General features: G+C 56.0%; 59 protein-coding genes (1 of these 59 cut by a window edge). 28 read left to right on the forward strand and 31 right to left on the reverse strand.

Features of this window, described 5'->3' with window-relative positions:
• Nucleotides 1-95: 95 nt before the first annotated feature.
• Complete coding sequence (locus tag ACR0BU_RS16940) at nt 96-1,127, reverse strand: Gfo/Idh/MocA family protein (RefSeq protein ID WP_480738169.1); 1,032 nt, start codon at nt 1,125-1,127, stop codon at nt 96-98.
• On the reverse strand, nt 1,124-2,212 hold the full coding sequence (locus ACR0BU_RS16945) for an isocitrate/isopropylmalate dehydrogenase family protein (RefSeq protein ID WP_480738170.1): 1,089 nt from the start codon (nt 2,210-2,212) through the stop codon (nt 1,124-1,126). Before ACR0BU_RS16945 ends, ACR0BU_RS16940 begins: the two co-directional genes overlap by 4 nt.
• A 136-nt stretch (nt 2,213-2,348) precedes the next feature.
• Here ACR0BU_RS16945 and ACR0BU_RS16950 point away from each other — a divergent pair, with 136 nt between their 5' ends.
• The 7 genes from ACR0BU_RS16950 to otnC are packed head-to-tail and all read left to right on the forward strand — an operon-like array spanning nt 2,349 to nt 8,621.
• Nucleotides 2,349-3,356, forward strand: a complete 1,008-nt coding sequence (locus tag ACR0BU_RS16950) for a Bug family tripartite tricarboxylate transporter substrate binding protein (protein WP_299888028.1) — start codon at nt 2,349-2,351, stop codon at nt 3,354-3,356.
• Nucleotides 3,357-3,413: 57 nt separating this feature from the next.
• Complete coding sequence (locus tag ACR0BU_RS16955; protein ID WP_480738171.1) at nt 3,414-4,163, forward strand: hypothetical protein; 750 nt, start codon at nt 3,414-3,416, stop codon at nt 4,161-4,163.
• 4 nt (nt 4,164-4,167) lie between these two features.
• Nucleotides 4,168-5,679: a tripartite tricarboxylate transporter permease gene (locus ACR0BU_RS16960; RefSeq protein ID WP_480738172.1), complete on the forward strand. Its 1,512-nt coding sequence runs from the start codon at nt 4,168-4,170 to the stop codon at nt 5,677-5,679.
• Nucleotides 5,679-5,966 (forward strand): putative quinol monooxygenase, encoded by a 288-nt coding sequence (locus ACR0BU_RS16965; RefSeq protein ID WP_480738173.1) that lies wholly within the window; start codon nt 5,679-5,681, stop codon nt 5,964-5,966. Before ACR0BU_RS16960 ends, ACR0BU_RS16965 begins: the two co-directional genes overlap by 1 nt.
• Nucleotides 5,963-6,760 carry an N-acyl homoserine lactonase family protein gene (locus tag ACR0BU_RS16970; protein WP_480738174.1) on the forward strand — a complete coding sequence of 266 codons (798 nt, stop codon included), beginning with the start codon at nt 5,963-5,965 and terminating at the stop codon, nt 6,758-6,760. Before ACR0BU_RS16965 ends, ACR0BU_RS16970 begins: the two co-directional genes overlap by 4 nt.
• Nucleotides 6,757-7,986, forward strand: coding sequence for a 3-oxo-tetronate kinase (gene otnK / locus ACR0BU_RS16975; protein ID WP_480738175.1), 1,230 nt, complete (start codon nt 6,757-6,759; stop codon nt 7,984-7,986). Before ACR0BU_RS16970 ends, otnK begins: the two co-directional genes overlap by 4 nt.
• Nucleotides 7,983-8,621, forward strand: coding sequence for a 3-oxo-tetronate 4-phosphate decarboxylase (otnC, locus tag ACR0BU_RS16980; protein WP_480738176.1), 639 nt, complete (start codon nt 7,983-7,985; stop codon nt 8,619-8,621). The genes otnK and otnC overlap by 4 nt, the downstream gene beginning before the upstream one ends.
• Nucleotides 8,622-8,804: 183 nt before the next feature.
• Here the strand turns inward: otnC and ACR0BU_RS16985 are convergent, their stop codons facing one another.
• Together ACR0BU_RS16985 and ACR0BU_RS16990 are read right to left on the reverse strand one after the other, a co-directional pair.
• Nucleotides 8,805-9,557: a siderophore-interacting protein gene (locus tag ACR0BU_RS16985; protein WP_480738177.1), complete on the reverse strand. Its 753-nt coding sequence runs from the start codon at nt 9,555-9,557 to the stop codon at nt 8,805-8,807.
• Nucleotides 9,558-10,169: 612 nt separating this feature from the next.
• Nucleotides 10,170-11,138 carry an alpha/beta fold hydrolase gene (locus ACR0BU_RS16990; RefSeq protein ID WP_480738178.1) on the reverse strand — a complete coding sequence of 323 codons (969 nt, stop codon included), beginning with the start codon at nt 11,136-11,138 and terminating at the stop codon, nt 10,170-10,172.
• Nucleotides 11,139-11,251: 113 nt separating this feature from the next.
• Between ACR0BU_RS16990 and ACR0BU_RS16995 the strand changes: the two genes are divergently transcribed.
• Complete coding sequence (locus tag ACR0BU_RS16995; protein WP_480738179.1) at nt 11,252-12,220, forward strand: GlxA family transcriptional regulator; 969 nt, start codon at nt 11,252-11,254, stop codon at nt 12,218-12,220.
• Between the two features lie 408 nt (nt 12,221-12,628).
• Here the strand turns inward: ACR0BU_RS16995 and ACR0BU_RS17000 are convergent, their stop codons facing one another.
• From ACR0BU_RS17000 to ACR0BU_RS17010, 3 genes are read right to left on the reverse strand one after another with little or no spacing between them, the layout of a single operon-like run.
• Complete coding sequence (locus ACR0BU_RS17000) at nt 12,629-13,009, reverse strand: VOC family protein (protein ID WP_299082176.1); 381 nt, start codon at nt 13,007-13,009, stop codon at nt 12,629-12,631.
• A gap of 1 nt (nt 13,010) precedes the next feature.
• Nucleotides 13,011-14,024, reverse strand: a complete 1,014-nt coding sequence (locus ACR0BU_RS17005; RefSeq protein WP_480738180.1) for a zinc-binding alcohol dehydrogenase family protein — start codon at nt 14,022-14,024, stop codon at nt 13,011-13,013.
• Between the two features lie 26 nt (nt 14,025-14,050).
• Nucleotides 14,051-14,341, reverse strand: a complete 291-nt coding sequence (locus ACR0BU_RS17010; RefSeq protein ID WP_299082179.1) for a putative quinol monooxygenase — start codon at nt 14,339-14,341, stop codon at nt 14,051-14,053.
• Between the two features lie 102 nt (nt 14,342-14,443).
• Between ACR0BU_RS17010 and ACR0BU_RS17015 the strand changes: the two genes are divergently transcribed.
• Nucleotides 14,444-15,331 carry a LysR family transcriptional regulator gene (locus tag ACR0BU_RS17015; protein ID WP_480738181.1) on the forward strand — a complete coding sequence of 296 codons (888 nt, stop codon included), beginning with the start codon at nt 14,444-14,446 and terminating at the stop codon, nt 15,329-15,331.
• A 47-nt stretch (nt 15,332-15,378) separates the two neighbouring features.
• Here ACR0BU_RS17015 and ACR0BU_RS17020 read toward each other — a convergent pair whose 3' ends face one another.
• The 3 genes from ACR0BU_RS17020 to ACR0BU_RS17030 all read right to left on the reverse strand — a co-directional run bounded on the left by ACR0BU_RS17020 (nt 15,379) and on the right by ACR0BU_RS17030 (nt 18,025).
• Entirely contained in the window at nt 15,379-15,891 is a 513-nt protein-coding gene (locus ACR0BU_RS17020; protein ID WP_480738182.1) for a DUF6653 family protein, read from the reverse strand.
• Nucleotides 15,892-15,963: 72 nt separating this feature from the next.
• Nucleotides 15,964-16,602, reverse strand: coding sequence for a class I SAM-dependent methyltransferase (locus ACR0BU_RS17025; protein WP_480738183.1), 639 nt, complete (start codon nt 16,600-16,602; stop codon nt 15,964-15,966).
• The gene (locus ACR0BU_RS17030) at nt 16,589-18,025 is read right to left on the reverse strand and encodes an MFS transporter (RefSeq protein WP_480738184.1); all 1,437 of its coding nucleotides are present in this window, start codon (nt 18,023-18,025) and stop codon (nt 16,589-16,591) included. Before ACR0BU_RS17030 ends, ACR0BU_RS17025 begins: the two co-directional genes overlap by 14 nt.
• Nucleotides 18,026-18,160: 135 nt before the next feature.
• Between ACR0BU_RS17030 and ACR0BU_RS17035 the strand changes: the two genes are divergently transcribed.
• Nucleotides 18,161-18,619, forward strand: a complete 459-nt coding sequence (locus ACR0BU_RS17035; RefSeq protein WP_480738185.1) for an RrF2 family transcriptional regulator — start codon at nt 18,161-18,163, stop codon at nt 18,617-18,619.
• Nucleotides 18,620-18,631: 12 nt separating this feature from the next.
• On the opposite strand, the gene ACR0BU_RS17040 is transcribed toward ACR0BU_RS17035, so the two are convergent.
• A complete protein-coding gene (locus ACR0BU_RS17040; RefSeq protein ID WP_480738186.1) occupies nt 18,632-19,528 on the reverse strand; it encodes a LysR family transcriptional regulator in 897 nt (298 codons plus the stop codon).
• A gap of 93 nt (nt 19,529-19,621) precedes the next feature.
• On the opposite strand from ACR0BU_RS17040, the gene ACR0BU_RS17045 reads away from it, so the two are divergent.
• Together ACR0BU_RS17045 and ACR0BU_RS17050 are read left to right on the forward strand one after the other, a co-directional pair.
• Nucleotides 19,622-20,359, forward strand: a complete 738-nt coding sequence (locus tag ACR0BU_RS17045) for an SDR family oxidoreductase (RefSeq protein WP_480738187.1) — start codon at nt 19,622-19,624, stop codon at nt 20,357-20,359.
• Between the two features lie 24 nt (nt 20,360-20,383).
• Nucleotides 20,384-20,596, forward strand: coding sequence for a tautomerase family protein (locus tag ACR0BU_RS17050; RefSeq protein WP_298936375.1), 213 nt, complete (start codon nt 20,384-20,386; stop codon nt 20,594-20,596).
• Between the two features lie 65 nt (nt 20,597-20,661).
• Here ACR0BU_RS17050 and ACR0BU_RS17055 read toward each other — a convergent pair whose 3' ends face one another.
• On the reverse strand, nt 20,662-21,567 hold the full coding sequence (locus ACR0BU_RS17055; protein ID WP_480738188.1) for a helix-turn-helix transcriptional regulator: 906 nt from the start codon (nt 21,565-21,567) through the stop codon (nt 20,662-20,664).
• Between the two features lie 95 nt (nt 21,568-21,662).
• On the opposite strand from ACR0BU_RS17055, the gene ACR0BU_RS17060 reads away from it, so the two are divergent.
• Nucleotides 21,663-22,412, forward strand: a complete 750-nt coding sequence (locus ACR0BU_RS17060; protein ID WP_298936377.1) for an SDR family oxidoreductase — start codon at nt 21,663-21,665, stop codon at nt 22,410-22,412.
• A gap of 62 nt (nt 22,413-22,474) precedes the next feature.
• Here the strand turns inward: ACR0BU_RS17060 and ACR0BU_RS17065 are convergent, their stop codons facing one another.
• Nucleotides 22,475-22,864 (reverse strand): DUF983 domain-containing protein, encoded by a 390-nt coding sequence (locus tag ACR0BU_RS17065; protein WP_299888073.1) that lies wholly within the window; start codon nt 22,862-22,864, stop codon nt 22,475-22,477.
• A gap of 169 nt (nt 22,865-23,033) precedes the next feature.
• Between ACR0BU_RS17065 and ACR0BU_RS17070 the strand changes: the two genes are divergently transcribed.
• The 4 genes from ACR0BU_RS17070 (at nt 23,034) to ACR0BU_RS17085 (ending at nt 25,883) form a co-directional block, all read left to right on the forward strand.
• Entirely contained in the window at nt 23,034-24,404 is a 1,371-nt protein-coding gene (locus tag ACR0BU_RS17070; protein WP_480738189.1) for an aminotransferase-like domain-containing protein, read from the forward strand.
• 74 nt (nt 24,405-24,478) lie between these two features.
• The gene (locus ACR0BU_RS17075) at nt 24,479-24,694 is read left to right on the forward strand and encodes a ParD-like family protein (RefSeq protein ID WP_480738190.1); all 216 of its coding nucleotides are present in this window, start codon (nt 24,479-24,481) and stop codon (nt 24,692-24,694) included.
• Nucleotide 24,695: 1 nt separating this feature from the next.
• Nucleotides 24,696-25,475, forward strand: a complete 780-nt coding sequence (gene map / locus ACR0BU_RS17080; RefSeq protein ID WP_480738191.1) for a type I methionyl aminopeptidase — start codon at nt 24,696-24,698, stop codon at nt 25,473-25,475.
• A gap of 18 nt (nt 25,476-25,493) precedes the next feature.
• Nucleotides 25,494-25,883: a YybH family protein gene (locus tag ACR0BU_RS17085; RefSeq protein WP_299082197.1), complete on the forward strand. Its 390-nt coding sequence runs from the start codon at nt 25,494-25,496 to the stop codon at nt 25,881-25,883.
• 16 nt (nt 25,884-25,899) lie between these two features.
• Here the strand turns inward: ACR0BU_RS17085 and ACR0BU_RS17090 are convergent, their stop codons facing one another.
• Complete coding sequence (locus ACR0BU_RS17090; protein WP_480738192.1) at nt 25,900-26,517, reverse strand: TetR/AcrR family transcriptional regulator; 618 nt, start codon at nt 26,515-26,517, stop codon at nt 25,900-25,902.
• 106 nt (nt 26,518-26,623) lie between these two features.
• Here ACR0BU_RS17090 and ACR0BU_RS17095 point away from each other — a divergent pair, with 106 nt between their 5' ends.
• From ACR0BU_RS17095 to ACR0BU_RS17105, 3 genes are all read left to right on the forward strand, one after another.
• A complete protein-coding gene (locus ACR0BU_RS17095; protein ID WP_480738193.1) occupies nt 26,624-27,085 on the forward strand; it encodes a DMT family transporter in 462 nt (153 codons plus the stop codon).
• 63 nt (nt 27,086-27,148) lie between these two features.
• Complete coding sequence (locus tag ACR0BU_RS17100; RefSeq protein ID WP_299986111.1) at nt 27,149-27,604, forward strand: nuclear transport factor 2 family protein; 456 nt, start codon at nt 27,149-27,151, stop codon at nt 27,602-27,604.
• Nucleotides 27,597-28,436: an ergot alkaloid biosynthesis protein gene (locus ACR0BU_RS17105; protein ID WP_480738194.1), complete on the forward strand. Its 840-nt coding sequence runs from the start codon at nt 27,597-27,599 to the stop codon at nt 28,434-28,436. The genes ACR0BU_RS17100 and ACR0BU_RS17105 overlap by 8 nt, the downstream gene beginning before the upstream one ends.
• Before the next feature lie 37 nt (nt 28,437-28,473).
• On the opposite strand, the gene ACR0BU_RS17110 is transcribed toward ACR0BU_RS17105, so the two are convergent.
• The 6 genes from ACR0BU_RS17110 to ACR0BU_RS17135 form a co-directional block, all read right to left on the reverse strand.
• Complete coding sequence (locus ACR0BU_RS17110) at nt 28,474-28,698, reverse strand: ectoine synthase (RefSeq protein WP_480738195.1); 225 nt, start codon at nt 28,696-28,698, stop codon at nt 28,474-28,476.
• Nucleotides 28,699-29,045: 347 nt separating this feature from the next.
• On the reverse strand, nt 29,046-30,152 hold the full coding sequence (locus ACR0BU_RS17115; protein ID WP_480738196.1) for an AbrB family transcriptional regulator: 1,107 nt from the start codon (nt 30,150-30,152) through the stop codon (nt 29,046-29,048).
• Nucleotides 30,098-30,571, reverse strand: a complete 474-nt coding sequence (gene rraA / locus ACR0BU_RS17120; RefSeq protein WP_480738197.1) for a ribonuclease E activity regulator RraA — start codon at nt 30,569-30,571, stop codon at nt 30,098-30,100. The genes ACR0BU_RS17115 and rraA overlap by 55 nt, the downstream gene beginning before the upstream one ends.
• Nucleotides 30,568-30,849 (reverse strand): class II aldolase/adducin family protein, encoded by a 282-nt coding sequence (locus ACR0BU_RS17125; RefSeq protein WP_480738198.1) that lies wholly within the window; start codon nt 30,847-30,849, stop codon nt 30,568-30,570. Before ACR0BU_RS17125 ends, rraA begins: the two co-directional genes overlap by 4 nt.
• Nucleotides 30,850-30,861: 12 nt before the next feature.
• Entirely contained in the window at nt 30,862-33,279 is a 2,418-nt protein-coding gene (gene gyrB / locus ACR0BU_RS17130) for a DNA topoisomerase (ATP-hydrolyzing) subunit B (RefSeq protein WP_298936394.1), read from the reverse strand.
• A gap of 125 nt (nt 33,280-33,404) precedes the next feature.
• Entirely contained in the window at nt 33,405-33,977 is a 573-nt protein-coding gene (locus ACR0BU_RS17135; protein ID WP_480738199.1) for a TetR/AcrR family transcriptional regulator, read from the reverse strand.
• Nucleotides 33,978-34,078: 101 nt separating this feature from the next.
• On the opposite strand from ACR0BU_RS17135, the gene ACR0BU_RS17140 reads away from it, so the two are divergent.
• On the forward strand, nt 34,079-34,645 hold the full coding sequence (locus ACR0BU_RS17140; RefSeq protein ID WP_480738200.1) for a carboxymuconolactone decarboxylase family protein: 567 nt from the start codon (nt 34,079-34,081) through the stop codon (nt 34,643-34,645).
• On the opposite strand, the gene recF is transcribed toward ACR0BU_RS17140, so the two are convergent.
• The 6 genes from recF to mutM form a co-directional block, all read right to left on the reverse strand.
• Nucleotides 34,642-35,739, reverse strand: a complete 1,098-nt coding sequence (gene recF, locus ACR0BU_RS17145) for a DNA replication/repair protein RecF (protein ID WP_480738201.1) — start codon at nt 35,737-35,739, stop codon at nt 34,642-34,644. The two genes, ACR0BU_RS17140 and recF, sit on opposite strands and share 4 nt — an antisense overlap.
• A 59-nt stretch (nt 35,740-35,798) precedes the next feature.
• The gene (dnaN, locus tag ACR0BU_RS17150; RefSeq protein ID WP_480738202.1) at nt 35,799-36,920 is read right to left on the reverse strand and encodes a DNA polymerase III subunit beta; all 1,122 of its coding nucleotides are present in this window, start codon (nt 36,918-36,920) and stop codon (nt 35,799-35,801) included.
• 228 nt (nt 36,921-37,148) lie between these two features.
• Nucleotides 37,149-38,534 (reverse strand): chromosomal replication initiator protein DnaA, encoded by a 1,386-nt coding sequence (gene dnaA, locus ACR0BU_RS17155; protein ID WP_298936399.1) that lies wholly within the window; start codon nt 38,532-38,534, stop codon nt 37,149-37,151.
• Nucleotides 38,535-39,086: 552 nt separating this feature from the next.
• Complete coding sequence (rpsT, locus tag ACR0BU_RS17160) at nt 39,087-39,350, reverse strand: 30S ribosomal protein S20 (RefSeq protein WP_170575014.1); 264 nt, start codon at nt 39,348-39,350, stop codon at nt 39,087-39,089.
• A gap of 231 nt (nt 39,351-39,581) precedes the next feature.
• Nucleotides 39,582-40,358 carry an enoyl-CoA hydratase gene (locus ACR0BU_RS17165; protein ID WP_480738203.1) on the reverse strand — a complete coding sequence of 259 codons (777 nt, stop codon included), beginning with the start codon at nt 40,356-40,358 and terminating at the stop codon, nt 39,582-39,584.
• Nucleotides 40,359-40,424: 66 nt separating this feature from the next.
• The gene (mutM, locus tag ACR0BU_RS17170; RefSeq protein WP_480738204.1) at nt 40,425-41,276 is read right to left on the reverse strand and encodes a bifunctional DNA-formamidopyrimidine glycosylase/DNA-(apurinic or apyrimidinic site) lyase; all 852 of its coding nucleotides are present in this window, start codon (nt 41,274-41,276) and stop codon (nt 40,425-40,427) included.
• Nucleotides 41,277-41,362: 86 nt separating this feature from the next.
• On the opposite strand from mutM, the gene ubiE reads away from it, so the two are divergent.
• Together ubiE and ubiB are read left to right on the forward strand one after the other, a co-directional pair.
• Complete coding sequence (ubiE, locus tag ACR0BU_RS17175; RefSeq protein ID WP_298936402.1) at nt 41,363-42,115, forward strand: bifunctional demethylmenaquinone methyltransferase/2-methoxy-6-polyprenyl-1,4-benzoquinol methylase UbiE; 753 nt, start codon at nt 41,363-41,365, stop codon at nt 42,113-42,115.
• Between the two features lie 3 nt (nt 42,116-42,118).
• Nucleotides 42,119-43,648: a 2-polyprenylphenol 6-hydroxylase gene (gene ubiB, locus ACR0BU_RS17180; protein ID WP_298936403.1), complete on the forward strand. Its 1,530-nt coding sequence runs from the start codon at nt 42,119-42,121 to the stop codon at nt 43,646-43,648.
• A 97-nt stretch (nt 43,649-43,745) separates the two neighbouring features.
• Here the strand turns inward: ubiB and ACR0BU_RS17185 are convergent, their stop codons facing one another.
• Complete coding sequence (locus tag ACR0BU_RS17185; RefSeq protein ID WP_480738205.1) at nt 43,746-44,921, reverse strand: acetyl-CoA C-acyltransferase family protein; 1,176 nt, start codon at nt 44,919-44,921, stop codon at nt 43,746-43,748.
• A gap of 117 nt (nt 44,922-45,038) precedes the next feature.
• On the opposite strand from ACR0BU_RS17185, the gene ACR0BU_RS17190 reads away from it, so the two are divergent.
• The 5 genes from ACR0BU_RS17190 (at nt 45,039) to ACR0BU_RS17210 (ending at nt 49,721) form a co-directional block, all read left to right on the forward strand.
• A complete protein-coding gene (locus tag ACR0BU_RS17190) occupies nt 45,039-45,602 on the forward strand; it encodes a helix-turn-helix domain-containing protein (protein ID WP_298936405.1) in 564 nt (187 codons plus the stop codon).
• Nucleotides 45,603-45,711: 109 nt separating this feature from the next.
• Nucleotides 45,712-46,896, forward strand: a complete 1,185-nt coding sequence (locus tag ACR0BU_RS17195; RefSeq protein ID WP_299082220.1) for a glycine C-acetyltransferase — start codon at nt 45,712-45,714, stop codon at nt 46,894-46,896.
• A 14-nt stretch (nt 46,897-46,910) separates the two neighbouring features.
• Nucleotides 46,911-47,939, forward strand: coding sequence for an L-threonine 3-dehydrogenase (gene tdh / locus ACR0BU_RS17200; RefSeq protein WP_480738275.1), 1,029 nt, complete (start codon nt 46,911-46,913; stop codon nt 47,937-47,939).
• 63 nt (nt 47,940-48,002) lie between these two features.
• Entirely contained in the window at nt 48,003-48,890 is an 888-nt protein-coding gene (locus ACR0BU_RS17205; RefSeq protein ID WP_480738206.1) for a tryptophan 2,3-dioxygenase, read from the forward strand.
• A 3-nt stretch (nt 48,891-48,893) separates the two neighbouring features.
• Complete coding sequence (locus ACR0BU_RS17210) at nt 48,894-49,721, forward strand: alpha/beta hydrolase (RefSeq protein ID WP_480738207.1); 828 nt, start codon at nt 48,894-48,896, stop codon at nt 49,719-49,721.
• Nucleotides 49,722-49,781: 60 nt separating this feature from the next.
• Here the strand turns inward: ACR0BU_RS17210 and infB are convergent, their stop codons facing one another.
• The 4 genes in view from infB to rimP are tightly spaced (at most 22 nt apart) and all read right to left on the reverse strand, a layout consistent with a single transcriptional unit that may run on beyond the window.
• Complete coding sequence (infB, locus tag ACR0BU_RS17215; protein WP_298936409.1) at nt 49,782-52,265, reverse strand: translation initiation factor IF-2; 2,484 nt, start codon at nt 52,263-52,265, stop codon at nt 49,782-49,784.
• A gap of 8 nt (nt 52,266-52,273) precedes the next feature.
• A complete protein-coding gene (locus ACR0BU_RS17220) occupies nt 52,274-52,897 on the reverse strand; it encodes an RNA-binding protein (RefSeq protein ID WP_480738208.1) in 624 nt (207 codons plus the stop codon).
• Between the two features lie 22 nt (nt 52,898-52,919).
• Complete coding sequence (nusA, locus tag ACR0BU_RS17225; protein ID WP_298936411.1) at nt 52,920-54,539, reverse strand: transcription termination factor NusA; 1,620 nt, start codon at nt 54,537-54,539, stop codon at nt 52,920-52,922.
• Nucleotides 54,539-54,952: the 3' portion of a ribosome maturation factor RimP gene (gene rimP / locus ACR0BU_RS17230; protein WP_298936412.1), read on the reverse strand. The gene runs 177 nt beyond the window's last position; the window shows 414 of its 591 coding nt (coding positions 178-591); its start codon lies beyond the right edge, outside the window; the stop codon is at nt 54,539-54,541. Before rimP ends, nusA begins: the two co-directional genes overlap by 1 nt.

Here is a 54,952-nt window from a genome sequence, read left to right on the forward strand (position 1 = left end):
GTCGGTTCCGGCGGCCAGTTCTCCGGAGACTATCATCCGCCGCAGCTCTCTTACGGCGCGCTGCGTGCTGGAAAGGGTTTTGCTGCTTTGGTCCTTCACGGCGTCTCCAGGGTGATCTTTCTTCCTTCCGCGGCGGAGCGGTAGATGGTCTCTTCGATGCGGATCACCTCCAGATAGTCCGGGGCAGTGTTTTCCAGCGGCGTGCCATTTAGAAGGCCCGAAATGACATGACTTTGCAAGGCATGGACGCAGTCACCGCCAAATCCATCATGCGTGCTTGGTGGTAGAATTTGCTGCCTTTCCTGTTTTCCAAAGCCGCGCCGTTCGACCGACCCGTCACCGTAAAGGGTCAAGACCCCATCGGTCCCCTCGATCAGCGCCTCGCCCATGGTTTGGCGTAGATTCTCTGCGCTGTGGTCCAGGCATCTGTTGCCATCGAACATGGCTTTAACCCCATTGGGATGGTCCAGCAGAATGTAGCCGGCGTCTTCACCTGCAAGCACAGGATTAACCTTGCGCAGATCGGCATAGACCGCGCTTGGTGAGCCGAACAAAAACCGGAAAGTGTCGACAAAATGAACGGCGGTTTCGTGCACCAGAAAGCGCGGCAACTCCTGAAAATAGGGTTGCCGGTCCAGATAGGCCCGCGGTCCCTGCCCATCACCAGGCCGTAGCCGGAATGTGGCCTGCAATGGGGTGCCGATTTGGCCTTGCGCCATGGCGGTCTTGATGGCGCGGTACCAGGGTTGAAAGCGAAAGTTCTCATGAATGACGATGGTTGCGTTAGCAGCATCAGCCTGAGCGATGACGTCTTCTGCCTCATCGAGAGACCGGCAAAAGGGTTTTTGGCATATAATCCATTTGAGGCCACAGCGCAGCGCTGTACGGATCGCGTCGGCCTGGGCTATCGGCGGCAAGATAATGTCCAGCAAATCCGGTCTCTCGGTCTCCAGCATCCGGGCGAGATCCTGATAGGCGGGCAGGCCGGTGGCCTTGGCCTTTTCGATGTCGCGGTTGCATGAGGCGACGGGAACCGCACGGGGCATGCGCGACCAGCTTTCATAGTGGAATTGGCTGAAATAGCCGGCGCCGACGCAGGCAACCTGTATGTCTTGTTTGCTACTCATGTCGGCAGCGTGTCCATGACAGCTTTGGCGGCCTCCTGCGTTCCCGCCGTGCCGCCAAGGTCTCGGGTCAGGTTGTGGCCATCCGCCGTTACCGTCTCAACCGCTTCGCGCAGGCGTTCACCATCGCTGGACAGCGCTGGATTGTCGTGGGTCATACCCAGCCACTCCAGCATCATTGCGGCCGATAGAATCATCGCAAAAGGGTTGGCTGTGCCTTGCCCGGCGATGTCCGGAGCGGACCCGTGGCAAGGTTGGAACACAGCGTGATCCAGACCGATATCTGCAGACGGTGCCAGCCCTAATCCGCCCATGAGACCCGCGCCCAGATCAGACAGGATATCGCCAAACATATTCTCGGTCACCAGAACATCGAACTCCCAAGGCTTTTGCACCATCCAAAGAGCGGTCGCATCAACATAAGAGTGGTCCGCGGTAAGGTGGGGGTGGTGCGCCGCCTCGGCGTCAAAGATCGACCGAAAGAAGGCGAAAGCGCGAAAGACATTAGCTTTGTCGACACAGGTGACCCGACCGGGGCCACGGCCGGACGCCTTTCGGCTCTGGGCCAGTTGAAACGCAAAGCGGAACAGCTTTTCTGACACGTCGCGGGTGATCAGCAACGTCTCGCGAGCCTCGTTTTCGCAAACCTCGCCGGTGCCTTGCGAATAGAATAGGCCTTCGGTGCTCTCGCGGATCAGAACAAAGTCGATCTCTCTTTTGTCTGGCAAGGCCAAGGGCGTGGCTTGTCCGGGGCTAACTTTCACCGGGCGCACTCCCGCAAACAGACCTAGCCGTTTTCTCAGATCAATTTGGGGCGAAATCTCGGTTCCGTCGGGATAGCGCACATCTGGCAATCCCATTGCCGACAGCAGAATCGCATCGGCGCCGCGTGCAATGTCCAGCGATGTTGTCGGGAAGGAGTCGCCGGTGGCCGCGTAATGGGCAGCCCCGGCGGGCGCATCGGTGAAAGTCAGGCTGTAACCGGCATTTCGCTCTGAAAGCGAGCGCAGGATTTCAAGCGTGGGTGCCATGATTTCCGGGCCAATTCCATCTCCGTGGAAAACCGCAACTTCGTAACCTTTGTTCATCTGAACCCGTTTCCTTCATGTTTCGCATTCATAGCGCGATCGCAGCGTTTACCACAGTCCGTTGACAATGCATTCTTTAACGTATACGCAAATAAATGCAATAACAAACGCACAGTTGTTTTGGGAGGACTTGGAAATGAGATTGAGACTTGGGCGGCTTGCGGCCGCAGCCGTGATGGCGACGGGCATTGCAGCGACTGCCAGCGCGCAGGACTATCCCTATCGCGACATCACTACAGCGGTGGTCTGGGGGGCTGGTGGTGGCACCGACACGATAAACCGCATGATCATGGCAGAGATGGAAAAGCATCTGCCGGTCTCGATCAACGTGATCAACCAAACCGGCGGTGTCGCAGGATCGAATGGGATGGTCTATGTGATGAACCAGCCGGATGACGGTTACACTCTGGTCGGCCTGTCGGAATCCAACGTTACAGCGGCAGTGCAAGGTGGTTGGGACAAGAAGTTCGACTTCTGGTACCCGTTCATCGTTGGCGGATCACCCGATCTGATCTCGGTGCCCGCAGACAGCCCCTACAATTCGCTTGAGGAACTTGTTGATGCCGCAAAAGCCGCGCCCGGCACCATTCCAGCGGCTGCATCTGGCGCTGGATCCATTCACCACCTGAACTTGCTGGCGATTGAAAAAGGTTCAGGCGCTGAATTCAAATTCGTACCTTACAAGGGGTCTGCCCCCGGGCAGGAAGCTGCCATTGCGGGCGAGGTCGCGCTGGTCGTGACATCCCTTGCAGAACAAGCGCCCCTGATTGAGGGTGGGCAGCTAAAACCACTGGCAATGTTGACACCTGAAGATGCGCAGATCGGTGGAGCAACCGTACCGTCGGCATTTGGTGTCTATGACGGTCTGGACCAGTATCTGCCGCTGAAACAGGCGATCGGATTTGCTGTACACAGTTCGGCCGGGGATGATGTGAAGGCCGCTCTGGGTGAGGCGTTCGAACAGGCGATTGCCTCGGACACCGTTGCGGAATGGGCGGCTGCAAACAACTATGATGTTGGCGGTCAGCACGGGGCCGAAGCGCAAGAGTTGTTCGCCAATCTTGAGGCCACGTTTGCCTATACCCTGCAGGATCTCGGGGCTGCCACCGTCGATCCCGCCTCTCTGGGTATTCAAAAGCCCTAAGACAGCACTTTTGGAAAGGGCGCGCGCGATCGCGCCCTTTTCTTCAGGAGGCCGGACATGGACAAAATCGACGAAACACAGGTCATGCGGGCGCGCGATTTCTGGGCATCGGTTGTGATGATAGCGGTGTCGCTATTCTTTTTGTGGAAAACCTCAGAAATTCCCCTTTGGGGTGGAAACCGGGCAGGGGTCAGCGGCACGGATTGGTACAACTCAGCCGCGATTGTTCCGCTGTTCATTTTTGGCGGATTGCTGGTTTTATCGCTGGTGCTGCTGGTCATTTCGATCCGATCCGGCGGTGCGCAAAATGCATTCAGCCGAGTCGGGATCGGCTGGGACAGGGCCGAGGTGTTTCGCAGCTCGACAATAGGGCTTATGCTATTGGCTTATGTAGTTGGGCTGGTGCCCAGAGTGGATTTCATCCTGTGCTCGGGCCTGATGATCACTGCGCTGACCTTTGGATTCTATGGCGGGCACGCTCAGCGCGCCTTGATCGCCTGCCTCGCAGTCGCAGCCGCCGGGCTATTCGCATTTTTCAGCTTTCCGGCTCAGGCAGACTGGAATGCGCATGGCGACGATTGGGTCACTTTGATTTTGTGGATTATCCTGACTTTGTTGGTTCTCAACAAGGCCGGGTCCGAACGTGTTTTAAGGTATGTTCCGTTTATCGCGGTTCTGGCGCCGCTTATACTTGTGTGTGCTATGGCGTTTGGATTTCGCCAGAACGTTCCCGCGCGTGGTGGTCTGATCTTCAAGCAAATCGAGTACCACTATTACGTGACACTTCGTCCGTTATGGAAAGATTGACTGAATGGATTTCATCTTTTCGCAGCTGGCTGGATTTGGATCCGCTCTTGTGAGTTTGACCGCGGATCCGCTGACCTATCTATATCTGATTGCGTCAGTGTTTCTGGGCATAGCTTTCGGGGCGCTGCCAGGATTGACGGCAACGCTGGCCGTCACGATCCTGACTGGGTTTTTCGGCAACAAAATCCCGTTGGACTATTCGCTGATCGCCTTGCTTGGGGCTTATGTTGGGGCAATCTATGGCGGGTCATACCCATCCATTCTGCTGAACATCCCTGGTACTGCGGCCAGCGCAGCCACCGCCATGGATGGCTACCCATTGGCCAAGGCAGGGCGCGGCGGCGAAGCACTGGGGCTTACGACAACCGCCAGCTTTATTGGCACAGTGATCGGTACGCTTACACTGCTGATATTTGTCTGGGCGTTGCTATTGGTGTCAAAAAACATCGCTAGTCCAGAAAAAGCGCTGTTGGCGCTGTTCGGTATCCTGTTGTCAGGCACGCTGATGAGCGAGGATCTGGTTATCAAGGGCTGGATCGCCGGGTTGATCGGGCTTGCCATGTCCATGGTTGGGCTCGATCCGCTGTTGTCAGAACCCCGCTACACATTTGGTTGGTCTTACCTGCTGAGCGGATTTCAGGTTGTTCCTGTGTTGATGGGCGCCTTTGCGATTCCGCAAATCATCGACGGGTTGCGCCATGTCGAGGCAGGAAAGATTCTGGCCCTGAAAGGGCGTATCCTGCCAAACCTTCGATCCATCCGGCGCTATCTGCCCACGATTGGCCGATCTGGTGTGATCGGAACCGGCGTTGGCGCACTTCCAGGAGTGGGCGAGGATGTCGCTGGCTGGGTAAGCTATGGCGTAGGAAAAACCGTCTCGGCCGAAGGTGATAAATTCGGCCGTGGATCTTTGGAAGGTCTGCTATGTTCCGAGACGGCAAACAACGCCTGTATCGGCGGCGCGTTGATCCCGCTTTTGGTGCTGGGCATTCCAGGCTCGCCGCCAGCGGCTGCCTTAATGGGGGCCTTCAAGATCAACAACGTCATCCCGGGCCCGGCCATAGACCCCGAGATCATTCTGCGGGTGGTTGCAATCCTTGTGATGGCCTCGCTAACGATGTTCCTGATGGGGCTGTTCACAGCGCGGGTCTTCATCAAGATTCTGGCCATACCGCAAACCGTCTTTCTGCCGGTCGTAATGGTTTTGACGACGATTGGATCTTTTAGTGTCGGGGGAGGCATAAATGACCTGTACCTGATGCTGGGTGTCGGGGCCGTGGCCTATTTCATGAACCTGATGAAATACCCCATCGCGCCGCTGGTGATCGGCGTCATTCTGGGGGGGCTGTTTGATGAGACTTTCCGTCGCTCACTGTTCCTGTCGGACGGGGATTTGTCCGTCTTCTTTTCACGCCCCGGGGCTGCCATTCTGCTGGTGCTGAACCTTGGCCTGATCCTCAGCCAGCTGCCTGCCGCCAAGCGCGTTTTTCTACGCTTGAAAGGACGGTCTGCGTGATGTTTGCTGTTACGGTCACTTTCACTTTGAAGCCCGGTTTGCGAGGCACCTTCTTACCCTTGATGATGGAAAACGCGGCATTGTCCCTGCACGACGAGCCGGGGTGTAATCAATTCGATGTCTGCCTTGGGCAAGACCCGGATACGGTGTTCTTGTATGAGATTTATGATGACAGCGCGGCATTCGATGCGCACCTTGAAAGTACGCATTTCAAATCCTTCGATACGGCCGTGGCGGGGATGATCGCTGCCAAGGTTGTTCATCAATACGCCGAGGTCATCCGATGAACGATTGGGAAATCCACGCGGTCAAATACGCCGATCGCAATGCCCGAACCCGCGCGGACAGCTTCATCATCGACGACAACCACAACGCCCCCCATGCGATGGACTATTCCATCTGGGTGCTGAGGCGCGGGGATCAGGTGCTGTTGGTCGACACGGGCTATGACGCGGATGAAGGTACTGCGCGCGGCCGCCCCATTGCACTGGATCCGCGCGAAGCGCTGCGCCCCCTGGGCATCACGCCCGAGGCGGTCAGCCAGGTGATCGTTACACATCTTCACTATGATCATGCAGGGGGGCTGCATCTGTTCCCGAATGCCACGCTGCATATGCAAGCGGCCGAGATGACCTTTGCCACTGGCCCCTGTATGTGTGACGACCACCTACGCGCGCCATTTACGGCCAATCATATCTGTGAAGCCGTGCAGCGGCTTTATTCTGGCAAAGTGGTTTTCCACGACGGGGACGCAGAGATTGCCGACGGTGTGACGGTGCATTGCATTGGCGGCCACTCGCGTGGGCTTCAATGTGTTCGGGTGCGCACCCGTGTTGGATGGATGGTCTTGGCCTCGGATGCCTCGCACTATTACGAGAACTTCATGGCGCGCAAAGCCTTTCCCATCGTGGTCGATATGCAGGACATGCTGGACGGTTTCGAAACGCTGGAGCGTCTCGCATCTCATCCCAAACTCATTATCCCCGGTCACGACCCCCTTGTACGAGAGGTGTTTCCGGTTGGTGCGGCCCCACATATCCACCGGCTGGACCCGGGCCCGCTAAAAGAGGTCGAGATATGAAAATTGGTGTCATTGCCGATGATTTTACTGGGGCCTCCGACATCGCCCTGACCCTGGCTGAGGCCGGGATGCGGGTGTGCCAGTTCATCGGCGTCCCCGAAAACGCCGCAGCCAAAGAGTTGGACGCCGGAGTCGTGGCGCTGAAGTCTCGCACTGCACCGACGGATGAGGCCATTCGCGACAGTCTTGCGGCGTGTGACTGGCTACTGGCGCAAGGGGTCGAGCAGATCGTGTTCAAGGTCTGCTCAACCTTCGACAGCACACCCAAAGGCAATATCGGTCCGGTACTGGATGCCTTGTCCGAGCGGCTTGGTGCCAAGGGCGTGATTGTCTGCCCGGCTTTCCCTGAAAACGGACGCAGTATCTATCAAGGGCATCTGTTCGTGCAAGACAAGCTGCTGAACGAAAGTGGTATGCAGAATCACCCGTTGACTCCGATGCGAGACGCGGATTTGAAGCGTGTTCTGGCCGCGCAATCCAGCAAAACTGTCAATCACATCGACGCTTTGACAGTCATGCGCGGTGCCTCGGCCATTCGCGCCACTCTGCCGACGGATGGGTACGTCATCGCAGATGCGATCCGCGATGAAGATCTGTTTGAGATCGGCGAGGCAGCCAAAGGCGCGCGTTTGCTGTGTGGTGGATCGGGTATCGCTTTGGGATTACCAGCAAACTTCGATATCGCCCCGGCCAAACCCTCCTGGAGCGCGATAAAAGGCCCGGGAGTTGTTCTATCCGGTTCGTGCAGCCAAGCCACGCGGCAACAGGTTGAGGTCTACAAAGAACAGGCGCCACATCGCGAAATCACCGCGTCAGAAGTCGTGAACGGCACCGTCAACGCGCAGGAGCTTGCTGCGTGGGCAATGGCGCAGCCCGTTCCCCCCTTGATCTATTCTTCTGCCGAACCGGGCGTGGTGAAGGCAGCCCAAGACACTTTCGGGGCGGATCGCACGGCGCTGGCGATTGAAAAACTCTTTGCAGACCTTTCTGCCGAACTGGTCGCGATGGGCGCGCGCAGAATTGTTGTGGCAGGAGGGGAAACATCGGGCACTGTGGTCAAGGGGCTCGGGGCACAGACACTGGAGGTTGGACCGCGCCTTACCGCCGGGGTGCCTGTGCTGCGCCTGATACAGGCCCGACCGATTGCGCTCGCGTTGAAGTCCGGCAACTTTGGCCATCAGAACTTCTTTGCTGAGGCGTTGGACAAAATGGAACAACCCACATGAGCGAAGAAGCCAAACTGCGCGAAGAGATTTGTATTCTGGCGAAATCCATGTTTGACCGAGGGCTTACCTGCGGCACCTCCGGCAATATCTCAGCCAGGCTGTCCGATGGCACATTGCTGATAACACCAACAGGCAGTTCAATAGGGTTTCTGGACCCTGCTCGCATCAGCCATCTGGATGCAAACCTTCAATTGTTGGGCGGTGATCGACCGACCAAAGAAATCCCCTTACACACAGCATTTTATGACACCCGCAACGGGACCGGGGCGGTTGTACACCTACACTCAACCCATTCGGTCGCGCTGTCGATGCTGCCTGAAACCGATCCAGACAACGTGCTGCCACCACTCACCCCGTATTCAATCATGAGATTGGGCAAGGTTAAGTTACTGCCATTCTTTGTGCCCGGAGATGCTGCGATGGGTGACGCGGTAAGAAGCCTAGCAGGTCAACGCACGGCAGTGTTGTTGGCCAACCACGGACCGGTTGTTGCTGGAAAAGATATCTGGGCCGCGGCGTTCGCAATGGAAGAACTAGAGGAAACGGCAAAACTAACTCTGCTTACGCGCGGATTAAAGCCTGGTGCCCTCACAACAGATGAAGTGCGCGCCGTAGAAAAACTGAGTCAGCCCTAGTCCACAAACACCGGTCAATAGCCCAGCGAATCCCTGGTTCGATGAGCCGCGCCGCAGCACTAAGGATAGGTATCAGACGTCCGGTATAGGCCAATCTCACTTGTCCGCCCTTTTGTTGCAACCTCGGTGAGCGCATCCTAAGCAAGACACCTTAGCTACGAAGTAGGACCCGAGGCCAAGGGATCAAAGCGTGTCAGCCTGGGCATCCTTGTTTTTGTCGACTTTGTGCTGGTCTTCGGTTCGCCCGGCTCGCCAATAGCTGGACAGGTAGAGCATTTGCCTTTTTACCCTTCGTTCGGTTCGGAAGTAGGTCCTGAGCGCTCTCATCGTGTCGAACTCGCACGCCGTCCAGACAAACGGGTCGCCATCAAGCCACTCGAGGCTTTTGATCTTATCGAGCAGTCTGTTTTTCAGTTCTTGTGGTATTGGGTTAACAACCCAATGCAGGCTCATGCCCGCTGGCAAGTTCACGTGCTGCCGATCCGCGTCAGAGGTGATCTCAAGAACCGCATACCCTTTTGCGTTCGTAGGCAGAATCTCGAGATTGCACATGGCGGCAGGCTGAGCAGTCATGTCTCCGGCGATCAGATACCATTCTGCGTTCGGAGGGGCCATCTTCTGTATGTCAGGCCCGTTGATCAGCATTGTGTCTCCGGGTTCGACCTGAGACGCCCAGTCGATGGCAATTCCACCGATATCAGCATGCATAGCAGAATCGACGGTGATCTTCCCGTTCGCAGCTTCGTGCGACCGGTTCGAATAAGTGCGCATGACCGATCGGTCCGGTGTTGTCCGCGGAAGATCGGTAAAGACGAGCTTGATGTACCCGCCCTCTTTCCCCACAGGAAAGTCGGCCAATTCTGGACCTCCGAACACAATCCGCCTCATGTTCGGCGAGACGTCGTATACCGATTGCACCACTGCTGTTCTGCTCATTCTGAATTCCCGCGTTTTCGTGAAGATCTCGCTTTCGGACGAAGACCTTCTGAAGCTGCTGCGCTATTTGAGAGCTGCGCAGGTGATCATAGCCTCTAAACCAGCGTCATTTCTAAGGTGTTGTGGATCCGAAGCGCTACAAGACTGGCTGAGAAAGGTAAGGATTGTAGGGTCGCCCATAACACTGCATTCAATACATTGATTTTATTCATAAAATACATGCGTCTTCGCCCACAATCTTGTGCGATACTTGCGCATAAGCCTGCCCAACTCGCCTGAGATTTTGCGCGGTCGTAGAGACGCGTTCAATTGATCTTAGTCGTGGTTTTGTTCCGTCAACCTTATAGCACTAACACTCAATCAAAGGTGCATTCTGATTGGTGGATTCCAGCCCTCATTTAAAGAACTGGCTTAATTCGCGGGCATGCTGTGGATCGCTGAACTGGAATCAGTGGCAGCAACTCAGATTCTTGGTGGGTTTTTTTGATGCAATATGATTGCTCGGCCGAACAGGTTCAAAGCAATCATCGACTTGATTGTAGACGATTTGGCATGCACCAATGAGAGCAAGTTGGAACTGCGAAGGAAGTGGACCCACGCAGTTCCCAGAAATCATGCTTTTATGAACGCCAACAGATCGTCGTTTACTTGCTCCGGATGGGTGGCAAAAAACCCGTGAGACAGGCCTTTGTAAACCTTCAGAGTCCCGTTCTTCAGGAGCTTGACCGCTTTCTCCGCCGAGTTTGCAATCGGAACGACCTGATCGTCATCTCCATGCATCACCAAAACAGGGAGGTCGATGGCCTTCAGATCTTCCGTCTGATCGGTTTCCGAGAAGACAGCAATGCATTGATAATGTGCTGATGCACTTCCCATCATGCCTTGACGCCACCAGTTCTTGATTTGGCCCTGGCTGACCTCCGCGCCTTCACGATTGAACCCAAAGAAGGGGCCGGCAGGCACGTCCATATAGAACTGCGCGCGATTGGCGATCAAAGCACTGCGGAAGCCGTCAAAGACCTCCATCGGAATGCCATCCGGGTTGATGTCTGTCTTCAACATCAAGGGCGGGATCGCTCCCAGCAATGCGGCTTTGGCGACACGGCCGGGTTTAGCGCGCGCAACGTAGCGCGCCACCTCACCGCCGCCTGTCGAATGCCCGATGTGAACCGCGTTCTTCAGGTCCAGTGTTTCGACAAGATTAGCGACATCAGCCGCATAGGTATCCATGTCGTGCCCTTGATCGGTTTGGCTGGACCGACCATGGCCGCGACGATCATGGGCGATCACCCGATAGCCCTGGGAGGCGAAGAACAGCATCTGAGTGTCCCAGTCGTCGCTGCTCAATGGCCAGCCATGGTGAAAAACGATGGGTTGCGCATCTTTTGGCCCCCAGTCTTTGTAGAAGATTTCAGTTCCGTCGGATGTTGTGAATGTAGACATTTGTTCGATTCCTTGCAGGTCAGTTTTGGGTTGTGAGAGCGCTATTGAAGGCAACGCGATGGCTGCGGACGTAGCTACCGCCGTCATCAAAACGTCGCGCCGGTTCAGTGAGATGTTTGGTTTCGTCGTATGGGGCATGTGTGCCTCTGAAGTTGTGGGTGTCGTTGTGACAAGCCAGAACCTAGGCGTTGGGGTGCCGGCACAGGATTGGCGATATTGACAAATGACGGGGCAAAATTGACAAATGCGATATGAAATGCGTCGCGGAAATTGGGCTTCTGATCTATCCCGATTGTCAGCTGTCTGCCGTCTACGGAATGACCGACCTGTTTCGGATCGCGACCGAGTGGACGCCTGAGGCAGAACGGTCCTACATTCGGGTCACCCATTGGAGACGTGATCCGACCGAACCAAAAGCGCCGCCTGTGTGCAGTTGGGATAGTCACCCCAACAAGGATCACAAGCTCGACTTTGTCATCGTGCCCCCCAGCATTGTGATGCCGGAAAAAATGGCAAATTTGCCAGATGAAGCGGCATGGTTGAGTGACCGGCATGGCACTGGCACCCGGGTCTGCTCTGTCTGTGCGGGCGCGTTTGTGCTGGCGGAAAGTGGGTTGCTGCAAGGACGGAAAATTACGACACACTGGGCGTTTGCCGACCAATTGGCACGTCGCTTTCCAGATATTGCAGTGGCGGATCAACACATGGTCCTGGATGACGGGGACATCATCACGGCAGGAGGCATATTGGCGTGGACCGACCTAGGGCTGACCCTGGTCGAGCGCTTGATGGGACCAAGCGTCATGCTTGCGACGGCAAGGTTCCTGCTCATTGATCCGCCTCGAAACTCACAGCGACCATTCGCGGAGTTTCTACCGCGCTTTGACCACGGAGACAGCTCAATTCTGAGGGCACAACAAAGCGTGCACGCCGATCCAGCCGGGGCAAACGGATTGACCGAGCTATCGGCGCTTGCTGGATTGGGAGAGCGCACGTTTCTGCGCCGATTTTCGGCAGCGACCGGATTGAAACCGACGGAGTATGTGCAGAACGCGCGGATTGCGAAAGCGCGCGAGAGTCTTGAGCTGACTCAGGATACTGTAGACCAAATTGCCTGGGATGCTGGGTATGAAGACACTTCAGCCTTCCGAAAGGTGTTCAAAAGGCTCATCGGTATGACGCCAAACGCATATCGGCTGCGTTTTGGTGTGACAGCTTAGCTTTGAGAGGAGAAGGAAAGCTGCCACTGACTGAACGGCATCTCAGTGACTGATCCCGTCAGCAAGGGCCAGGAGCCGACAGCATTATCACGTTAACTGGCGGCAGTCAGCGTTCGACGAGACAGACCCACCATGGATGAACGCCTCCAGGCTCTCGAAATTCAAGCAAGCAAGCATGCTTATCTCGAGCCTGAATGACCCCAATGCACAGCGGGCATTGTCAGATAGACCAAATGGCATCGACGCGTCTGGTATCTGGGGAAGCCGCACACAGAAGTTCCTTTGGCGGACGCTTACACGGCCCTTTTACCCGCACGAATGCCTAGGTGAAACGCGAGTTCGACATTTTATCCATATGACGACTGATGAAACGTCCGATTGAGGCGGCGCGGGAAATAGTTTTTCCAACTATTCACCTTCGTCAAAATCGATGTGGATATGATTGCCATCGGGGTCGGCCAGATGGAACTGGACGACGCTGGCGCCAGGCAAATCTGTCTTTCTGAACGGAAGACTGTGTTCAACAAGCTTCTTTTCGAATGACCTCATGCCCTTGGCCGAGAATGCGAAGTGTTCGAGTTTCAGCTTCACTTCTGAACCAACACTGGGTTGTCCTTCGCGACCCACCAAGTGAACCAAAGCGTGTTCTCCCGCATACATCCATGCCCCGGGGAACCGAAAGTCGGGGCGTGGTCCCGGCTTCAAACCGAGTATCTCTTCGTACCACGCCACCAATTCGGTCAGTCTGTTGGTCACTATATTTACGTGATCGAGCCGTTCAATTTCCATTTCAAAATCCCTCGAGGACGAGCTTGCCCTTTGCCTTACCGCTTTCGAGGATAGCATGGGCTTTGATCAGGTTGGCAGCGCAGATAGTACCAAGCGTCTCAGTCGCGGTAGACCTGATCTTCCCTTCGTCTATCATACTGGCAACGTGATTCAGAATATCACTCTGTCGACGCATATCACCAGTCGCAAACAGCGACCGGGTGTACATAAACTCCCAGTGTATTGAGATCGACTTTGGTTTAAACGGCGCGATATCGAAAGTCTCAGGGTCGTCGATCAAACCAAAACGACCTTGGGGTGTCATCACCTCAGTAGCTTGAGATGCATAAAGCTCGGAATGGTTTGTCGAGTAAATGAAATCCGCGCTTTCGATACCTAGCGCCTTGAGTTGCGAGCCAAAAGGTTCGGCATGGTTGATGACATTTTGTGCGCCCAACTCTCGAACCCAATCTTGTGTCTCGGACCGAGAGGCAGTGGCCACCACCGTCAAATCAGTGAGAGCGCGAGCCAATTGGATGGCGATTGACCCGACACCACCTGCACCGCCTATGACCAGCAACGTATTAGTCCCAGCGGGAACGGCATCTTGGACTCGCAACCGGTCGAACAGCATTTCATACGCAGTCAGTGTCGTAAGTGGCATCGCCGCAGCCGCTGACGCTGCTATGGATTTTGGCGCGGTTCCGACGATACGTTCATCCACCAGATGGAACTCAGCATTGGTTCCGGGCCGATTGATCGCCCCGGCGTACCAAACGGTGTCTCCCGGTTTGAAAGTCTCGACCGCCTCGCCAACGGCTTCGACGATCCCTACGGCGTCCCACCCCAGAACATCAGGTGCTGGACCTTCAGGAGCTCGTTTTTGCCGAATTTTTGTATCGACCGGGTTCACTGATACGGCTTTAACCTTCACGAGCAAGTCGTGCCCGTTCGGCGTTGGTTTATCTGCCTCGAAATCAATCAAGGCGTCCGCCCGATCAATCGGTCCTGTCTCACGGTATCCCACAGCTTTCATAACGTGCTCCTCTCTCCGACTTTTGATCAACCGACGATGGTCATCTCATTCAACGTGAATTCAGCGACGGCGCCCTCTGTCGCTTCCAAGTATGCGGTCAGGTGCTGAGCACTCATGTGGGTCTGCCATAGCTCTCGACTTTCCCAATTTTCGTAAAACAGGAAGTGTGCTGGGTTGTCGTTGTCTTGGTGCAGGTCGTAGTTGACGCAGCCCTTTTCAGACCGGGTGACGTCGATGAGCTTGATAAGCTCGGCTTTGACAAGATCGATCTTGTCGGCGTTGGCTTTGACGTTGGCGACAATGGTCAGCTTGGCCATATGGTGGTTCCTTTTCTGTTTGATTGGTTTCGTAGATTTACGTCACCGTAAAAACGGGATAAATACTCATCTATCAAAGATATAATCCGGAAAACCCGGCCAATGTTTCTCGACAACCTTCGCGTCTTCCTGACCATCGCCGAGAAAGGCAGCCTTGTTGCAGCCGCCCGAGAGACAGGTTTATCGAGCACAACCGTCTCCGAACGGCTCGCCGCTCTGGAAACACACTATGGTGTGGTTTTGTTCAACCGAACAACCCGCTCCATCAGCTTGACCGAAGAAGGACGCGTCCTGCTCGATGGTGCCAAAAGCGTTCTCGGCGAAGTTACTGACCTCGACACCCGCATTCGTCACGGCGCCGAAACCCTGTCTGGCCCGATCCGCGTCAGTGCGCCCATCGATTTAGGTCGGGGTGTTGTGTCGGATGTGATCACCGAATTCACCGAAGAAAACCCGGCCGTTTCGATAGAACTGTCACTATCCGATGGCTATGTCGATCTCGTGGGCCAGGGTTTTGACCTGGCTGTTCGATTTGGGGATATCACCGACAGCGCGCTCCGAATACGCAACCTCGGAAGCTACCAGCGTGTTGTCTGCGCGGCGCCCAGCTACTTGGCGAGACATGGAGCTCCAGAACGGCCCGAAGATCTCGCAAAACACAACTGCCTGATCATGCGGTTCGGCGGCTCGCTCGACAACGTTTGGGAGTTTGGCGCAGGCACTGAGCGTCAGCTTATACCGGTCAGGGGAAACCGAATTGTGAATGATGGCTCGCTTATCCGCAGTTGGGCGCTGGAAGGCCATGGTATTGTGTTGAAGTCGGAACTTGATGTCGGCGATGATGTCAGAACCGGAAAGCTGGTGGCCCTTTTAGGCGACTTCCTCCCGCCACCCAAGCCGCTACAAATGATGTTTCCGCCCAGTCGAGCCCAACCTCGCCGAGTGGCAGCGCTCGCACAATATCTCCACCAGAAATTGGGTGCGGGCTGATCCAATCGGGAACAGGTAGCTGTGACTTGTTCCAAGGGGGCAATTCTTCAGTTCTCAGTTTCGAGATCACTCAACGACCCGCCGCCCCGTTGGAAGTCGCGCCAGACCCATACCATTCGATCCACAAACCACATTTTGCCGCCTGAGATCATAACGATGCCAAAGCATGTGAACCCGATGTCGAATTTCCACAGCCCATATGCGAAGGGTACGAGACCCAAACCGCTTCCTACTGCCAGTGCCTTGGCGACTCTCCTGTGATGCGCTGCGACCTTGTCGAGGTGCCGCAGCCACACTCGCTCACCCAACACGCCTTGCGCTGACCAGCTTTCGAAGCTTTTGGGTTGCGGAAACACGCGTGGATTCAACCAGATCCAAACAATAACGATAGCTATGGCCACCCACGCCCAGCCGCCTACCCAAGCGCGGCTCCAGATTGCCACAGCCAAAAGCGGAAGTGGCGTCAACACACGGGTCCAGACTGACCATGGATTGGCATGTCGAAGCCAGACCTCATCTTTCATCCCCATGAAACGCTCGGAAAACCGAACTACATCCATGCGCTCAACTCCGAAAACCAACACGCGTGTCGGTGTGTTCACATACTCGAAACTTATCTCGAACTATTCTCGCTACGCCAGCTTCTTCAGAGCGACAACGGCATCTTTGACCTGGGCGGTTTGACCCTCTGGCCCTCGCGCTTCCCGCTCAACGGATCCCACAAAGACTTTGCGCCAGTTTTTGTCATCAATGTCTAGTTCAGTAAGTCTTGCGGGGCCATCCGGCCGCTCAACGCTGGGATCGCCCCATGCCCAAGGCGCGAGTATCTGATGGGTTGCAATCAGCAGAAGCCCTGATGGGCACAGAGCATTTGCAGCGCGATGGAACAGCTCTGCCCTTGGGAGTTCCAAAGGCGTTTCCAGGAACATTGCTGAGATCAGATCAAACTGCCCATCCGGGAAAGTCTCGGCCAGGTCGTGTTGCTCAAAACGGACTTGATTGGAAACACCATGTTTCTCAGCGTTTTCAGCGGCGATACGCAGGACCGAAGGAGCCACATCAACGCCAACGACATTCCATCCGTTCTTAGCAAGCCAGACAGCGTCGTCACCCCTGGCGCATCCGAGATCAAGCGCGCTCCCTGGCTCCCTTTCCGCGGCGAACTTCTCTAGAATGACCGATGGAATGCCAGACGTCTTCGAGCTTGCGTTGTGGTAGACGCCTTCCCAGAATTCAGTGGCGGTTTGAGAGCCTGGATCAAGATCTCGCATTCGATTTCTCCTTGTGGTGAAGTGCGCCGATGAGAACGCTCAAGGCGGCGTAGATTGCGACTGGAAGCCAGAGTGCGACCCTCAATGCTTCGATGTATTTTGCGGGAGTGGGATCGTCGCCAAGCACAGTGAAGAATACCTGAGACACCAGCGCAATCCCAAGCGCGATCCCGATCTGCTGGAAAGCTTGCAGGGCGCCGGAACCCGCGCCCGCGTCGGCCGCGGACACCTCCTTGAGAACAAGTTGATATATGGCCACGGCCGCGGCCCCCATGCCCGCGCCAACGAAGACAAGTGGCAACCAAACAACATGAACAGGTGTGTCATCAGAGATGAGAAGCTTGAGAAAAAGCATGCCAATCAGCAGTGAGACCATGCCCAGCGATGCCCGCAATGCAAGGTGCCTGGTCCCAAATCGGCTGGTCAGAATAGAAGCCAACATGATGCTTAACGGATGCGCCGCCAGTGCGACCCCCGCTTGTGCGGGCGACAGTCCAAGCCCGGATTGCAAAACGATTGCCAATACAACAATTGGGCCAGCGATCCCCACAAACATGAGTGTCACCAATCCAATGCGGGACAAGAAACGCGCATTCTCAAGCAGACTCAGAGGCAGCAGCTGAGGCCGTCCCTTTTTGGCGAGGCGTTGCTGATGATGCCAGAACTTGGCCATCAAAAGAAAAGAGAGAAGGAAGACTGCTGCCAGCCAGCTTGGCCATCCCAACGCACGACCCTCAATCATCGGGTAAAGGAGCGCAACTAAGGCGCCCGCAAAGAGGAACGCTCCCAACCAATCGACGGTCTGAGTTTTGGCTGCACGAGCAGCCGGCAGGAATGCCGCCGCGCCTACAAGAGCAGCGACACCAATGGGAATGTTAATCAGAAAGATGATGCGCCATCCCAAGTCGAACATGTTTGCGGAAATCAGGAAGCCTCCCACCAATGGTCCAGCCATTGCCCCGAGCGCCGTTATCATCCCGAAGAGGCCAATCGCCTTAGCCTTGTCGTCTTCAGGAAAGCTTTCGTGAAGAATGGCCAAGACCTGAGGCATCATCATCGAGGCGGCCAGCCCCTGGGCCATCCTGGATATGACGAGTGTCTCGATTGTTGGCGCCACACCGCATGCAATCGACGCGAGGGTGAACCCGCTCAAGCCGGTAAGAAACAAATGCCGTCTGCCAAGTACATCACCAAAGCGGCCAAATGGCAGCAGCCCCGCTGCGAATGTGAGCGCATAGATCACCAGAACCCATTGCAATGTACTGTGTGAGGCGGACAGATCATCCTGGATCGAGGGGAGGGCCAGATTCACGATGGTGGTATCCAGCATGTTGATGAACGCGGCTGTGAATAGGAACGCAGCGCCAAGCCAATGCTTCTTCCCAGACAAGACTTGCGTAGTTTGGGTCTGTGCAATTGACATCAGAGCCTCCACAGCTGGTGCTGAATCAAAGTAATGAAACTTAATAAGTAACATGACTTCTCTTGTCAATATCACGTTACTTGTAATGTCACAATAATTGCTTTAGTGTTTCAATTCATAGAGTTGGAGACCCAGATGCGGACTGACAACAGACTCTCAAGGATTCTGCACGTCCTGATGCACCTTGGAGAAAATGAAGAGCCGATCACGTCTGACATGATCGGCCAAATGCTCGGAACCAACCCGTCTCTCGTTCGGCGCACGATGGGAGGATTGCGCGGAGCGGGCATTGTCGGGTCAGCCAAAGGGCATCGGGGCGGCTGGTATCTCGAAAAGCCGCTTACAGAGGTTTCTTTGGCCGAGGTCTATACGGCTCTTGGGGAACCCAAACTCTTTGCAATGGGAACCTCCGATGACACGCCCACTTGCTTGCTGGAACAAGCCGCAAACGCCGCTACTCAAAACGCGCTTGAAGCGGCACGAAAGACTTTTCTGAAATCACTATCCAGCCAGAAAGTCTCCGACCTGATTGACGAAAAACGTGAGGAAATCGCTGCCTTTCAGAAGAGGCGAGAGAAAGCTCAATCCGACTAGCAGACGTAGTGCTCAAAGCGCCGCTTTCTCGAATATTCCGACCACCCAATCCAGAAAGACTCGTACACGCGGTGAAAGCTGTCTGTTCTGAGGATAATATGCGGCCAGAGCTATTGGCGGTGGCGGCGCTATTGGCAAGACTTCGACAAGTCGCCCAGCATCAAGGTCTGTGAGAAACCGGTACTTCGGCGCCTGGGCGATACCAAACCCTTCAATGGCCAAATGGTGCACAGTGTCGGCGTCATTTGCGGTGACCAATGCCGGTAACGTCACTTCCTTAAACTTGTCTCCGATTTTGAACTCCAATGGCATCGCGGTGCCGGTGCGAGAGGATAGAAAGCCAACCATTCGGTGATCTTTCAGATCGTCAACGGTCTTTGGAGTGCCAAACCTGGCCAGATACTCCGGACTTGCGCAGGTGACTTCTTGGAGATCTGTCAGGTGTCGCGTGATCATAACGCTGTCGTCTGGACTCCCAGCACGGACGACGCAGTCGACACCTTCGCGTACGAGATCTACCAGTCGCTCTGTTTGTCCAAGTTGCAGTGTGATCTTGGGGTACTTGCTTAAAAACGCAGAGAGGTGCGGTAGTATATATGTTCGCGTTAAGGTGCCGGGCGCATCAATACGCAAAAGGCCCGAAGGCTCGCGCCCACGTAAAGCACTCTCTGCTTCTTCCAGATCAGCCAGGATTGACACGCATCTATGATAGTAGGCCTGTCCATCGGGTGTGGGCGCAATATGGCGCGTTGTGCGTTCCAGCAACCGGCTGCCCAAATCACGCTCCAGCCTTTGAATGGCTTCGCTCGCGGTTGATCGGGGAATGCTCAGATCGGCCGCGGCCTTTGTAAAGCTGCCGCGTTCGAAAACACGAACAAACAAGCGCATCGTTTCAAGTCGGTCAATCATTGTTCGTATTTATCGAATTATTACTCCAACCTCTACAGCATTATCTGGCGAAAACTTCCGTCTATCTCTTGTTGCAACACAAAGGAGATCAACATGACTGAACCTCAGAAAACCGCAATTGTTACAGGCGCCAGCAAAGGAATTGGCGCTGCTATCGCTCTTCGCCTCGCTCAGGACGGGCATGCAGTCCTTGCCAACTACGCGAGCGATGAAGCTGGCGCAAATCAGGTCATCAACACGATCAGAAGTACCGGCGGTCACGCCATCGCAGTCAAGGGCGACATTGCAGAACCGTCCTGTATGGCACGACTGTTCGACGTCGCTGAGAAAGAATTCGGCCGGATCGATACTCTCGTGAACAATGCCGGTGTCATGCATTGCACATCCGTCAGCGAGGCGACCGATGAAGACTTCGAAACCCAATGCGCCGTCAATATTGGCGGTGTCTTTCGTGCTATGCGCGAGGCAGCAAACCGACTGACCGAGGGCGGCGCAGTTATCAGCATGTCTTCCAGCGTCGTCGGCCTCTATCAGCCAACCTACGGAATTTACGCTGCGACCAAAGCCGCGGTGGAAGCAATGACCCACGTTCTGGCCAAGGAGCTCGGCCCGCGAGGGATCACCGTAAATGCTGTCGCACCGGGACCAGTTGGAACTGACCTGTTCATGGTCGGCAAGCCAGACGCGATGATCGAAAGCATCACAAAGGCCAACCCATTTGGGCGCCTTGGAACACCGGAAGACATTGCCGCCGCTGTATCCTTCCTGGCCGGACCCGATGGTCGTTGGATCAGCGGCCAAACCCTTCGCGCCAATGGCGGTGTGATCTGACCCCCCATTGAAAGGAAAACAACAATGCCATTCGCAAACTACAAACTTCCGCAGGGCTCACTGACTACGGCACAGAAGGAGGATCTGGTTCATAAAACGACCGACCTGATGGTTGGCTTCTTTGGAGAAGTCGTCCGCCCGACGACAATGGTTCTTATCGATGAGGTCAAGGATGGTGGATACGGACGCGCAGACGAGGTGTTTGTGATATCAGAAGAGTATCGCGCCAAGGAATAGGCTATTTTGGATCGTGGGCGGTGGCATATACCACCGCCCATTCACGTTGCCGATATAGGCGAGTGTCATTCTGCCGCCAGTGTTTGCGTGTAACGCGCCGGCGGCGTCCCAACAAAGCGGGCAAATGCGGTGCTGAATGCGCTGGAGGACCCATAGCCGATCTTGTCAGAGATTTCTGTGATGCTGTGTTGGCCAGAGCGGAGCATGTGTTTTGCAAGCGTCATGCGCCAGTTCATCAAATACGCCATTGGGGCTATTCCTACGATCCGGTTGAACCGGGAAAAGAATGCAGATCGCGATAGCCCGGCCTCGCTAGCCAGGCGCACAACTGTCCATGAATGATCGGGCGCCGCGTGCATTGCCCGCAATGTTGGAGCAATACGTGGATCTGCCAATCCGCGCAAAAGCCCGGCTGAGGCGCCTGGAGCCGCAGCAGACCGAAACGCTTCAATAAGAAGAACCTGCAACAAGTGCTCCACCACTACGTCCCGTGCCGGACGATCCGAACGCGTCTCATCCCGCAAAAGACCGCTCAGGGCAGCCAACCTTCCTTCGCCGCGAACTACAACGAGGTCCGGCAAGAGCGAAACCAAAAGCTCCGTGTCCGGGCTCTCAAATGTGCAATGACCGACTAGTTGCTGGACCTCTGCTTCCCACTCTGGAGACCCCAACCTGAAGACGCCGTCTTCTCCCTCAACCGGTTGACTTAACATCCCCTTTGGTGGGTCAGGATCTAAACTGGAAAACGTGAAGGAGTTGACCACCGGAATTAGGACGAAATCCCCGGCTTCCAGCTCCAGCATCTCCTTCCCCTCAACCTCGAGGCAGGCGCGCCCCTTAAGGAGTGAGCAATAGAATGCCTCGTTCAGACCTTCCCGGCGCACGCGAAACGGCCCGAAGGCGTGCACGAGCTTTGAATAGGACGTACAAGGCTTCAGCAGAGAGATGATTTCTGAGTAAGGGTCGCTCATTTCAGGACTTCTGATAAAACAATAGAGACTTCGAATTATATATCGTCCCTTCTCTCCTGTCTATCTTTGGAACATGACAATAAGGAGAACTTAATATGAAAACCGCTATGATCACTGGATGTTCCTCTGGCTTTGGGCTGGAGACAGCGCGACACTTCCTGGACAAGGGATGGTCTGTCATTGCGACAATGCGCAATCCGGACGAAACCTTGCTCCATGCATCGGAGCACCTGCGCGTCTTGCCGCTGGATATCTCTGACCGCAACAGTATCGTCACTGCCGTTGAAGCAGCTGGCCCCATCGATGCTCTGGTTAACAATGCAGGTATAGGATGGCTCTCGCCCTTCGAAGGCACGACCACAGAGAATTTGCGCAGGATTTTCGAGACCAATACGTTCGGCACATTCGAGATGACTCGTGCCGTGTTGCCGCAAATGCGCTCTGAGGGTGAAGGCGTGATCGTGAACGTGTCTTCCAGCGTCACGCTCAAGCCGCTACCACTCGCATCTGTTTACACCGCCAGCAAAGCCGCCGTGAATGCGTTTACCGAATGCCTTGCCCTTGAGTTGGCGCCCTTGGGAATCCGCACTCACATTGTCTTGCCGGGTCAGGCGCCGACGACGAGTTTCGGCAAGAACGCAATGGCGCTGATGTCGAAGGCGAACGACACGCCCGAGGATTATCATGCCTTCGTCGACGAGGTCATGAGTGCATTCCGAGACCCAGCAGGCCGAGAATTCACTGAAACCCAAGATGTCGTTGAAGCGATCTGGAGGGCTGTAACGGACACCAGCTGCCCACTACACCTTCCGGCAGGCAATGACTCAGTTGCGCTGGCTGCCTGAAACAGAATGGCCGACCATTCATGGTCGGCCAAACAAACCCATCGGTCGGAGCAAACAGACCTCTAGAAACCATGCATGCGTTTCGCCCATTGATAAGCGACAATCAGGCCTTTCATGCGAGGAAGAAGGAGCAAAGCACTTACAGCAGCGATCAGGGACATGCTTGTAGCAAGCACCCATGGTTCAGGCCGCCACGTGACCCAAGCGATATGCAGGGCAAATCCCATGATGTGCCCGACGATCAGGATGGTCAGATATGCGGGTCCATCGTCTGCGCGCTGGTGGCTCAGATCCAAGCCACAACTCGCACATTCATCGTTTACCTTCAGGAAGCTGTGCAAAAGCTTACCTTTGCCGCATTTGGGACATTTCAAACGCAATCCATTCAGGATCGCAGGCTTGATGGCGCGCGGCGCGGCATCTTCGGAGGTAAAGAAACTTGCATCTGACATCTGTGAGCTCCTTCTGTTGAGTCGCAGATAGCTCAATTGCAGTCAAATTGCAATCTAAATGCAATCAATCTACAATCAATTTATGAATCACCCTGTAGCCACCTTGAAAAGTTCCCTTTTTGTTGGATAGATGCCTGCGACAATCTCACATCAATGATTGGGTCAAATTGTGAAGCCCTGGAAGCCAACCCTGAGTGACAGCGGGAAGCCGCTCTATGTCGAAATCGCGGAGGCGATCAAACGCGATATCGAGTCCGGGGTTCTTTCCGCAGGAGATCGCCTTCCGCCTCAACGCAGCGTTGCCAAGGATATCGGTCTGGACTTCACCACCATATCGCGGGGCTATTCCGAAGCCGTCAAGCAAGGGTATATTGAAACCTTCGTTGGACGGGGTTCCTTTGTTCGGTTGCGGGAAAAGGCTGCAGAAAAAGCCGATCCTCGGCGTGCGCTTGAAGAAGATCCAAAAATGAACATGCCGCCAGAGCCGGACGACCCGGATCTTGTTGAGCGCATGGAAGAAGGCCTTAAGCATGTCGCAGCAAACTTGGTGCCGTTGCTGCGCTATCAATCCGTCATTGGCAGCGCGCAAGACCGCGAAGTCGCTGCGGGCTGGATGCGTGCCAATGGCATCAACGTATCCGCTGATCGACTTGCTATCACACCCGGCGCACATGCCAGCCTGCTGTCTATCCTGACCTTGCTTTGCAAGCCTGGCGCGACGGTACTTTGCGAAAGCGTGACTTATCCCGGGGTTCGCGCAATCGCCTCGCAACTTGGGTTAAAGCTAATCGGAGTGATCTCTGACGACAGTGGAATTCTGCCTGATGCGTTGGAGGCAGCGATCCGGCAGCATGAGCCTTCTGCCGTTTATCTAAATCCAACGCTGCAAAACCCCACGACACTGACACTTCCCAAGAGCCGGAGAGAGGAGATTGCCGCGGTCCTGTCGAAGCATGCGGCACCTTTGGTCGAGGACGATGCATGTCGCTTTGTCTCGTCGGACGCGCCACAGCCGATTTCGCATCTCATACCGGATTTGGGATGGTACATCGCCGGTCTTTCGAAATGTCTTGGTGCCGGTTTGAGGCTGGCGCTGACAGTGGTTCCGGCAGGATTGGCCAAAAACCACTTCACACGGGTGCTGCACGCGTCAAATGTCATGGCATCGCCTGTTACGACAGCATTGATGAGCCGCTGGATCGAGGATGGAACAGCCACAGTGATCCAGTCTTTCGTCCGCAAGGAAGCGGCGCGTCGGCAGGCTTTGGCAGTAGAAACACTGCGAGATCAGGATTTCCGGGCCAGCGCTGAAGCCTTCAACATATGGTTAACTTTGCCTGAAGGAAGCAGTCAAGCAGACGTAATGGGGCAAATGGCCAACCGCCAAATTGGGATCATGCCGAGCAATGCCTTTACCGTGAATGGCCCGCCGTCGGAAACGGTAAGGGTCTGCCTTGGCGGGCCTATTTCCTTCAGCCAATTGGGCGAAGATCTCGAAGCGCTCAATTACGCAATTACCCAACAGGATTGGGTTTCCTGAGACAGCAACGCCTCTGGCTTTCCAATATTGAACCTATATGCGAATCGTTTATGGTTCATATAAGGATCAACCAAATGGCGACTATGGGTATCGTAAAGATCGGCGAAGAACTGCACGAAGACATTCGCAAGGCAAGCAGCGTGATGTGCAGATCTATAAATGCGCAGGCGGAGTTTTGGATGAAAGTCGGAATGCTAGCCGAAGCCAATCCCACCTTGTCATTCAACGAGATCATCAAGATGGAACTTGAGGCCGCTGATGTGAGCATCCCGACCTCGACGGCCGCCTGACATGGTAAAAACTCCTGACGAGCTAAAGCTGATGCGGATATCTGGCAGATTGCTAGCGTCCGTTTTTGAGATGCTGGATGAGCAAGATTTTCTTGGTATGTCAACCTTGCAGGTGAATGATCTGGTCGAGAGGTTCATCACGACCGATCTCGCGTCTAGGCCGGCGAGCAAGGGTCAATACGGGTTTGAATATGTCTTGAATTCCTCAATCAATGAAGTCGTCTGTCACGGGGTGCCTTCAGCTGACGATGTTATTCGAGATGGTGATATCGTGAACTTTGACATCACGCTGGAAAAGAACGGGTTCATTGCTGATTCAAGCAAGACGTATCTGGTCGGTAATGCAGCCCCCGCCACCAGAAGACTGGTTCAAGTTGCGCAGCAAGCCATGTGGCAAGGCATCAAAGCTGTGAAGCCAGGCGCCCACATTGGAGATATCGGGTTCGCCATCGAAAAATACGCGAAGAAAAACAGGTGTTCAATTGTCCGCGAGTATTGCGGACATGGCATCGGTCGGAAGATGCACGAAGAGCCTCAAGTCACGAACTATGGAAATCCAGGAACAGGTGTGAAACTTCGAGAAGGAATGGTCTTCACGATTGAGCCCATGATCAACAAAGGCACCGGCAAGACTGTGACGAAAGATGATGGATGGACCGTCATCACAAAGGCCCAAAAGCTGTCTGCTCAGTTTGAACACACAGTTGCTGTGACTAAGTCGGGTGTAGAGGTGCTGACCCTGCGCGGAAATGAGAGCGCAGCTGCGAGAGCCATCGGTTAGATGCGGTAGCATGCAATCATGAGCGATCACGACGTCCTTAATCTGATCAAGCAAGCTGATAAGGCCATAAGTGCTGAAGACTTTGAAGCACTTATGGACTTCTACGCCGACGATGCCGTCCTCGTCGTCAAGCCTGGCCAAATCGCAAAAGGGAAGCCTCAGATCAGGAAAGCCTTTGAAGCAATCGCGAAACACTTCAAGAACGCGCTGACTATCTCGCAAGGGGAAGCCCAGGTGATTGAGAGCGCTGACACGACACTGGTTATCATGGAAACGCACCTTCACATTGGTGACGAGATCAAGCCAGTCACTCGTCGTGCAACCTATGTTTTCAGAAGAGATCCGATTTACGGATGGCTTTGCACAGTCGACAATTCCTATGGCACCGACCTGCTCGATGACAGGTAGCGATATGCTGCCGCTGTCAATTCGATACGCTTAGCACCAGCTTCGTAAATCTTCTGATGTCGGCTGACCGGACCGTCCTGTGTTGAACGACGACATGCCAGTAGAGCGGTGCGATAAACATATCCAGCACCATGCTTCGATCAGTATCTTCTGACAGCTCACCACGCTCAACTGCCCTGTCCAGCATGACCATGGCTTGCGCCCTTCGATCACACGTCACACACTCCAGCAATTCAGAAAGCTCATCTGAACGGGCGTGCTCCGCATGAAGATCTGGCAGTATCCGACGCACAAGCGAGTGCCGCAGAGTTGCGGCCATCCTGCGCAGCAGCATGGCAACGTCACTCTCAAAGGATCCAGTGTCCGGAATTGGAGTAATGCTCGTCGCCGTTGATTTCACCGCTTCGGTCACCAGTTCAAACTTGGATTTGCTTCGCCGATAGAGCGCCGCCTTTCCAACCCCTGCGCGGGATGCAATGCGCTCCATACGAAGAGCAGAATACCCCGTTTCCGCCCATTCCTCGAACAATGCGCGTTGGATTGCATCCGTCACGCTGTCTTGCAAAACGGCAGCCCCGGCCGGCTTCCGACGCGGCCGATCAGAATTTTTTTCGTCGGAACCCTTGCGTTCCATCGTGATTCTCCTTTATAAAGGACGAAACAGTAGCGTTCCGACGTAGTTTGAAGCAAACTTATCGATACTGCAACCTGTTTTTGGCGACTTATGAAAGGGCGCGAAGATGGATCCGAAAATCGCACTTCTGTGGTTTGCACCTCTGCTTTGCGGCGCCTTGATACCCATCCATGCCGGAATGAACGCAGAGCTTAGCCGCGCGGCCGGCCACCCCCTTTGGGCAACCCTGTTGTCGTTTGGGATATCCTTCGTTTGCCTGGTTGTCGGGATTGCATGGCTTCGCCCGACATTGCCAAGCTTGTCTTCTCTTTGTGCAGCTCCTCCCTGGGCGTGGGTAGGAGGTGTGATCGGTGTCATTTACGTGATGGCGACCATGGTTCTGATCCCACGCTTTGGGGCTGCCGCCTTTATTGCTGCTGTTGTTGCCGGGCAAATGATGATGGCGCTTGTCTTGGACCAGAACCGGCTTCTTGGGAACGCTCCACGACCAGCAGACTTCTATCGCATCACCGGTGCTGTTCTATCGATTGCGGGCGTCCTCATCATGCAATTTGGGAAAGCATCATGACCCAAGCCGCCACTCATATCAAAACCCTCCCAACAAGGGATCAACACGAAGTTAGGAGAGATCATGTCTGACACAAACACGATACCAAGCTTTGGCGCGATGCTACGCGGCGCCCTCGGGGATGCAATCATCGCAGATGCGGGTGAGAACTTCCTGGATATGTGTGACGAGGACATTGTGTTCGAGTTTCCATTTAAGCCGGAAGGTTCTGTGCGAGAGTTACGCGGTCGCGCCGCGATGGAAGCCTATCTACCGAAAGTGGGAGCACTCATTACCTTTGAATCGATGAGCCCCGCAATCACACACCCGTCCAAAGACGGCGAGACCTTTGTTTTGGAATTCTCCTGTAAGGGCAAAGGCGAAGCCGGGCGCTATGACCAAAACTACATCTCGGTTGTCCAGGTCAGGAACGGACGCATCGTGCAATACCGCGACTACTGGAACCCTCTGGTTCTGCTGAATGCGGTCGGAGGCGTCGAAGTTCTGAAATCCAAACTGGGAGACTTTATCGATGGCTAACTCCATTCTTGTTACCGGCGCTACCGGGAAAACCGGCAGCCGCGTAGTCGAGCAGCTGAAAGCAAAGGGCGTCTCTCCGCGCGTCGGCACACGTAGCCCAAAGGGGGAGAACGAAGCACGCTTCGACTGGAAAGACCCATCGACATTCGCGGGTGCCTTCGAGGGCGTCGGGGCTGTCTATCTCGTAGCACCCACAGACACCGTGGATTCACTGGGAGCAACGCAGCCCGGCCTTGAGGCAGCACTTGCTTCGGGCGTCACGCGCTTTGTGTTACTGAGTGCTTCGTCTCTCGAAGAGGGAGGCCCCATGATGGGCGCAGTACACGCATGGCTTCGCGCCAACGCACCAGAATGGGCCGTGCTGCGGCCAACCTGGTTCATGCAGAACTTTTCGGAGCAACAGCATCGTGATCCTATCCGTGATGAATCTGCGATCTACACAGCGACAGACGACGGTCGTATCGGCTTTATCGATGCAAATGACATCGCCGCCAGCGCAACAGCGATCCTGACTGCGCCATCGGTCGACAACACGGACTATATCCTCACAGGTCCCGAGGCGACTTCCTATGATGTGGTTGCCGAAACGCTGAGTAATCAATTGGGACGGCAGGTTATTCACCATCGCATGACCGTGGATGAACTGGCAGAGCGTCATCAAAAACTCGGACTGCCGGAAGAATATGCAAAGACACTGGCCGCTATGGACGGTGCGATTGCAGGCGGTTCCGAAGATCGGGTCACAGACCATGTACTTCACTTGACCGGACGGGCTCCGACTTCCCTCACGGAATTTGTTCGGCTAAACCTTGGGGCATGGTCAAACGGCTAGAGCGAAGCGAGCAGCCCTTGCCCCGGCATAGAGCCTCTCAATAGCATCCAGCATTGATCATTGCGAAAAATATCGCATTGAAATCAAAAGGAAAATGAGAGCCGTACTCATTCTGGACATTCGGGCAACATATTACGAATGGCAGGGCATAGCTTCCGTCGTTGCGGTGCGCTTCTCGCCCGTTGAGCGGCGGAGTGAAGACGCAAACAAACCGCAGATCGGCGTCTGTGGCTTGCGCCAGGTGCCGGTCATGTTGATCCAATACTTAGAGGGTGAACGGCGCAACGGAGTGCCAGATTTCCTCACCGGATGCTCTGATCTGTCCCTTCCCTTCGATACAGTAGCGCGCCTCCAACAAGCTGTAGGTGTGCTCATAAAGCTGCATTGTCATCTTTGATTTTGTTCAGAACAATCTGGGTGTATTCGCCCATAATTTTGCACAGTATTTGCCCAAAAGTTTGCACGGTTCAATATACGCGCTCAATTGTCGATTGTCGTAGCGCGGCTCGGTCGGCCTTCTCGCAGGCAGCCAACTAGTACTTTGGCGACATACAAGCTTTGCAGTAAACGCGGCATCGATTGCTGAGCAAGTGAACTCCATCGGATTCCTCAGTGCTTAATATCCCGCTTTGACAGAGCCGCTACGAGGACAGGTGCCAAAACAAGCGCCGCCAAGACCCTAAAAATATGATGCACGCCGACGAACGCAACATCGCGACCAACGCTCACCGCTATGATTGACATCTCTGCCAAGCCTCCAGGTGAATAGGCTAAGACAAGTGCGACCGGGTCTGTCTCTAACACGTTCGCAACAGCCAATGCGCCTGAGAAGGCCACAGAAATCTGGAGAGCGACAACCATGGCCGCTGCACTTAGAGCTGCGATCAGAGCTTTGATGGGCACTCCGGAAAAGCGTGCACCAACATTTATGCCTATGAAGACCTGTACCAACGCAGTCACAGAAACCGGGATCTCGAATTCTGTCCATCCCAGCAAGTGAACAGCCGCGCTGAATATCATCGGCACTACCACAATAGGTGCCGGCAGCTTCACCCTACCCCGTGCTAGCATTCCCACAACAATACATCCGATAATCCAAACCCAATCGTTGAACGTGATGGAAGCCAGCTGTGTTTGCGCTTCGGGTGGAATGACTTCGAAGTCTGCGATCAGGTTGATTAGTAGCGGAATCAGCAAAATTGCTAATGCAATGCGCAACGCATGAACGATAGCGACACGAGCCTGATCCGCACCCTTTTGCTCGGACAGCAACACCATTTCGGCAATGCCACCCGGCATTGCGCAAAGAGAAGCTGTCAATGCATCAAAGCGCGAAATACGTCGTAAAAGGTAGAAACCCAGGACGTACATTATTCCAAGGGCTAACAGTAAGAAGGCCAGCGACACCCACCAGGCACCAAAAGAGGAAAGCAACTCGTGCGTAAAGGATGCGCCCAACATCACACCTACAGTTGCTCTTACCAGGTCCAATATAGGGCCCGGTAGTTTGACAGGAAACTGCTTCAACGACCCGGCGATGGTCACCAACATTGACCCGATCATCCACCCCAGTGGAATGCCTGTGAGCGATACAAGCCAGCCAGCAACAGCTGCCGTGACTATGATAGCGCCATGTTGTGAGAATTTGGCAAAACTCGAAATCAGACCAATCGCTTCTTGCTGCGCAACACGCCGTCCGCATCGCCGTAAACCCAATCACCAGGATGGGATTTAACCCCCCCGAAGGTCACCGGCTCCCCGATTACGCCCCATCCACGTTTCTCGCTTTTGACGGGGCTGGTCGCTAAGGTGAATACCAGAGTGTCCATTTGATTGATTTCGGCGCTGTCTCGAGTTGCGGCATTCAGGATAAGACCAGCCCATCCATTTTGGATTGCAAGATCAGCCAACATATCGCCAAGAATTGCAATTCGCGTTGATGCTCCGCCGTCGACAACCAAAACGCGCCCCTCACCGGGTGTTTCCAGTTGCGCCCTAAGTTCCGTGTTATCTTCGAAGCACGTCACTGTCTGTATTTGCGCCGCAAAGAATGGTTTTGTCCCGAACTGCCGAAACGGTAGGTGAACAAGTGTAGGCTCTGATGCATGGTGATCGACAAGGTCAGCGGTTTTCATGATGGATTAAATCCTTCCGAAAGTCTCTTTGAGTTCTGCGACTTTTCAGCATCCAGTAAGCGGGTTGGCAGGCCGCGCAGTGTCACAAGAAGCTTGGCCGTTTCTTCCAACTCTTCTGCCGTGCAAACCGCTGAAAAGAGGTCCTTTCCCGAGACGACGGGACCGTGATTGGCCAATAGATTAGCACTATATCTGCCTCCCAGTTCGCGGATCAAATCACCGAACTTCGGGTCGCCCGGCGTTACGTATGGAACCAGTTCGACCGTGCCAACGCGCATCACCACACAAGCTTAGAAGTCCAGGTTCTCTACACTCAATGCGTTTTGCTGAATGAACTCACGACGGGGTTCGACCACGTCGCCCATCAGCTTGGTGAACAAGTCATCCGCTTCAACCATATCGTTCACCCGCACTTGCAACAGCGTCCGCGCGTCAGGATCCAGCGTGGTTTCCCAGAGTTGATCGGGGTTCATCTCGCCCAGGCCCTTGTAGCGTTGTAAGGACAGGCCCTTTTCGCCCTCTTCCAGAATGGCGCGCAGCAGGTCCAGCGGGCCGTGGATTGCCTGCGAGCGGTCGCGGCGGATCAGGCTGGCCGGCGTGTTGTAGATCTCTTGCAGGCTTTGGGTGAAGCTGCCGGTTTTGCGGGCCTCGCCCGACCGCAGCATCGGGCCGTCGAGCGTGCGCACTTCTTCGACGCCGCGCAGAATGCGAGCCAAACGGATGCCGTGATCTTGCGTGATGCGACCTTGCCAGCCGCGTTCATATTCCAACGCGATCAGGTCCAGACGCGCGGCGACCTTATCGGCGACACCTTGAAGATCGGCATCCACCGCGCCGGGCACAAAGGCGCCCGCAACGGCCGCCTGTTCCAGAATATGGCGCGGATAGTGGGTCGGGAACGCGTCCAGTACGCGCTTTAGCTGCCGGGCCTCATCCACAACCCTGGTCAGATCCTGACCGATGATTTCCTCACCCGAACCAAGTTTCAGCACAGCCCCTTCGACGCCTTGGTTGATGAGGTAATCGTCCAGTGCCGCCTGATCTTTGAGATAAACCTCGGATTTACCACGCGAGACCTTATAAAGCGGCGGCTGGGCAATATAGAGATATCCACCTTCAATCAGCTCCGGCATCTGGCGGTAGAAGAAGGTCAACAACAGTGTCCGGATGTGCGCGCCGTCCACATCCGCATCGGTCATGATGACGATCTTGTGGTAGCGCAGCTTTTCGATGTTGAACTCATCGCGGCCAATGCCTGTGCCCAGCGCCATCACGAGGTTGCCAATCTCCTGTGACGACAGCATCCGGTCAAACCGTGCGCGTTCAACGTTCAAGATCTTACCGCGCAGGGGCAAAACGGCTTGTGTCAGCCGATCACGGCCCGTCTGTGCCGATCCCCCGGCCGAGTCACCCTCGACCAGGAAGACTTCGGTCTTGGACGGATCTTTTTCCGAACAGTCTTTCAGCTTGCCGGCCAGGTAATTCACGTCCATGGCCGTTTTGCGGCGTGTCAATTCACGGGCCTTACGTGCGGCCTCGCGCGCCAAGGCGGCTTCGATGATCTTGCCGACAATAATCTTGGCTTCGTTCGGGTTCTCCTCAAACCACTCGGCCAGTTTCTCATTCAGCATACTTTCCACCGCCGGACGAACTTCGGAGCTGACGAGCTTGTCTTTGGTCTGAGACGAGAATTTCGGATCCGGAACCTTTACCGACAGCACGCAAGTCAGACCTTCGCGGGCATCGTCACCGGTGAAGTTGATTTTCTCTTTTTTCGCGATCCCGCTGGATTGCGCGTAGTTGTTGATCGTTCGGGTCAAAGCACCGCGGAAACCGGCAATATGGGTGCCGCCATCGCGCTGCGGAATATTGTTGGTGAACGGCAGAACCGTCTCATGGTAGCTGTCATTCCACCACATCGCGATTTCAACACCAATGTCGTCACGCTCGCCCTTAATATAGATTGGCTCTGGCATCGCAGAAGATTTTGACCGGTCCAGGTACTTTACGAATTCTTTGACGCCACCTTCGTAGAACAGCTCCGTCTCCAGCCGCTCAGCGGGGCGCTCATCGATCAGGATAATACGCACGCCTGAGTTCAGGAATGCCAATTCGCGCAGGCGTTTTTCCAGTGTTTCGAAGGAGTATTCGAGGTTCGAGAACGTATCGGTCGACGCCAGGAACCGTACCTCGGTTCCTGTCCGGTCTCCGCAGTCACCGACCACTTTCAAGTGTTCCGTGGTTTCACCGCCTTCAAAGCGTGCCACATGTTCTTTACCTTTGCGCCAGACGCGCAGTTCCAACCAATTGGACAGGGCGTTTACGACGGATACGCCCACACCGTGCAAACCTCCGGACACTTTGTACGAATTGCTGTCAAACTTACCCCCCGCATGCAGTTGGGTCATGATGACTTCGGCAGCAGAAACGCCTTCTTCGGGATGGATATCCACCGGAATTCCGCGGCCGTTGTCGCTGACGGATACGCTGGAATCAGCATGAATTTTCACCGTCACATGGTCGGCGTGACCGGCCAGCGCCTCGTCAATTCCGTTGTCGACCACCTCATACACCATGTGGTGCAGACCCGAGCCGTCATCGGTATCCCCGATATACATGCCGGGGCGCTTACGAACCGCCTCTAAGCCTTTGAGAACTTTTATGGAATCAGCGCCGTATTCCTGAGGTGCCTGTGCGTCTTCGGACATGCCGTTAGTACCTATATTATTTTAGGAACTTATACGTTCTCTGGTAGGGATTGTCACGCGATCCCCCAATATTTTGTGTTGGTATTGAATGTCTACCTCCGACATGACCACCCACGCCTTTTGCGTCAAAGCCGATCGATATCTGCTGCAATATCCGCAGCTATTGCCCGCGCGTCCACGTCACTGCGTTCCGCTGACAATCGCAGACCCAAAAGGTCGGATTGATACCGCGCCGCCAGCCGATCAGGATCGTGTCCGGGGCTTATCTCACCCGCAGCTTGGGCTCGGAGAAACAGGTTCGCGAAACAGGCTTTCATCTGAGCCAGATAAGCCGCCGCCCTTTGCGCCAGATCATGATCCTTGGCCTGCAACTCGGCATAGGTCTTTGCCAGCATGCAGGCTTTTGTCGGGGCCAGGGCATCTTCGATCACGCGCTTCGGCTGCGCCATGAGCGCGGCCTTGGGTCCTAAATTGTCAGCCAGCGCTGTCAGTCGGGCAATCCCATCCTGTGTGTAGCGCTCTAGTGCCAAAGCATAGAGTGCGTCTTTGGAGCCGAAAGCGGCATAGAAACTGCCAGGGTTCAGTTTCAACTCACGCTCCAGATCCTTCAGCGATGTTCCCGCCCAGCCCTGACGCCAGAAGACGTCGCGGGCCTGCGCGATCAGGACCTCTCGATCATATTCGGGTTTACGGGGCATCAGTTTCACCAATTCTTGAACGTTCGCTCAAATATATACTTGAACGATCACTCAAGAAAGCCTATTTCCACCCCATCGCGCCAAAAAAAAGGAGTTCCGATATGGCTGACTTCCCCTCTCATGACCTCGAAACCGCCCCGGACGGGTCCAAACCACTGCTTGAGAAATCGCAGGCTGCATTCGGGCGTCTGCCAGGGTTGCACAAAGTCATGTCTGAAAGCCCCCAGCACCTGGAAGGCTATCAGGTTCTGCACCACCTGTTCCTGCAAACCGATTTCGATAATGACGAGAAAACCGTCGTCTGGCAGACCATTAACGTTGAAAACGAATGCCACTATTGCGTGCCCGCCCACACCGGCATCGCCAAGATGATGAAGGTCTCGGACGACATCACCAACGCATTGCGTGACGAGACACCTCTGCCCACCACCAAACTGAACGCGCTGCGCACGTTTACCTTACAGGTGATGCAGCAACGTGGAAACGTCACCGACGCAGAATTGCAGGCGTTCTTTGACGCAGGCTATTCGCACCGCGCGGTGCTCGATGTGATCCTGGGCCTCGCGCAGAAAACCATGTCGAACTACGTCAACCATATGGCGCAAACGCCAGTAGACGAAGTCATGCAAGGTTTTCTGTGGGAACGTAAAGTTAGCGAACCTGCCTAGGTCGTAACGACCGAGCCGTCTTCGTCTTCGGTTACAACCAACGATTGGGCTCGGTCACCCAGTTCGGCAAACAGCTCAGGCCCGGTGCCCGTCATCCAGGCCTGAGCGCCCAACGCGCAAATCTCGTCATACAATGCAGCCCTGCGCGTCGCGTCCAAATGCGCGGCCACCTCATCCAGCAAGACGATCGGCGGTGCGCCGACCATCCCTGCCAAGGCCCGCGCGTTCGACAGAATCAGCGAGACGAGCAGCGCCTTTTGCTCGCCTGTCGAGCAATCTTTGGCTGGCACCCCCTTGGCAGCAAAGACAGCATACAGGTCCGACCGGTGCGGCCCGACCAAAGTCCGTCCCGCCGCCAGATCGCGAAACCGGCTTTCTGCCAAGGCGTCCCGCAGATCGTCTTCGGTCGTCGGCATTGTGCCTTCAGTCTGAACAAGCTCCAACTTAGCGGATGGAAAGGCAGTTTCAGCCTGATCCTGCGCAGTCCTTAAATGATCCAATGCAGCCTCGCGTGCCACATGTATGCGAGAGCCCGTTTCGGCCATCTGCCCTTCCAGCGCAGCATACCAATGGCCATCCCGCACCTGGTCCTTCAGCAGCCGATTGCGCTCACGCATAGCCTTGTCATATGTCAGCGACGCTTCGGCATGAGCGGGATCGAAACTCAGGGCAATCCGGTCCAAAAACCGGCGCCGCCCTTCGGCGCCTTCGATCCACAGCCTGTCCATTGACGGGATCAGCCAGACAACGCGCGCCAATTTGCCGAGTTCAATCTGGTTGGAGGCTTTGTCATCAATCCGAACCTGCCGCGCCGCGCCAGATTCGGACCAGGTTTCAATTTCCGACCGATGTCCAAGAGAAACCAGTACTCCGGACAGCTTCCAGCCTAGCGCCTCTGGCCTGCGAGTCATTTCGGCAGCGCTGGCCCGGCGCAATCCACGCCCGGGTGAAAACAGAGAGACGGCTTCTAGAATATTGGTCTTGCCTGCGCCATTCGGCCCATGAATAATCACAGGCCGCCCGTCCAGTGACAGCCGCGACAGTTTGTGCGACCGAAAATGCGAGACTGTCAGCTCGGTCAGGGCCAAAGCCATGACCCCTCCCTTCATCTTTTCAAAAATACTCGCGCCCGAGGCATCGCGCGTCAGCGCGATCAGACGCGCATAGGCATGACGACATAAACCGCACTCTGATCATTGCCTTCGCGCATCAATGTCGGGTCACCTGCGGAATTGAACATGAAAACCGCGTTTTCCCGATCCACCTGAGATGCGATTTCCAGCAGGTACTTGGCGTTGAAACCAATTTCCAGCCGTTCATCACCGTAGGCCACAGTAAGCTCTTCTTCAGCAGCACCGCTGTCGGGTGCGTTCACTGAAAGCACAAGCCTATCCGCATCAAGCTGCAGTTTGACGGCGCGGGACCGTTCTGACGACACAGTCGCAACTCGGTCTACCGCCTGCGCGAATTCGGCTGCGTCAACTTCCAGCTTCCGGTTGTTCCCCTGTGGAATGACACGCGTGTAATCCGGGAAGGTTCCGTCGATCACCTTTGAGGTCAAGGTAATATCAGGCGTTGCAAAGCGAATCTTGGTTTCACTGACCGAGACGGCAATGTCCATCTCGTCATCTTCCAGTAGCTTACGCAGCTCTCCCACCGTCTTGCGCGGCACAATCACACCCGGCATATCCGCCGCACCGTCCGGCAGGTCGGCATCAATGCGCGCCAGTCGATGCCCATCTGTTGCCACGCACCGCAGAACCTTTCCGCCGTCAGATCCATCTGAAATATGCATGTAAACCCCGTTCAGATAGTAGCGGGTTTCTTCGGTTGAGATGGCAAACTTCGATTTGTCGAACAATCGGCGCAACAGCGCAGCGGATGCGGTAAAGTTCGATGCATATTCCGAAGATGCCATCACCGGAAAGTCTTCTTTCGGCAAAGTTGCCAGCGAGAAATTCGATCGCCCGGCCTCGACCGTCAATCGGCCCGCGGCGCTGTCAGCCGTCAGCGTCACCAGGGCGCCATCCGGCAGCTTTCGTACGATCTCGTGCAATGTGGTTGCGGCAACCGTGGTGGCACCGGCTTTTTCCACCTGCGCCGGGGCTTTGTCGACAACTTCGATGTCCAGATCTGTTGCACGAAACTGCGCTGTATCGCCTTCGGCCTCGATCAGCACATTGGCCAGGATCGGAATTGTGTTGCGGCGTTCCACAACGGACTGAGCCTGCGAAACGGCCTTGAGAAGGGTGCCGCGTTCGATGCTGATCTTCATACCCTCAATTCCTCTGACTTAAGTGCCGAAATAGGCGGGACTGGCAAGTTAGCGGTTCAGCCCTGAGGCACAAGGATTTTTTATGGATTTCTGGGTCGGAATACCCATTGCGTCAAGAGGCACGTGGTGCGCCGGTCACAGTTCAGCATCGACCGTGGACAATTGCGCACAAGAAAACGCCCCGGACATCAAATCCAGGGCGTTCCTGACTAGTTTTGGCGACTTACCTCAGGCTTCGAGCGACCGGCGCAGCATTTCCACATCTTCGGCGATCTGGCCGTCTGTCACTTTCAACTCTTCGATACGTCTGACGCCGTGCATGACCGTGGTGTGATCACGCCCGCCGAACCGGCGGCCAATCTCGGGCAGCGAACGGCTTGTCAATTGTTTGCACAGATACATCGCGACCTGACGCGGGCGGGCGTAAGACCGCAAACGTTTGGGCCCGATGATATCTGACAGGCGGATATTGTAGTAGTCTGACACCTTGCGCTGAATCTCTTCGACAGAGATCTTGCGCTCAGACGCCCGCAGCACGTCGGCCAGGCAATCCTGCGTCAGCTCCATATCGATTTCGCGACCCACGAGCGATGCAAATGCAAACAGACGTGTCAGCGCGCCTTCAAGCACGCGGACATTAGTCGAGATACGATGCGCGAGGAACTCCAGCACGCCGTCGGTTATGGTCAGATCAGGGTAGGTGCTGCGGTATTGCTGCACCTTGTTCTGCAGGATGCCCAGGCGCAGTTCATAATCGGTTGGGTGCAAGTCAACAACCAGGCCACATTGCAGGCGCGACTTTACACGATCTTCAAGGTCCTTGATCTCGCCCGGCGCACGGTCGGCCGAAATGATGATCTGCTTGTTCTGATCCACCAGTGCATTGAACGTATGGAAGAATTCTTCCTGCGTCGAATCTTTGCCCGCGATGAATTGGACGTCATCAACCATCAGCACGTCAACCGAGCGGAACAGGTGCTTGAAATCCATCATCCGACGCTCGCGCAGGGCCTGCACAAAACGGTACATGAATTGTTCGGCGGACAGATACAGCACGTTCAGCTCGGGATGCTTGGTTTTAAGTTCCCACGCAATGGCATGCATCAGATGTGTCTTACCCAGCCCAACACCGCCATAAAGAACCAGTGGGTTGAAGGTGACAGGCCCGCCTTCCGAGACGCGGCGTGCGGCGGCATGGGCCAGTTCGTTGGGCTTGCCAACAACAAAGCTGTCGAAAGTAAAACGGGAATCCAGAGGCGCGGCTTGCAATGAATCCAGCGGGGATTGTGGGTTATCCATTTGCGGCACAACAGCTACCTCCGGGGTCGCTTTCGATGAAGATTCGGTCACTTGCGTTGGCCGAACCGGTGAGTTGGCGGCGACGCGAAAGGCAAGGCGCTGCACCGTTTCACCCGAGGTGTTGAGCTCGTATAAAATGAGGTCCGCAAAATTCTGGCTGACATAGTTGCCCATGAAATTGGTCGGCACCGAAAAGACGGCCACACCATCCTGCAACTCCTGAAACTCCAGAGGTTCAATCCAGGTGGTGAAGTTGTTCCGACCAATAGCCTTCAGCAACTTGTTTCGAAGTAGTCCCCATTTCTCTTGTGTCATTCAGCGCCTCACGCATCCCATTCTTATTGGCCTGCCGGCCTTATCAATATGATCCGGTTCCCCGGTTTATGTACCCACACGCACAAAGGTCTACCGTCGCCAAACCAGGGGTTCAGCGGGTCAATCCTTGAAAGCTCGGTTCTTCCGTTTTCTGAACACTCCACAAAACAGGAGTGCCCCGATAACCGGGTTGCACGTCGCAATCTCATTTTTCGACAGGGCCAAGATCAGCGGTTGTCCCGTGATCCTTAGCAGATCGGCAGCCCGGCCTAGGCCGGTCGACGACTAACGTTCCACAAACTTCCTGATGCCCGTCAGTCCGAAAGTGGAAACAGCCTGTCCCCCCAAGCGAGTGAATCGCTGGAACAGTGGTAGCAAGAGCAGCCCGGTCGCGGCAACGAAACTCTGATATTGACTCGGGTCTTTGGCCGAAAGAATCTCTTGGTTTTGGGAAGGCGCGGTATTCTGGCAACACGAAAAAAAGCGTCGCAAGCCGCGACGCTTTTAAAATAGTTCAGCCTTGCTTACGTGACCCCAGGTCACCTTCTGGGCTTAACCCAGAGCTTTAACGCGCGACGACAGACGCGACATTTTGCGGGCTGCGGTGTTCTTGTGGAAGACGCCTTTGGTGACGCCGCGCATCAGCTCGGGCTGAGCTGCACGCAGAGCTGCGGTTGCAGCGTCTTTGTCGCCGGATGCGATCGCTTCTTCAACTTTACGCAGGTAGGTGCGGATGCGCGAACGACGCGCTTTGTTTACTGCGAAACGCTTTTCGTTCTGACGAGCGCGCTTCTTTGCCTGGGGCGAGTTTGCCATGTGTGTCTCTGACCTTTGTTCGGTACGGTTATCTGGGTTGCGCGCCACGGGTTTGTCCGCACCGGATCAGGAATCACGAGTGTGAGTCGGGCCAAGCGGGCCGCACGCGCATGTATAGCGGCGCTAGTTATCCAAGTTTGTTGGGTTTGCCAAGCCGATTCTTGCACTCTGCATATCAGCTATGAAAAAGGCGGGCCTGACCCGCCTGTTCCGATCAAACTGTCATGCGACTTACTTATCGCGGAACTGAGCTGCGCGCTTTTCAAGGAATGCGGCCATGCCTTCTTTCTGATCTTCGGTCGCGAACATGGAATGGAATACGCGACGCTCGAACAGCATGCCTTCACTCAGCGGCAATTCATAGCTGCGGTTAACCGCCTCTTTCGCGGCCATTGCAGACAGCTGAGATTTCTCAGCAATTTTCTGAGCCGCCCCGGTTGCTTCTTCCATTAACTTCTTAGCGGGCACAACCCGGCTGACCAAACCTGAGCGGTCAGCCTCTTCCGCGTCCATAAAACGGCCGGTCAGATTCATATCCATCGACTTGGATTTACCAACAAACCGGGTCAACCGCTGGCTGCCACCCAAACCGGCAATGACGCCCAGATTGATTTCAGGCTGGCCAAACTTGGCCGTATCGGCGGCGATAATGAAATCGCACAACATCGCCAGTTCACATCCACCGCCCAGCGCGTAACCTGCCACGGCTGCGATGATCGGTTTGCGGATAGCACAAATACGATCATTGACATCGCCAAACAGGTTTTGGCCGTAAACGTCAACAAAGCTCATTTCGGACATCTCTTTGATGTCTGCCCCCGCAGCAAAAGCCTTGTCCGACCCGGTGATGACGATGCAACGCACCTTATCGTTATCGTCAGCCTCTTCCAACGCGGTGCACAATTCACCCATCAACTGGGTGTTCAGTGCATTCAACGCATCGGGTCTGTCGAGCTTGATAAGGGCAACGTGGTCTTCGATTTCGACGATGATCGTCTCAAAAGCCATGAGATGCGAGCTTTCAGTTGTTCCGTTCAGATACGATTCCTTATCACGCAAAAACGCTGGATCAAGCTATCTTTGGCATTGCGCACAATAGAAGGATGAGCGACCCGACTGGGTGATTCTCTTGATTGAGCGTCCACAGCCATCGGTTCGGCAGGCCTCACCCTCCCGTCCATAGACATCAAAGCTGTGCTGAAAATATCCAAGTTCTCCATCGGCTTGTCTGAAATCTCGCAGGGACGATCCGCCCGCCTCGATCGCGTCCCGCAACACTTGCCGGATGATCGGAACCAAGGCCGCGACGCGTTGCGAAGAAATTTGACCAGCTTTACGACGTGGCGACACACCAGCACGAAAAAGCGCTTCGCAAACATAGATGTTGCCCAGACCCGCAACGATTCCCTGATCCAGAAGCGCGGATTTGACTGGCGTGTTCTTATGGCGAAACGCATCAATCAAATGCTGTTCGTGGAAATCATTGCCCAGCGGCTCGGGCCCAAGCACAGATAGCAGTTTGTGACTTTCCGCAGTCGCGGTCTGTAACAAGTCCATCGCTCCGAACCGGCGCGGGTCATTAAAAGTGATGCGCGCGCCATTCTCCATGTGAAACACCACGTGGTCATGTTTTTCGGGCATCGGATGCGTGTGCGCAAACTGCCCAAGCGGATCGCCCGAGACTGTCATGCGTCCAGACATCCCAAGATGAACCAGCAAGGTTTCCCCGCTGCTGATATCCGCCAGAATGTATTTTGACCTGCGCCGCAGACGATCGACTCGCTGCCCTGTCAGCCGTTCGGCCATCCGCTCGGGAAACGGCCAGCGCAAATCGGGGCGATTCACATCCGCCTTGTCAATCACCACACCCTCCATTGCAGGGGTCAGGCCGCGTCTTACTGTCTCGACCTCGGGCAATTCGGGCATCTGAGAGCTCCTAATTCAATGGGCCGCATTGTGCCCGGTTCTTATGGCCCTATAACAGAGGCGAAATTCGACAAACGGCAAGGCTTATGTCCGACAACAGCGACAAGACCACTCATTTCGGGTTCGAAACCGTGCGCGAGGCTGAAAAGGCCGGCCGCGTGCAGGGCGTGTTCAACTCGGTCGCCTCGAAGTACGATGTGATGAACGACGTTATGTCGATGGGCATCCACCGCATCTGGAAGGATGCGATGATGGATTGGCTTGCGCCCCGCCCCGGCCAGCGACTGTTAGATGTGGCGGGCGGCACCGGAGATATTTCGTTCCGGTTCCTCAAGCGTGCGGGGCACGGTCACGCCACCGTTCTTGACCTTACTGAGCCGATGTTGATCGAAGGCCGCCAGCGCGCCGAAGCCGACCAGATGTCCGACAGTCTGAACTGGGTGGTGGGCGACGCGATGTCCCTCCCCTTCGAAGACAACACCTTTGACGTCTACACAATCTCGTTTGGTATTCGCAACGTGACCCGTCCTCAGGAAGCGCTGAACGAAGCCTATCGTGTGCTGAAGCCCGGCGGCCGTCTGATGGTGCTGGAGTTCAGCCAATTGCCGAATGACGGTCTGCAGAAGCTCTATGACCTCTATAGCTTCAATGTCATCCCGCGCATGGGCAAGTTAATCGCCAACGATTACGACAGCTATCAGTATCTTGTGGAATCGATCCGCAACTTCCCGGATCAGGACACGTTTCTGGGCATGGTCCGCTCCGCCGGGTTCGAAAACGCCAAGTACCGCAACCTCAGCATGGGCATCGCCGCGCTGCATTCCGGCTGGAAGATCTGACGCATGCGCGGACCACACAACATCATTCGCCTGATCCGCACAGGCGCCACGCTAGAGCGCACGGGCGCAATGAATGTCGTTCTTGACGCGTTCGAGGCACCGCGCTCATTGCGATTCGTGGCCCATGCGCTGGGCAAACCCTTCCAATGGCTTGGCTACAAAGGCGACCTCGCGATGCCGCCCGCCACGCGCGCCCTGACGGCGCTGGGTCCTGCCTACATCAAGTTCGGTCAGGTGCTCTCAACGCGCCCGGATGTGGTTGGAAACGAGCTGGCCGAACAATTGCGTGTGCTGCAGGATAAGCTGCCCCCTTTCTCCAAAGCCGAGGCGATGGCCGAAGTGGAAAGAGAACTTGGCCAACCCGTGGCCGAGATTTTCAGCGAGTTCAGTGAACCCATCGCCGCCGCATCAATTGCACAGGTTCACAAGGCAAAGCTCGTCAGCACCCGTGAAGACGTCGCCGTCAAGGTCCTGCGCCCCGGTATCGAGCGGGCGTTCCGCAAAGACGTCGACGCGTTCTATTTCGCCGCCCGGATCGTGCAGCTGTTTGCGCCCAGCGCCCGACGCCTGCGACCCATGGAGGTGATCGAGCATTTCGATGGTGTAGTCCGGGGCGAACTTGACCTGCGCCTGGAAAGCTCTGCCGCGTCAGAATACGCCGCCAACACAAAAAACGATTCCGGATTCTGGCTGCCACCGGTTGTCTGGTCCCTATCCGCCCGTCGCGTTATGACGCTCAGTTGGGCGGATGGTGTGCCGCTGGGTGAAAACGATGCGCTGGACGCCGCAGGTCACAATCGTAACGATCTGGCAGAGCGGGTCTTGCGCCTGTTTCTTCTGCACGCGCTACGCGACGGATTTTTCCATGCTGATATGCATCAGGGCAACCTGAAAGTCGCCGCCAACGGGGACATCATTGCCTATGACTACGGCATCATGGGCCATATCGACGAATACACTCGCCGCGTCTATGCCGAAATTCTCTTCGGCTTCATCCGCCGCGATTACAAACGCGTGGCCGAAGTGCATTTCGAAGCGGGCTACGTGCCTGCCAATCAAGATGTGGACGAATTTGCCCGCGCCCTGCGCGCGGTGGGCGAACCGATCTTTGGCATGGATGCAACGCACATCTCGATGGGCCGCCTGCTGAGCTATCTGTTCGAAGTGACCGAACGGTTCGGCATGGAAACCCGAACCGAGCTGATCCTGCTACAGCGCACAATGGTTGTGGTCGAGGGTGTGGCCCGTTCTCTGGACCCACATATGAACATCTGGGAGGTGGCGCGCCCAGTGGTCGAAGATTACATCAAGCAATCCATCGGACCACGTGCAGCCCTCAGGGATCTTGGCAAAACCGCGATGGTTCTGGCTCGTTTTGGCCCACGGTTGCCTGCCTTGGTGGAAAGCGCCCTGATCGCCCAGACCCAAAAAGACGAACCGCAAAATTCGCGCCTTCGGTCAAAATTCCTGCCAGCAATTCTTGGTGCCGTAACCGGTGCCGCGGTTGTTTTGGTAATCCTGGCACTCGGTTAACTCCGACCCAACGACTTCATCTGGCCAAAAATATCCTCGGGGGGAATCGCGCCTCGGCGCGATGGGGGGCAGACAGCCCCCCACGCCCGATCACCCATCAGAGCCGTTCAATGGCAATGGCGATCCCCTGACCACCACCAATGCACATTGTGATCAACCCTTTGGATCCACCGGTGCGCTCCAGCTCATATAGGGTCTTCAGCGTAATGATCGCTCCGGTGGCCCCGACAGGGTGCCCCAGTGCGATAGCCCCTCCATTGGGGTTAACCTTGGCAGCGTCCAGCCCCAGTTCCTGATTGACGGCCAGAGCCTGCGCCGCAAAGGCCTCGTTGCTTTCGACGACGTCGAAATCGCCCGCGGACAAACCGGTCTTCTTCAGCAGGTTCTGCACCGCCGGGACCGGGCCAATCCCCATCACCTCGGGGCGGACACCCGCATGGGCATACCCCAGAATGCGTGCCTTGGGTTTCAAACCCGCCTTCTCGGCCGCGTCTGCGGTCGCCAGGACCATCGCCGCGGCACCGTCATTGATGCCGGATGCATTTCCGGCTGTAACCCGACCGTCTTTTTTAAACACTGCCCGTAACCCTGCCAGCGCCTCTGCGGTCGTAGCCTTTGGGTGTTCGTCGACATTGAAATCAACCATGTCCCGCTTGACCTTGACCTGCACAGGCGTGATCTGGTTTTCGAAGTACCCCGCCTCAATCGCGGCGGCGGCACGGGCCTGGCTCGTCAATGCGAACTCATCCATCTGCTCACGGCTGATCTGATGCTCATCCGCGACGTTCTCTGCCGTAACGCCCATGTGACCGGTGCCAAATGGACAGTTTAGTGCGCCCAGCATCATATCCATCGAGGTTACATCGCCCATCTTCGCACCCCACCGGGCCTGAGGCACAATGTAGGGGCTGCGCGACATGCTCTCGGCACCACCAGCCACTGCAAATTCGGCATCACCCAGCATCAGAGATTGGACGGCTGAGACAATTGCCTGCGCACCCGATCCACACAGACGGTTGACGTTCATCGCCGGCGTTCCATTGGGAATACCCGCCTGCATCGCCGCCACCCGCGAAAGATACATGTCGCGGGGTTCGGTATTGATCACATGACCAAAGACCACATGTCCGATCTGTGCGCCTTCTACCCCCGAACGCCCAAGCGCTGCTTCGGTTGCGACGGTTGCCAGATCAATGGGCGCGGTTGATGCCAAGGCGCCGCCGAATGTTCCGATTGCGGTGCGGGCACCGTCCAGCAATACGATATCGGTCATATCTTTCTCCTCCAGGGTTTGGCGGCAGTATGCACTCGCAGCATAGGCCTGTCCCATAGGACGTCCCGTCACGGCCAAGATTGACATTGCATCAGCCTGCGCGCATGAATTTCCGTCATGACGGAAGACACAGACGATATCCTGACACGCCTGCCCGCCCGCCTGAAAGAGGCGCGTCGTGCCAAAGGGCTTTCGCTCGAAGCCGTGGCGAACCTAAGCGGTGTGTCTCGGTCCATGGTCAGCCAGATCGAACGAGGTGAAAGCAGCCCGACAATCTCGACCCTGTGGAACCTGACCCGCGCATTGCAGGTGGATTTTGCAGGACTTCTGGAAGAGGGCAGCATCGCAGACCAGATTGAGGTTCTCAGGAGGACTGAAGTGCCCAGCATCGACAATATGGGCCAGAACTGCCGCATCCGCATCTTATCGCCGCCCGAAGAGGCTGGCGGTCACGAGGTTTACGACATCCAGTTTGACCAAGATGGGGGGCTGAACAGCCAGCCACATGCGCGGGGTGCGCAGGAGCAATTGACCGTTCTGGAAGGCGCTGTTCGCGTGACATCAGGCTCCGCCGTGTCCGAATTACAGCAGGGCGATACTGCGCGGTACGCAGCAGACGTTGTGCACGCCATTTCCGCGAAGGGACCGGCCCGCGTCTTTCTGATCGTCAAAAACGCCTGACCTCGGCGGCATTCCGCCTTCACGGAAATTTTTCCGTAATCTTGTACTTCTCCTATTTGGGAAATTTGTCCGCTATGTTAGATGTGCGACTCAAAGCAAGGAGATCGCCATGGCAGATGCATTCCTGTCCCACATCACGGACACCCTGACGCAGATCGAATCTGAGGGGCTGTATAAGCGCGAGCGAATGATCACCTCGCCCCAGGGTGGTGAGATTACTGTGGGCGGCAAGCAGGTGATCAACCTGTGCGCCAACAACTATCTGGGCCTTGCGGATCATCCTGCCCTGATTGACGCCGCCAAAGACGCGATGGAGCCGAAGGGGTTCGGCATGGCCTCGGTTCGGTTCATCTGTGGCACGCAAGACATCCACCGAGAGCTGGAGCAGCGCCTGGCGAAGTTTCTGAATAAGGACGATTCGATCCTATTTGCCGCCTGTTTCGACGCCAATGGCGGGTTGTTCGAGCCTCTACTAGGGCCAGAAGACGCCATCATTTCGGACAGCCTGAACCACGCCTCGATCATCGACGGAGTGCGCCTGTGCAAGGCCAAACGCTATCGCTATCTGAACAACGACATGAACGACCTCGAAGCCTGGCTAAAACAGGCACGCGAGGACGGTTCGCGCCATATCATGATCGCGACCGATGGTGTGTTTTCAATGGATGGCTACCTGGCCAACCTGCCGAAAATTCGCGAACTGGCTGACAAATACGACGCGATTGTCATGGTGGACGACTGCCACGCCACCGGCTTTATGGGGCCGCAGGGTGCAGGCACACCAGATCACTTCGGTGTTGATGTAGACATCCTGACGGGAACACTGGGCAAGGCACTTGGGGGGGCAATCGGCGGTTACATCGCCGGGCCGCAGCCAGTGATCGACCTGCTGCGGCAGCGGGCGCGGCCCTATCTGTTTTCCAATTCGCTGCCGCCATCAATTGTCGCCGCCGGACTGGAAGCCATCCGTTTGGTCGAAGAGGGCGACATGCTGCGCGCCCAGTTGTTCGGCAACGCCAAATACTGGCGCGCGGGGCTGGAAAAGCTGGGCTTTGACCTACTGCCCGGCGAACACCCAATCATCCCGGTGATGCTGGGCGAGGCGCAACTGGCACAGGACATGGCATCAAGGCTGTTTGACGAAGGCGTCTATGTCTCGGGTTTTTTCTTCCCCGTGGTCCCTCGCGGGCAGGCGCGGATCAGAACGCAGATGAATGCAGCCCTTACCAAAGACGAACTGGACAGGGCACTGGCCGCATTTGGTAAGGTCGGTAAAGAGTTGGGGGTAATCTGATGCGACCCAACACGATGAAAGCGCTGGAAAAATCCAATCCCAAAGAAGGCCTGTGGATGGTTCAGGCCCCAGTTCCTGAAATTGGGCCGGATGAGGTTCTGATCCGGATCAGCAAAACGGGGATATGCGGCACCGACATTCACATCTGGAACTGGGATGATTGGGCCGCCGCCACAGTGCCGGTTCCTATGATCACCGGCCATGAATTCGCTGGTGAAATCGTCGAGCTTGGGCGCAATGTGACGGGCCTGGAGATCGGCCAAAGATGCTCGGGCGAGGGGCATCTGATCGGAACCGACAGTCGCCAAAGCCGGGCGGGAAAATTCCATCTCGATCCCGGTACACAGGGGATCGGAGTGAACGAACAGGGCGCGTTTGCCGAATATCTGAAACTACCCGCCTTCAACGTCGTCCCATTGCCAGACGACATCCCGGATGAAATTGGCGCGATCCTGGACCCTTTGGGCAATGCGGTGCACACGGCGCTAAGTTTTGATTTGCTGGGTGAAGACGTGATGATCACCGGGGCCGGCCCCATCGGCATCATGGCCGCAGCGGTTGCCCGCCATGCCGGCGCACGCAATGTGGTGATCACCGACATCAACGCAGATCGTCTGAAACTCGCACAACACGTCGCCCCCACGGTTCGCACCGTGGACGTCACCGCTGAAGACCTGCAAGACGTCATCACCGAGTTGGATTTGAAAGAGGGCTTTGACGTTGGCCTGGAAATGTCAGGCTCGCAAGCAGCATTGGATCAGATGATCGAAGCGTTGGTCATGGGCGGTAAAATTGCTCTGCTGGGCATCCCCCCGGGCAAATCGCCTGTGGATTGGAGCCGTATCGTCTTCAAAGCGATCACCATCAAGGGCGTCTACGGGCGCGAGATGTTCGAGACCTGGTACAAGATGATCGCCATGTTGCAAAACGGTCTGGATGTCAGCCGCGTCATTACCCATCGCTATTCCGTCGACGAATTCGCCCAAGGATTCGCAGCGATGAAATCTGGCCTCTCTGGCAAAGTGGTTCTGGACTGGACGTAACCCGCTGGAAAGTTACAAACTCAACCCCTAAACAGGTGCAAAACAACACTGCGGAGGGGTGAAATGGGCGACGAGAATACCGAAGATCGCTTTGTGGAACGTGGCATCGAGGAATCGCTGGTCACCGATTTTGCCGAGACTCATCGCAAGAGTTATGGAGACTTCCTTCAACTCAAGACCCTGCTAAACCTGCAAAAAACCTTTCAGGACCCTGCCCAACCGGATGAGATGCTGTTCATCATCATTCATCAGGTCAGCGAGCTGTGGTTAAAGCTGATGCATCACCAGCTTGTCGAGGTCCGCCGCTTTCTGCAGCACGATGAGTTTGGTCCGGCGATGAAAAATCTGGACCGGATCAAAGCGATCCAGCGCCAACTGATCACCGCATGGGAAACCCTGCTGACCATGACGCCTGCTGACTACATGACGTTCCGCGCGGCATTGGGCAGTTCATCGGGATTTCAAAGCTACGGCTATCGGCAGATTGAATTCATTCTGGGCAACAAAGATGCCTCGACCCTGAAAGTACATCAGCATGATCCTGAAGTTATGGAGATGCTGAACGCCGCCCTAACCAAGCCATCGCTGTATGACGAGATATTGCACATGTTGGCACGTCAGGGTTTTGACGTCCCTAACGACTTGATCGAACGGGACTACGCCGTACCCTATTCCGGGGACCCGCGCGTCGTGCAAATTTGGGTTCAGGTGTTTCAAGACACGCAAAAATACTGGGATCTTTATGCCTTGGCCGAAAAGCTGATGGATGTAGAAAGCCTGTTTCAACGCTGGCGTTTTGATCACGCAACTGCGGTCGAAAGGGTCATCGGCATGCAGCCTGGCACTGGCGGATCCAGCGGTGTCGCCTTCTTGCGCAAGGCGCTGGACCTGCGATTCTTCCACGACCTGTATGATATGCGGTCCGAACTGATGTATAGCGGGCAGGACTAAGACATGCTGTATCGTGGGTTCTCGAATGAGGAATTGGAGCGGGAATACTCTCCAAGTTCAATGATCGGTGGCGACCTGTCTCCCTATCTGGCCAGCTATGACGCGTTGAGCGCGCAGGCGCGGGCGAGTCTGCAGGTGAAAGAAAACCTGCCTTATGGCCAAAGCCCAACGCAAGTTCTGGACTTCTTCCCGGCGAAAGGGGCAGGCGCACCGCTGCATGTCTTTTTTCACGGCGGCTATTGGCAGGCACTTAGCCAGCGCGAGTCGTCCATGATGGCCCCGGCGCTGATCGACGCCGAACAGTCCTTCGCCTCGCTGAACTACACGCTCGCCCCAGATGCTAAGTTGGACCAAATGATCTCCGAATGCCGCGATGCTCTGCTGTGGCTGGCCTCGAATGCTTTTTCGTTGGGTTTCGACCCATCGCGGGTGACGCTATCGGGGCACAGTGCCGGTGCGCATCTGGTCGCCATGGTCATGGCAACGTCTGCCGATGCGCTGGCGCGGGCTGGATTGCGCGTGCGCGACGTGGTTCTGGTCAGTGGCATTTATGATCTGGAGCCAATCAGCCTGACGTCTGTGAACGATCCGCTACAGCTGACCCCGCTTGAGATACATGACCTGTCGCCCATCCTGCACTTGCCCGCCCCCGGCCCGCGCTACCATGTGACTGTGGCCGAGAGGGACACGCGCGAGTTTATCCGTCAAAGCCGGGAGTACGCAGAACTGCTGCGCAAAGGTGGGCATTCGGTCGGCTTCGATCTGAAGAAAGGGATGCAGCATTTCGACATCATCATGCATCCCGGTACTTTCCTACCCGCCGGGCAGTAGCCACAAAGAAAAACAGCGGCCCTATCGGGCCGCTTTTTTTTGTCTCGATGACGCTCAGGATCACTCCAAAGTACGGGTGACTTCTTCGCGTTCGAAAATCTCGATCACATCACCTGCGCGGATATCGTCGTAGTTTTCAAACGCCATACCGCATTCCTGACCCGACTGAACCTCGGCCACTTCGTCCTTGAAGCGCTTCAGCGTCTTCAGCGTGCCTTCGTGGATCACCACGTTGTCGCGCAGCAGGCGGACACCGGCAGAACGACGTGCGACACCTTCAGTGACCAGACAGCCGGCGACCTTGCCGACACCGGTGACCTTGAAGACTTCGCGGATCTCGGCGTAACCGATGAACTTTTCGCGGATCTCGGCGCTCAGCAGACCGGATGCGGCCGCTTTCACGTCGTCGACCAGATCGTAGATCACCGAATAGTACCGGATCTCCACACCCTTCTGGTTCGCAGTGTTCCGCGCTGAGGCATTGGCACGCACGTTGAAGCCCAGGATCGGTGCACCAGAGGCTTCGGCCAGGCCAACATCCGTCTCGGTGATGGCACCCACGCCCGAATGCAGCACGCGCACGCGCACCTCATCATTGCCGATCTTCTCCATCGCCTGAACAATGGCTTCGGCAGACCCTTGAACGTCCGCCTTCATCAGGATCGGCAGTTCGGCCATGTTTTCGTCTTCCTTGGCCTTCTGCATCAACTGCTCAAGGGTTGTCGCGGCGCCAGCGGCAGCGCGTTTGTCCTTGGCGGCTTTCTCACGATACTCAGCGATTTCGCGGGCCTGAGCCTCGGTCTCGGTCACGTTCAGAACGTCCCCAGCTTCGGGTGTACCGTTCAAGCCCAGAACCTCGACAGGCACAGAAGGTCCAGCCTCTTGCACGCGCTCGCCCTTGTCGTTGATCAGGGCACGAACTTTACCGTACTGCTCACCCACAACAAAGATATCGCCCTGACGCAGGGTACCGTTCTGAACCAGAACGGTGGCCACAGGACCACGTCCTACATCCAGCTGTGCTTCGATCACTGCACCCTGGGCCGCGCGATTCGGGTTGGCCTTGAGTTCCAGAATTTCGGATTGCAGCGCAATGGCTTCCAGCAGTTCACCAAGACCCTGACCGGTGATGGCCGAGACCTCAACATCCTGCACTTCACCCGACATCTTCTCGACGATCACTTCGTGCTGCAGCAAGTCTGTGCGCACCTTGTCCGGGTTGGCATCTGGCTTATCGATCTTGTTGATCGCCACGATCATTGGAACTTCGGCAGCCTTCGCGTGGTTGATCGCCTCAATCGTCTGCGGCATGACCGCATCGTCAGCAGCAACAACCAACACAACGATATCCGTCACCTGTGCGCCGCGTGAGCGCATCGAGGTAAAGGCCGCGTGGCCAGGCGTATCCAGGAAAGACAGCGTGGTGCCGCCCTCGGTTTTCACCTGATAAGCACCGATATGCTGTGTGATGCCGCCTGCTTCGCCAGCGACGACACGCGCATCACGGATTGCATCCAGAAGCGATGTCTTGCCGTGGTCGACGTGACCCATGATCGTAATGACCGGCGGTCGTGACTGCAGGTCTTTGTCGTCATCTTCGACTTCTTTGATAACGTCTTCCACATCCGAATCAGAGACGCGGGTCACCTTGTGACCAAATTCTTCGATGATCAGCTCGGCTGTATCGGCGTCGATGGTTTGGTTTTGCGTCACCATCATGCCCATGTTCATCAGCGATTTGACAACATCTGCCACACGCTCGGCCATACGGTTGGCCAGCTCTGAAACCGTGATGGCCTCGGGCAGCTGTACGTCGCGGATCACCTTTTCCCGCTCGACAGTTCCGCCCATCGCCTTTTGACGTGCACGTTCCTGCTTGCGCTTCATCGCCGCCATAGAGCGCTGGCGTCCACCTTCGCCACCGGTAGCCTGGCCCAGAGTCAGTTTGCCGGAGCGACGGTTGTCATCACGACCTTTGCCTCGGTTGCCGCGTTGCTCACGCTCGCGATCGTTTTTCCTCGGCGTTGCAGCTGGTGCAGGTTTGTTGGCGGGACTACGCGGAGCCGCCGCCTTGGGTTCCACCGGTTCTGCCGGAGCAGCGGCGCGTTGTGCCGCTATTTCGGCCTCTTTGCGCTTGCGATCTTCCTCTTCGGCCTTAGCGCGCGCGCGTTCTTCGGCTTCGCGCTGTTCGCGTTCCTTGGCCTCTTGTTCGGCACGGCGACGGGCACGCTCTTCTTCGCGCGCCTTTTCCTGTGCTTCACGCTGTGCGGCCTCTTCGGACTCGCGCGCTTTGGCCGCCTGCAATGCCTTCATACGGCGGGCCATCTCGGCATCAGAAATGCCTGCAGGACGACGCGAAGGATCACCCGACGGTGCAGCACCGCCACCGGACTTGGTTGCGCCCGGCTTGGGGACCACCACGCGTTTGCGTTTGGTTTCCACCACGACATTCTTGGTGCGTCCGTGGCTGAAACTCTGTTTCACATTTCCGGGGCGTGCCCCGCCACGTAGACCCAATGTCTTTTTGCCGTCACTATCGCTCATAAAGCTTCTTACCCTTCCGCGCGGCCCTTGCCGCCGTCATCCTTTTCGCGCAAGCCACGCAGGCGCTGCGCTTCCTCTACAACACGTTTGGCGAGTCCGCCAGAGGCCAGCGCCGCATGAATCACGGTTTGGCGCCCAAATGCCTGTCCTAACTCGTCCGCAGTCAGCCAACCGATGTATTTACCAAAGTGCGGTGTGCTCAGTTTGGACTTGCCGCGCCCAGATCCGTCAGCGGCCTGTAGCAGGACCTGGGCCTCTTCCCGGTCCAGCCACGTCTTGACCTTTTCATAGCCCGCGACAGCGTCGCCTGACTTGCGCGCCAGGCTGAGCAACTCAACCACACGGCGCGCGACCTGCTTTTCTACCTCGTCCGCCAGATCCTTTGAAGCAGTCACCTGCGCCTTGAACCCGCGTGCGAACAGTTTCTTGCCGATGGCCTTATGCAGCGCAGCACGGTCCGATGCCACATAAACCCCGCGCCCCGGCAGTTTTGCCGCAACATCGGGAAAGACCTGACCATCCGGCCCCGTCACAAAGCGGATCAGCCCATACTTAGGCTGAACCTCGCCCGTGGCGATGCACTTGCGCTCAGGCCCTTCGGACCGATCTTTATGGACGCCACCGCGACCCATTTACGCCACCCGAGACCTGAGATCAGGCCTCCGCCTCCTCTTCAGCTGTTTCGCCTTCGATCTCTTCTTCGGCCTGCTCCAGCTCGGCCGGGTCAACCCAACCCAGCATGATGCGTGCCGTCATAACCAGATCCTGAGCTTCTTCCAAAGTCACACCGAAAGGTTCCAGAACCCCATCATCTTTGATGCGTTCACCATCGACTGTGGTCCAGCCACCGGCCAGCTCCCAATCGGCGCAGGTTGCGAAGTCTTCCAGAGTCTTCACGTCATCCTTGGCCAGTGCCTCAACCATCTGGGGTGTCAGGCCTTCAAATTCAATAAGGCTGTCCTCAACACCCAGGGCACGGGCCGCGTCAAGCGCAGCTTTGGCCTGTGCTTCAAGGTATTCGCGGGCACGTGCCTGCAGTTCATTTGCGGTGCCTTCATCAACACCATCGATGACCAGCAGTTCGTCCACTTCGACATAGGCAACCTCTTCGAGGTTGGTAAAGCCTTCGGACACCAGCAACTGGGCAAAGAACTCGTCCAGATCAAGGCTCTCCATGAACAGCTGGGTGCGGGCTTCGAACTCTTTCTGACGGCGGGCCGACTCTTCGGCTTCAGTCATGATGTCGATGTCCAGATTGGTCAGCTGGCTTGCCAAACGCACGTTCTGACCACGGCGACCAATGGCAAGGCTCAGCTGTTCTTCGGGAACAACAACTTCGATCTTGCCGGCTTCTTCATCCAGAACAACTTTGGAGACCTCAGCGGGCTGAAGCGCGTTCACCAGGAAGGTGGGCTGATCTTCGTTCCACGGAATGATGTCGATCTTTTCGCCCTGCAGTTCGTTCACAACGGCCTGCACACGGCTGCCGCGCATACCAACGCAGGCACCGACGGGGTCGATCGAGCCGTCATAAGAAATAACGGCGATCTTGGCGCGCGAACCGGGGTCACGCGCCACGGCCTTGACCTCGATGATGCCATCGTAGATTTCCGGCACTTCCATCTTGAACAACTCGGCCATGAACTCCGGCGCAGTGCGCGACAGGAAAATCTGGTGACCACGCACTTCGCGGCGGACTTCCTTGATATAGGCACGCACCCGGTCATTCGGGCGATAGCTTTCGCGACCGATCTTGTCATTGCGGCGCAGAACGGCCTCGGCCCCACCCAAATCAATGATGACGTTGCCGAATTCCTCGCGTTTAACCGCACCGTTGATGATGGTACCGGCGCGATCCTTGAAGTCTTCGTACTGGCGGTCACGTTCAGCTTCGCGAACTTTTTGCAGAATCACTTGCTTGGCTGACTGCGCCGCGATCCGACCCATTTCAACCGGTGGAACCTCTTCGACAAAAGTGTTGCCGACTTCGGGCGCTTCCATGTACTGCCGCGCCTGTTCGACGGTCATCTCGGCCTGATAATTCTCGAGTTCTTCATCTTCGACGACGGTGCGGACGCGGGTAAAGGTCGCTTTACCGGTCTTGCGATCGATGGACACGCGAATGTCCATCTCGGCACCATACCGGCTTTTGGCGGCACGGGCGAGCGACTCCTCCATCGCTTCGACAACCAGACCGGGGTCGATCATCTTTTCGCGTGCTACCGCCTCGGCGGTTTGCAACAGCTCCAGCTGGTTGGCTGAGGTAATTGCCATCAGTTCGTCTCCTCTTGGGACTCGTCGGTCTCTATCTCGTCGAAGGCGTTTTCGTTCAAAGCCCCCGCATCTTTGCGTTGGCGCAGCATTTCCTTGATCAAGTCATCCGTCAGGACCAGCTTGGCGTCACTCAGCCAGTCAAATTTCAGACCAATGGTGATCGTCTCATCCCCTTCGGGAATATTGATCAGAACCTCATCACCTTCGATCCCCGCAAGTTCACCTTTAAAGCGGCGGCGACCATCAATGAGGTCCGCGGTTTCGATCTTGGCCTCATACCCTTCGAACATCTCGAAATCCTTGAGACGGGTCAGAGGGCGGTCGATGCCGGGGCTTGAGACTTCCAGCGTATAGGCGTCAAGAATTGGGTCTTCGACATCCAGAGATGCACTGACCGCGCTCGAAATCTCGCC

Source organism: Ruegeria sp. CK2 (assembly GCF_056536585.1).

Coding starts and splice junctions, on each gene's coding strand:
- ACR0BU_RS16940 (WP_480738169.1), bottom strand. CDS start 1,127: ATGAGTAGCAAACAAGACATACAGGTTGCCTGCGTCGGCGCCGGCTAT.
- ACR0BU_RS16945 (WP_480738170.1), bottom strand. CDS start 2,212: ATGAACAAAGGTTACGAAGTTGCGGTTTTCCACGGAGATGGAATTGGC.
- ACR0BU_RS16950 (WP_299888028.1), top strand. CDS start 2,349: ATGAGATTGAGACTTGGGCGGCTTGCGGCCGCAGCCGTGATGGCGACG.
- ACR0BU_RS16955 (WP_480738171.1), top strand. CDS start 3,414: ATGGACAAAATCGACGAAACACAGGTCATGCGGGCGCGCGATTTCTGG.
- ACR0BU_RS16960 (WP_480738172.1), top strand. CDS start 4,168: ATGGATTTCATCTTTTCGCAGCTGGCTGGATTTGGATCCGCTCTTGTG.
- ACR0BU_RS16965 (WP_480738173.1), top strand. CDS start 5,679: ATGTTTGCTGTTACGGTCACTTTCACTTTGAAGCCCGGTTTGCGAGGC.
- ACR0BU_RS16970 (WP_480738174.1), top strand. CDS start 5,963: ATGAACGATTGGGAAATCCACGCGGTCAAATACGCCGATCGCAATGCC.
- otnK (WP_480738175.1), top strand. CDS start 6,757: ATGAAAATTGGTGTCATTGCCGATGATTTTACTGGGGCCTCCGACATC.
- otnC (WP_480738176.1), top strand. CDS start 7,983: ATGAGCGAAGAAGCCAAACTGCGCGAAGAGATTTGTATTCTGGCGAAA.
- ACR0BU_RS16985 (WP_480738177.1), bottom strand. CDS start 9,557: ATGAGCAGAACAGCAGTGGTGCAATCGGTATACGACGTCTCGCCGAAC.
- ACR0BU_RS16990 (WP_480738178.1), bottom strand. CDS start 11,138: ATGCCCCATACGACGAAACCAAACATCTCACTGAACCGGCGCGACGTT.
- ACR0BU_RS16995 (WP_480738179.1), top strand. CDS start 11,252: ATGAAATGCGTCGCGGAAATTGGGCTTCTGATCTATCCCGATTGTCAG.
- ACR0BU_RS17000 (WP_299082176.1), bottom strand. CDS start 13,009: ATGGAAATTGAACGGCTCGATCACGTAAATATAGTGACCAACAGACTG.
- ACR0BU_RS17005 (WP_480738180.1), bottom strand. CDS start 14,024: ATGAAAGCTGTGGGATACCGTGAGACAGGACCGATTGATCGGGCGGAC.
- ACR0BU_RS17010 (WP_299082179.1), bottom strand. CDS start 14,341: ATGGCCAAGCTGACCATTGTCGCCAACGTCAAAGCCAACGCCGACAAG.
- ACR0BU_RS17015 (WP_480738181.1), top strand. CDS start 14,444: ATGTTTCTCGACAACCTTCGCGTCTTCCTGACCATCGCCGAGAAAGGC.
- ACR0BU_RS17020 (WP_480738182.1), bottom strand. CDS start 15,891: ATGGATGTAGTTCGGTTTTCCGAGCGTTTCATGGGGATGAAAGATGAG.
- ACR0BU_RS17025 (WP_480738183.1), bottom strand. CDS start 16,602: ATGCGAGATCTTGATCCAGGCTCTCAAACCGCCACTGAATTCTGGGAA.
- ACR0BU_RS17030 (WP_480738184.1), bottom strand. CDS start 18,025: ATGTCAATTGCACAGACCCAAACTACGCAAGTCTTGTCTGGGAAGAAG.
- ACR0BU_RS17035 (WP_480738185.1), top strand. CDS start 18,161: ATGCGGACTGACAACAGACTCTCAAGGATTCTGCACGTCCTGATGCAC.
- ACR0BU_RS17040 (WP_480738186.1), bottom strand. CDS start 19,528: ATGATTGACCGACTTGAAACGATGCGCTTGTTTGTTCGTGTTTTCGAA.
- ACR0BU_RS17045 (WP_480738187.1), top strand. CDS start 19,622: ATGACTGAACCTCAGAAAACCGCAATTGTTACAGGCGCCAGCAAAGGA.
- ACR0BU_RS17050 (WP_298936375.1), top strand. CDS start 20,384: ATGCCATTCGCAAACTACAAACTTCCGCAGGGCTCACTGACTACGGCA.
- ACR0BU_RS17055 (WP_480738188.1), bottom strand. CDS start 21,567: ATGAGCGACCCTTACTCAGAAATCATCTCTCTGCTGAAGCCTTGTACG.
- ACR0BU_RS17060 (WP_298936377.1), top strand. CDS start 21,663: ATGAAAACCGCTATGATCACTGGATGTTCCTCTGGCTTTGGGCTGGAG.
- ACR0BU_RS17065 (WP_299888073.1), bottom strand. CDS start 22,864: ATGTCAGATGCAAGTTTCTTTACCTCCGAAGATGCCGCGCCGCGCGCC.
- ACR0BU_RS17075 (WP_480738190.1), top strand. CDS start 24,479: ATGGCGACTATGGGTATCGTAAAGATCGGCGAAGAACTGCACGAAGAC.
- map (WP_480738191.1), top strand. CDS start 24,696: ATGGTAAAAACTCCTGACGAGCTAAAGCTGATGCGGATATCTGGCAGA.
- ACR0BU_RS17085 (WP_299082197.1), top strand. CDS start 25,494: ATGAGCGATCACGACGTCCTTAATCTGATCAAGCAAGCTGATAAGGCC.
- ACR0BU_RS17090 (WP_480738192.1), bottom strand. CDS start 26,517: ATGGAACGCAAGGGTTCCGACGAAAAAAATTCTGATCGGCCGCGTCGG.
- ACR0BU_RS17095 (WP_480738193.1), top strand. CDS start 26,624: ATGGATCCGAAAATCGCACTTCTGTGGTTTGCACCTCTGCTTTGCGGC.
- ACR0BU_RS17100 (WP_299986111.1), top strand. CDS start 27,149: ATGTCTGACACAAACACGATACCAAGCTTTGGCGCGATGCTACGCGGC.
- ACR0BU_RS17105 (WP_480738194.1), top strand. CDS start 27,597: ATGGCTAACTCCATTCTTGTTACCGGCGCTACCGGGAAAACCGGCAGC.
- rraA (WP_480738197.1), bottom strand. CDS start 30,571: ATGAAAACCGCTGACCTTGTCGATCACCATGCATCAGAGCCTACACTT.
- ACR0BU_RS17125 (WP_480738198.1), bottom strand. CDS start 30,849: ATGCGCGTTGGCACGGTCGAACTGGTTCCATACGTAACGCCGGGCGAC.
- gyrB (WP_298936394.1), bottom strand. CDS start 33,279: ATGTCCGAAGACGCACAGGCACCTCAGGAATACGGCGCTGATTCCATA.
- ACR0BU_RS17135 (WP_480738199.1), bottom strand. CDS start 33,977: ATGCCCCGTAAACCCGAATATGATCGAGAGGTCCTGATCGCGCAGGCC.
- ACR0BU_RS17140 (WP_480738200.1), top strand. CDS start 34,079: ATGGCTGACTTCCCCTCTCATGACCTCGAAACCGCCCCGGACGGGTCC.
- recF (WP_480738201.1), bottom strand. CDS start 35,739: ATGGCTTTGGCCCTGACCGAGCTGACAGTCTCGCATTTTCGGTCGCAC.
- dnaN (WP_480738202.1), bottom strand. CDS start 36,920: ATGAAGATCAGCATCGAACGCGGCACCCTTCTCAAGGCCGTTTCGCAG.
- dnaA (WP_298936399.1), bottom strand. CDS start 38,534: ATGACACAAGAGAAATGGGGACTACTTCGAAACAAGTTGCTGAAGGCT.
- rpsT (WP_170575014.1), bottom strand. CDS start 39,350: ATGGCAAACTCGCCCCAGGCAAAGAAGCGCGCTCGTCAGAACGAAAAG.
- ACR0BU_RS17165 (WP_480738203.1), bottom strand. CDS start 40,358: ATGGCTTTTGAGACGATCATCGTCGAAATCGAAGACCACGTTGCCCTT.
- mutM (WP_480738204.1), bottom strand. CDS start 41,276: ATGCCCGAATTGCCCGAGGTCGAGACAGTAAGACGCGGCCTGACCCCT.
- ubiE (WP_298936402.1), top strand. CDS start 41,363: ATGTCCGACAACAGCGACAAGACCACTCATTTCGGGTTCGAAACCGTG.
- ubiB (WP_298936403.1), top strand. CDS start 42,119: ATGCGCGGACCACACAACATCATTCGCCTGATCCGCACAGGCGCCACG.
- ACR0BU_RS17185 (WP_480738205.1), bottom strand. CDS start 44,921: ATGACCGATATCGTATTGCTGGACGGTGCCCGCACCGCAATCGGAACA.
- ACR0BU_RS17190 (WP_298936405.1), top strand. CDS start 45,039: ATGACGGAAGACACAGACGATATCCTGACACGCCTGCCCGCCCGCCTG.
- ACR0BU_RS17195 (WP_299082220.1), top strand. CDS start 45,712: ATGGCAGATGCATTCCTGTCCCACATCACGGACACCCTGACGCAGATC.
- tdh (WP_480738275.1), top strand. CDS start 46,911: ATGAAAGCGCTGGAAAAATCCAATCCCAAAGAAGGCCTGTGGATGGTT.
- ACR0BU_RS17205 (WP_480738206.1), top strand. CDS start 48,003: ATGGGCGACGAGAATACCGAAGATCGCTTTGTGGAACGTGGCATCGAG.
- ACR0BU_RS17210 (WP_480738207.1), top strand. CDS start 48,894: ATGCTGTATCGTGGGTTCTCGAATGAGGAATTGGAGCGGGAATACTCT.
- infB (WP_298936409.1), bottom strand. CDS start 52,265: ATGAGCGATAGTGACGGCAAAAAGACATTGGGTCTACGTGGCGGGGCA.
- ACR0BU_RS17220 (WP_480738208.1), bottom strand. CDS start 52,897: ATGGGTCGCGGTGGCGTCCATAAAGATCGGTCCGAAGGGCCTGAGCGC.
- nusA (WP_298936411.1), bottom strand. CDS start 54,539: ATGGCAATTACCTCAGCCAACCAGCTGGAGCTGTTGCAAACCGCCGAG.